Consider the following 57671-nt stretch of genomic DNA (forward strand, 5'->3'; position numbering starts at 1 on the left):
CTCGAAGTCGCAGGCGACATCACCGCGAACACCATCTTCCCGAACTCCGAAGACGTGGACGCCGAAGGCCCCCACTGCGAAGACGGCCGCGTGCGCTACGCAAGCAAGACCTACGAGAACCTGGAAGCCACCCGCAAGGCAGGCCTCAACGGTGTCACCATGCCGCGCCGCTTCGGCGGCCTCAACTTCCCGATTACCGCCTACACGGCCATCAACGAAATGATCGCCTCTGCAGACGCCGGTTTCGAGAACATCTGGTCCCTGCAGGACTGCATCGAGACGCTCTATGAATTCGGCGACGAGGACCAGCGTTCCCGCTTTATCCCGCGCGTGTGCGCCGGCGAGACGATGTCGATGGACTTGACCGAACCCGATGCCGGTTCCGACCTGCAGCGCGTGATGCTCAAGGCCACCTACAGCGAAGCCGACAAGTGCTGGTACCTTAACGGCGTGAAGCGCTTCATCACCAACGGCGACAGCGACATCCACCTGGTGCTCGCCCGCTCCGAAGAAGGCTCCCACGACGGCCGCGGCCTTTCCATGTTCATCTACGACAAGCGCGACGGTGGCGTGAACGTACGCCGCATCGAGAACAAGCTCGGCATCCACGGAAGCCCGACCTGCGAACTTGTCTATAAGAACGCGAAGGCTGAACTCTGTGGCCGCCGCAAGTTCGGCCTCATCAAGTACGTGATGGCACTCATGAACGGTGCGCGTCTCGGCATTGCCGCACAGTCCGTGGGCATCAGCCAGATGGCATATAACGAAGCTCTCGCCTACGCCAAGGACCGCAAGCAGTTCGGCCAGGCTATCGTGAACTTCCCGGCCGTCTACGAGATGATTTCCAACATCAAGGCACGCCTCGACGCTGGCCGCGCACTGTTGTACCAGACAGCCCGCTACGTGGACATCTACAAGGGCCTCGAGGACATCGAGCGCACCCGCAAGCTCACCGACGAGGAGAAGGCAGAACTCAAGCTGTACCAGAAACTCGCCAGCGCATGCACGCCGCTCGCCAAGGGCATGAACTCCGAATACGCCAACCTGAACGCCTACGACAGCATCCAGGTGCACGGCGGTTCGGGCTACATGCTCGAATACGCTTGCCAGCGCCTCTACCGCGATGCACGCATCACCTCCATTTACGAAGGCACGACGCAGTTGCAGACGGTTGCCGCGCTCCCGCACATCACCACCGGCACCTACAGCCAGATGCTCGAAGAACTGGAAGCGGGCGAAGTGGCCGCCGAATACGAGAGCCTCAAGGCCCGCGCGAAGGCCATGGACGCGAAGTTCTACGAAGCAATCGAAGTCGTGAAGGCAGCGAACAACAACGAGTTCACCGACCTCTGCAGCCGTCACCTCTACGAACTCGCCGCCAACTGCGTGATGAGCCAGCTCATGCTCCGCGACGCCACCAAGGCACCCGAACTGTTCGACAAGAGCATGAAGGTGTACTTGAACCTCGCCGAAGCCGAAGTCGCCAAGCACTACAACTTCGTGAAGAGCGTGGATGTGGAAGCGATGGAGAGCTACAGGAAGTAGGAAGTAGACAGTAGGCAGTAGACAGTGATTAGTGAATAATCGCGGCTACGCCGCCTACTAACGATAGTCGCGAAACCTACACTTTGTCATCCTGAGCGAAGTCGAAGGATCCAAAAAATTCAGCCCTGACTCATTGCGAGTCGGGGCTTTTTTATTTACGCCAATATTTTATCTAAATCATCAAAAGCGTTTTCTATCGCTTCTGTATGGTATCGCTCATACATGCTGTAAACAAAATCCGTCTGCTTTTTCGCTTCAAGCTGCGCAAGGATTTTATTTGCAGTAGTTCCTTTATAGGCAGCATACTGCTCCATCAAGAAACTGAAGAATTCCATTTCTTTCGCCATCAGCACCTCTGGATGTAAATGGAATTGCGAGGATCTCCCGTTCTTTGTTCGGCTTCCCACATGTCAAAAATTCCGAAACAACTGAAATTCCACATCTGAAGTTCAGGGTTACTCAACATTTCGTATGTTTTTGAGAACATGAATTTTTTGTACGCGTCCATGGCAGAACAGCCATACTTTTGGCTAATCATCTGCGAGACTTCGCGGTCGTAGTAGTCGAGAATGAAGGGAAGAACTTTATTCATTTAGTTACCGCCTTTACAAATATAAGTTTTTGCAAGGCAAGTTCCGTGCGGAAAACATATTGGTCTCGAAGCATTTGCGGCAAAAGCCTTTTTATCGTTTCGTCTTCATCGTAAATTCCCGCAAAATAGAGCGAAATGACGGGCATGGTCCTGTCGTTTGCCACGGGACCGATAATTAGATCATAATCATTCTGAATATTCTCGTTCTTTCTGTTTGCAGTCACAAAGCGAAGCCATTCCTTGTCCGCACGCGGAAACTTCAGGCACTTCAAGCCTGACAAATCCTGATTATCAAACTCATAAATTGAAGCCGTCGGTGTCCCAGTCCCTTTCCGCTTAACGGTCAATTCAGACCAATTCTGTGCCTGCTCGCTACTTGTGGTTAAATAGAAGCCCGTCCCGAAATCCAATCTTCTGTCAGAAACAAGAATTTCAGGTTTGGATACTGCGATGTTGCCACCATGATAAAGCTTCATTTAGTGACCTCTAATGCTAATATACTTTATTTACGACGACTCAATGTTTAAAATTTCTAAAAGTCCAATTCATGCTCACGATAAAAACACCTTATATCGGCTCTTTTTACGGAATCGTATAATAATCAAGAATCAAATCAACCACACTTGCATCCTTGAGGATTCGGTTTTCGTAGCGCGCGCGTTGAATTTCCATCTCGGGCATTGGCTCAGGTTCGTTTCTTTTTTCAAAATCCTTGAGATCCAAATACGTTGAAATCCTTAGACGGTTTTGAGATGATAAGCCCATGGCCGTTGCATAGACATTTGCATTTCGAATAATTTCAGCACGAGGATCAATTCCTATAGACTCAAGATTATCCGGAATATAAGAGAATCCCATGAAATAGACTCTCTGTGCATTTTTCAGAAATTCTTGATACTTTACTTTTTCAGCATCTTCAGGATTCAAACGTTTTTCCGTTTCCAAGCAAAAAGAGCCAGGCGTTGCGGGCTGGCGTTTGAAGCCCGCAGTGGGGATAGCCCCGGAACAAGTCCGGGGCAGGCTCTAGACCCGGTCAGGGTGGGGCCGAGGCTGGAGCGAGGGGGATTCTTCCTCCTCCCATCAAAAATTTTCATTTCATGTACCCAAAGAAAAAATAGAATGTAGATTTAAATCATGAAATTCGCCTTAAAAATACTTGCAGTTCTGATTCTCATGTGCGCAACGGCTGTCACAACCGCCTTCGCCATAAAGAAACTGTACGTTACCGAAGCCAAGGGGCCTCAAATCACGAGCGCATTCGTAGAGCAGCAAATCAGTGAAATTGCGGAGCTAGCAACACTCCACCACCACTACCGCAAAAACGCGAATTACCAAGACGCCAAGAAACTCTTGAAATACATGCCCGATTGGAGAATCAACAAGTCCATCAAGGAATTCATGCTAATTTACCAGGGCGATGTCAAACTCGGTTACGACTTGAAAGACATCAAAATCAATGTCGAGCCCATCACAAAGACAATCCTGATTTACTTGCCGGAACCAAAGATTCTAAGTCACAGCATTGACTTCGAAAGTATCGAAGTCTTTTGGGAGAAGAAGGGCTGGTTCAACGACATCAAATTCGAAGACTTCAAGCAATTCTTTATTGCCGAACAGAAAAAATACGAAGAAGAAAACAGCGATGATCTCAAGCGCAGGGCTCGCGAGCACGCCAAGCAAATCATACGGCTTTACCTAGGGTCAATCGTCAAATTCGCTGACCCCGAAGAAAACAACGATCAGCCGTTCGTTAAAAAATGGCTAGAGCCCAACGACGGCTACCACATTAACCTAGAATAGCGACTAAGTCGGTTCTACTTCTTTGTTGTCTTGATGCTGTCGTTTTGCAATTTCAGGATGATGTCGCCGGTTTCCGGGTCCATCATCATGTCAAAGCTCGAACGAATGGTAAAAATGTAGCCCGCGACGTCATAGCTGATGTCCAGCGAATGGACCATGCATTTATTCATGTAATCCAGGATCAGTTTATCGCGGGTGTAATCCAACGCGTTCATGACATTAGTTTCGTTTTGCTGCATCACGGAACTCAGGTACCTGTGATGGATTTCGTAGGTGTACTTGTCTTCGAGTTCCTTGGGAATGTACGAGATTCCGCCCATGCGGAGCACCGGTGAATTCTTGGTCAGATCCCAGAACAGGAATCCGCGATAACCCGGGTCGTAAGACTTGGTGCCCGTCGTGACACCCGATTCCATAAATTTTAAAAAGGCGTCTCTACGGTTAAAGTACTTTTTCATCGCCAAGTCGTCTTCGGACAAGAACGCCGAAAAAATAGTGCCATACGGAGTTTTGCCAAAGACCTTACCTACATGATAGACTCGCTTGACATTTCCGTTGGCAGTCTTTACACGGAAGGTCAATTGCTTTGTCGCGGTGCTTCTGCTCTTTACCTGTTCCGAGATATCCGCATTCACCTTTCCGAAATCTTCAGGAAGAATTGCATTCTTGAAGAACCGCCCGACATAATTACGGAAATCATCGACACTGCTACATTCAAACATGTCAAGTATTCGGGCATTTACATAAAGAATTTCGCCAGTCTTTACACTGTACAGAATTACTCCGCCAGGAACAAACTCCATATAGTTCAAAGCCAATTGCTGCAGCATTTCGGCATTCTTGATAGAGCCATCAATTTTTGCCTTGAGCATGCCCCTATCTTTAATGGGCGTCAAGAGGAACTGAGTGGCGCCTATACGGATGCTTTCTTTGGCTAAATCCTTGTTGTCGGTCATGACAACAAATGGAATTTGGAGATTGCGCCGTTCAGCTTGGAAATTCTGGATGAGCTTGAATCCGTCAATTTTCGGGAGATTCACATCTATCAAGGCAAGAGCCACGTGACGTCCGTATTCAAGCAGCAAGTTGAGCGCCTGTTCGCCATTTTCGGCTAGCAGCACATGGTAATCCGGTCTCAGGATACTTTCAAGGAACGCCCTCTCTTGCGGATTGGCTTCGGCAATCAAGACAGTCTTCGTATTCGCCGGAAGCGTAGCCTCCTTGCCGCGAGATGAACTATCGTAAGCGCTCACATGCGTATTGCGGAAAGACAAGTCGTAAATGTGACATCCGTTATTGTCGGCAACCAGGCGCCCCTTTATAATGACGTACATGCCATGCGTCACATAGGTCACTTCACAGGGAGCCTCGTAGGCGGCCCTTTCTGCCTCGTGAAGTGTGTAATACACCGGGTTTTCAGGATTGTTCGACGCGTCTTCGACGTCCTTGATGCTTTTAAAGCCGAGACTCATGAGTTGTTCTTCGTACTGCCGATTCACAAACAGGAACTTGAACTTTTCATTCTCGAACGTCATGATCGCCCTAGGAGTATTTTCCTGATAGTCGAGACGCCCGATTTTTGAATACACGGCACGCGTGTTGCTATCTTCGATGACTATTCCCGAAGATTCCATGTGCTCCATGGTAGCCTTCAACGGTTGCGGCTTTCCATAGTAGTAGCCCTGGACTTTTTCGCAACCGATGCTCTTCAGGAATTCCATCTGTTCCTTGGTTTCTACACCTTCGGCCAAGGTCTTTAACCCAAGGCTTTTCGCCATGCGGACCATCGAGCTGATAATGGTGCGAGACACATCGTTAAAGTTCGAAAGGAAGGCCATGTCGATTTTAAGTTCGTCGAACTTGTAGTCCTTGAGCGTATTCAGCGAAGAATAACCGCTGCCGAAATCGTCCATCCAGACTTCGTAGCCAACTAGACGGAATCGCTCAATTTCATGCTGGATATACGAATCCGACGCCATGATGCTTTCGGTAATTTCTACACGGATGTAGTCACGCTCAATCTTGTATTTTTGAAGAATTCTTTCGACCACTTCAAAAATATCGCAGCCGGTAAAGTCCAATCGCGAAAGGTTGAACGACACCGGAACCACAGGGTAGCCCTGGTCCAATTGCTCGCGCATTTCTCTGCAGACAAGTTCTATCACGTGGCTGTCGAGCTTATGGATTTGCTTGGATTCCTCTAATGCGCCGATAAATTCGCCCGGGTTCAAAAAGCCCTGTTCCGGATCGATCCAGCGGGCAAGCGCCTCCATGCCGCAGAACGTTTCCGAAATCGTTCGCACCACCGGCTGGTAGTAAACCTTGATGTAGCCGTTCGCAATGGCGTCATCAATGTGGTTTACCACGTAATTGTGCAACATGAGTGTCCTGTGCAGGTCTTCGTCATATTGCCGGATAAATTTGTCGCCTTTTTTCTTTTGAATGTTGCAGGCGAGTTTCGCCTTTTCAATCGCGTCGAGAATATCGCTGTCTGTATCCGTTTGGCAAATGCCCACGTAAAGGTCCATTGAAATTTTGGAAACCGTACCCTTAACGTATTTTCGAATTTCGCACAACTTTTCTTCGAGGTTGGCAATGTCTGCAACAACGACAAAATGGTCGTTCGTGCTACGGCATACCAGGTTATCTGCAAACTGCTTTTTCAGTACGGCCGCAAAGTGAATCAAGAACTCGTTTCCGGAGCTAAAGCCGTTGGCATTGTTGTAAAGCTTCATCCCGATAATGTCGAAGAAAACCACTGCAGGGGTTTTACCTGCATTTAAAAGGCCCTCTACATAGTTTTCTCCGCGGATGCGGCAATACTCTAAATTCGGAAGCCCCGTCAGGGAATCGAAGAACCGGTCGGAATGATCGTTTACGCGCATGAAAATGGAACGCTTGCCATTCCAGGAAATCTGTGACGCCTCTACAACCAGGTCTTTTCCCGAATACGGGCAGCGAATAATCGTCACCCCTTTTTCAAGGAGTTCTTCGACAAACAATGTATTCTGTTCGTTAGCAGGAAAGAAATACTCTTCGAACTTGATTCCCGGTTCATAGGGTCTTTTCGGTTTCCAAAAAAGAGAAATAGAAGGATTCACCATATAGATTTCGTGCGATTTCGCATCGAAAATCACAAACGGGTCCACCTTGGCCGTATTCAAAAGATCCACGACTACCGACGCGGGAATGTCGGATTTCTCACGCAAAGTCATTGCTCCCACCTTAATTCACATTTTCTTTCTCCTTTAAATTAATTGAATATTTGCAGAAATGCAAACCTTTTTTCACGGACACCCCTTTTTTTCAGTAAAAATCATCCTTTTTCGCACTAAAAAGCTCTATTTTCGCAGTCCGTTTTCTTTCTATATTAACATCATGATCTTGAATAAGGCTATACTCCCCAGTTTTATTTGTTCTATGGCATTCGCACTGACGGCTTGCGTCGGCAATGCCCCCGCCCCCGAAACAAATCCCCAGCCCGAACAGGCAGACAACACGGACGTATCTCAGCCCCAAACAGGAACCAGTTCTGAAGCGAACCAAATCGTTGAAAGTCAAGATGTCTATTTTAATTCCCAGGCGTTGGACAACCACCGCTTAGCCACACCGGACAACATTCCGAGCGCGACACCCGTCAACACTCCGAACACAGACGCAACCGCCAAGACCGATGTCGCCGACCCCTACACCACCATTCCGGCAATTGTCCAGAATATTTTTGACTACGCCGACGCTTTGTACAAAGCAGGCTACACCGATTCTGCCACCGCCTACTTGGAACGTTTCCGCGTCATCAAGCCCTTGTGGGCACAGTGGGAAACCAAGGCCGACTCCATGCTAAATGAATTCGGCAAGACCAGAGCTGAAAAGGCGAAGGCTTACGAGCCGATGGTATTCCAAATTCAGAACATGAACCGCGCCAATTCCGATTACGGTCTTGTGGCAGAAACCGCCGACAGCCTGATAGCACTTGCTCCGGGCGATTCGCTGACCCAGTGGGCCAAGGCACAGAAGGGGGTTGCCTACAAGAACACACTCACCAAGGCGAAAAAAGAATACGCCGCCATTAAGGATTTAGCCGACAACCAGGCTCAATTCGCCGAAGCCGAAAAGCGGGCGCTCACCTTGCAGATGCGTTACCGCGACTTCGAAGACGTCCTGCACTTGCAGGAACTAATTGACCACATTCGCGAACTGATGCAACTCACTAACGCCGAAGCCACCAAATACTGGGAATCCCACGATCCGGCCCAGGCGCTGGCCCAAGCCGATACACTCTTGCAAAAAGAAAAATTCAGCGAAGCCAAGGAACTCTTGAACAAACTCAAGGCGAGCAAGCTCCGCAAAGAGGCGAACGAGCTTTACACAAAGCTAGCAGACAATTTCTGCACCAAGCAGCGCAAGACAACAAGCCAGATGTTCGCAAAGGCACAAAAGCAAAAAGATGCAGCCAAGAAGAAAAAGCTGTTAAACGAAGCAATCGCTCCGCTGGACAAATGCCTGACGGAATATCCGGACAATCCGCAGAAGCAGAAAGTCGAAGAGAACAAGAAGTTCCTGGAACAAGAATTAGGGAAGTAAATCAGATGTGGGATGTGAGATGTGAAATGAGTAATTACACATTTCACATCAGTCATTGCACATTGTTTTTACAATTCTACTAATATGCCGGCTTGCACGTAGGCGTAGCCTTTGCCTTCGTGATCAAGGAACTGGTAGCCACCCATCAGCATGATGGACGAATAATCGCCATTCTTGATGTCTAAACCGCCACCGGCGCGCCAGAACATCTGGCCGTTGGAACCAAAGAGATAGCCCCAGTCACCCGTCGCTACAGGAAGAGCCGTGCTGCCGATAGGCAGGCGGATCCAGACGCTGCCAGAAGCAGGAATCAGGCTCACGTTATCGATTTCCTGATAACCCGTGCCGATGCCAAAAAAGAGCATCTGGTCAATAGGATACCACAAGTGACCAAAAACGTTCAGGTTGAACGTGCCGATATCACTCACATGGTTCACGACACCGCCCTGCACATCCATGGTGAATGCGTTCGCCGGAACGAAGGCGAATGCTAAAGCAAACAGAATGGCAGTCAGAAATTTTTTCATATCTCAGTTAAAATATAATCTTTCGTCTCTCGTCTGTAGCCGTGAAACGGCGTTCTTTCGTCTGATATTACTCATCGCTGCGGGCTTCGCGGGCCCAACCGCCGCTTTTTTCGGGCTTGAACGCCATGAAGAAACCTTTAAGCATAGCGTAGTTCATCGAAAGGAAGTAGTAACCGCTCGGTACAATCTTGAAGCCGGCGACCAGCAACGAAAGCGACATCACACCAAAGAAAATCTGGTAGAAGAGACCACTCGTGAGTAGGCAAGCGTTCGCGACAAACAGCAAAATCAAAATGTGCGGCGAGAACCAGCGCAGAATCTTGTGCGAGAAGAACAGGTAGGCAAGCAGCGGGTGCAGCGGATTCAACAGCGGCAAGTAAGAGAACAAGAAGTTGAAGTTCGCGCGGCCGATACGCACCTTGCGGCGGAACTCACCGCTCGATTCCTTAGACGTCTGCTCGGTACCGATAGCACTTGTAACAAACGTGCAGTAGTAACCCTTTTCAAGCACCTTGGTAGTTACGAAGAAGTCGTCCATGACGCTCTTCTTGACAGGCAGTTCCGTATACAGTTCACGGCGAATTGCATAGAGGGCGCCGTTGCCGCCAATCAGCATATCGAGAACGCCTTCGAACTTCTTGATTTCAGATTCCAAATCCCAGTAAGAACTTTCGCCGCGACCCAACGTAGAACCGCTCTTGTCAGAAAGAATCAAGTGACCGCAGGCGCAGCCGATTTTCTTGTCCCGGAACGGAATCACGAGTTTGCGCACCACATTCGGGAAGAACATCGTGTTTGCATCGCAGAAGAGCAAGATGTCATTCTTTGCAATTTTGTTCAGGCGGTTCAGCATGGCAGCCTTGCCCGCATTCTTCGGCGCCTTGACCAGCGTGATTCCCTGCGACTCGTAGCGTGCCACAATTTCAGCGGTTTTGTCGGCAGAGCCATCGTCACCAATCAAAACTTCAAGTTTGTCCTTGGGGTAATCAAGTTCCAAAATGTTATGGATTTTGCGTTCGATTACCGCTTCTTCATTGTAGGCCGAAATCAAAATCGACACCGTCGGCAGTTCCACGTCGCCTTGTTCCGGCTTCTTGCGGCGCTTAAAGATTTCACTTACAAACGGGAGCGTCATCGGGAACAGCAAGTAGCAATGTACTAGCAAAAAAATCATCACCCAGAAAACGATTTGAGCGTAAAAAAGGAATTGTTCGTTCATCGGGATATCCACTCCTTTTCTTTTTCAAGGAACTGGTACAGCATGTATCGCAGTTCTTGCGGCGACATAGAGTCGGTAACCGTCAAAATGCTCATTCCCTTCGGGGCAACAAGCACAAAAGCCGGAAGCGCGTTCAGTTCCCATACATCAAAATAGCAGCGTTGCACCGTTTTCTTTTGACCGTCGCACATGATGGTATCTTGTGAATCGGCATTGAGCTTAACGGCATAAAAACGCGTGTTCAAAAGCGAGGCCACCGTGGGGTCGCTGTACACGTTCGCATCCATCACGCGGCAGGGAATGCACCAGTCCGCATACAAATCCACAAAGACAAGTTTCGGAAACTTTTGAGCCTTTTCAAGCGCTTCATTATAGTCCATCCAATGTACAGTGGACTTTCTAGTCGAGGCTTTCTTGGCAGGCACCGCATCGTTTAGAGGGGCTGCAAAAGAAACCGAAACGCAAAGCGCTACAAGCATCAACAAACGTAAAATCAATGTACACCTCCCTTGTGGGCGGGCATCTGAGTCTGCACCTTACGGCTGGGCTTGATTTCAGGCGCCTGCGCCTGTCCTGCCTGCGAAGGTGCCAGCAGAGAATCGATGCGGGCATTTACTGCCTTCTGGAACGGCACCCACTGGCGCTCGTCATTCAAGATTTCGTCAGTCTTGGCAAGGAACTGTTCGCGAGTGTACCCCGCCGCTTTCAAGATATCCTGTCGCACCAAGCGGCCTATTGGAGAATCCTTGCTGTAGGTGATTTCGGCAACGCGCAATTCGACAAACAAGTCAACGAACTTCTGGTCGACCGAGACCTCATTTGCGCAACCGACCAAGCCGAAAGCAGAAAGCAAAAGAAGCGCAACGGCTAAAACCGCACGCGCCCCCATCGTCTTGTTTTCGACTAAAGCCATAGACACAATCTTACTGCTCGTTTTCTTCCAGAGCGTTTTCGAAAAGGCCTTCCACGTATTCGGCCTTGCTGAAAGGCACCAGCTGGTCAATGCGTTCGCCCATGCCAATCCAGCGGATAGGAATCTGGAGCGAACTTGCAATCGAAAGCACTGCGCCGCCACGGGCCGTACCGTCGAGCTTGGTCACCACGAGGCCGGTGAGCGGGAAACTCTGATTGAAAATTTTCGTCTGGTTGATGGTGTTCTGTCCGGTATTGCCGTCGATTACGAGCCACATGTCGTGCGGCATGTCGGGACTCACCTTCTTGATCACGCGGACAATCTTCTTGAGTTCTTCCATCAAGTAGTCTTTGTTGTGCAGACGGCCGGCGGTATCGATGAGGACCACGTCGCAGCCGCGGGCCACTGCAGCATTGCAGGCATCGAACGCCACAGCCGCAGGGTCAGAACCTTCCTGATGCTTCACGAATTCGGCACCCGAGCGCTGCGCCCAGGTTTCAAGCTGGTCGATGGCCGCAGCACGGAACGTGTCGCAGGCCGCAATCATCACCTTCTTGCCCTCGCCTTTGAGGCGTGCGGCAAGCTTACCGATTGTAGTCGTTTTGCCGGCGCCGTTCACGCCAATCACAAGCACCACGTGCGGCTTGCCCTTGAGTTCAAACGGAGGCGGATCCTTCAAGAGGCGTTCCGCTTCGCTACGCATAATGCCGAGCACCTGTTCGGTCGTGAGCGACTTGCCCAGCGCCTGCTCGCGCAAGGCATCGGTCAACAGGAACGCCGCTTCGACACCCACGTCGGCCTTGATCAAGTGTTCTTCGAGTTCCTCAAGAGTGTCGTCTGTAATTTTGCCTGCACCGACAATACCCTTGAGTTCGCCCATCAAGGCGTCGCGGGTCTTGGCTAGGCCACTCTTAATGGCAGAAAAAAGTCCCATTCGAAAATTTCCGTATAATCGTTAAACGATGCTTTCGACCTTGTCGACCAGGCCGTAGGCCTTGGCCTCTTCGGCACTCATAAAGTTGTCGCGTTCCGTGTCGCGGTCGATTTCTTCCATGGTGTGGCCAGAAGTTTCGGCAAGAATCTTACCCGTAATGTTGCGGATGCGCAGCATTTCTTCGGCCTGAATCTGGATGTCGCTTGCCGGGGCGACAATTTCACCGTGAATGAGCGGCTGGTGAATCATGATGCGGGCATTGGGCCATGCATAACGCTTGCCCTTTGCTCCCGAAGTCAAAAGTACCGCACCCATGGAGGCTGCCTGACCGCAGCAAACCGTGACCACGTCGCTCTGGATAGCGTTCATGCAGTCGTAAATGGCAAGGCCGCTAGAAATCACGCCACCCGGGCTGTTAATGAAGAAATAGATGTCGTCGTGATTCAAGGAATCCAGATACAAAAGTTCCTTCACAATGCGTTCGGCGCTTTCGTCGTCGACACCGCCCCACAAGAAGATCTTACGCTTGGAGGCAAGGAATTCTTCAGCCTTCTTCATGATCTCGGAAGGGGCATTCTCTTTCTTTTCGTTGCAATCTGCCATAATAAATCCTTTTTGTTCAGGTACAATTTAGAAAATTCAATATATTATCGTCTTTTCGCACCCGTTTGTAAACAAGCATATTTTTTTCAGTTTTATGTTCCATTGCCCATAAAAAATATACATTATGGGTGTAAACCCTTATTTTTAGGACACTTATGGCATTTATTCGTGCAATTTTCTACTACTTGTTCATTGGAGTAGGGCTTTTCGTTGTCGGTCTTCCGTTCATGTTTTACAAGGGCGTGCTTTGCAGGCGCTGGGCAGACAGCACCCGCATATGCATCCCGTTTTTCCGGGTTTTGTTCAAGTTGTCGGGAATCAAGGTCGAAATCGAAGGCAAGGAGAACATTCCGGACCACAAGAAGTTCGTGCTCATAGCCAACCACCAGAGTTTTTTGGACATCAACGTGATTTGGCCCTCGATTACCATGACCTCGTTCATTGCGAAGGCGGAACTCTGGAAAATTCCCGTGTTCGGCTGGGTCTTGACTAAAATCGGCTGCATTCCGGTGCACAGGAACCCGCGCAAGAACCTGGGCATGGGCGCTGTCGTGAAAAAGCGCCTCGAAGACAACGTGACCATTTCGGTGTTCCCCGAAGGCCACCGCAGCAACGACGGGCACATGCTCCCGTTCCAGAACGGAATTTTCCGCATGGCCAAGGAAAACAAGTTTCCGCTCCTGCCGGTGACGCTTGTGGATACGGGCAAGCGGCTTTCCAAGACCAAGTGGGCGCAGACCCCGGGTGTGGTAAAGATTGTGGTGCACCCGCTGCAGACACCCGAAAGCTTTGAGAACAAATCCGCCACGCAGCTGCGCGACGAGATTCACAACATGATTTCTTCGGCGCTGCCCTACAGACAGGCCGACGCCGCCACCGCGGCAAACAAGGAGGCCTAATATGGCTCAGCATTTACCTAGCGAAGAACAGATTATTGCCATTTTGCGCGACGAACCGATGGTCGGTAGCCGCCTGCGTAGCGCGCTCGGCCTCCCCAAAAAGCAGAAGATGGCTTTTAAGCAGATGCTCGCCGACATGGTGGACCGAGGCCTCTTGAAGCGCACCAGCCACAAGGAATACCAGCTGGGCGATGGCGAAAGCGTCGAAGAAAAGCGCGAAAAGCGCGTGAAGAAGATTGCGGAACAGTACCCCGAAGACAACCGCCGCCTGGGTGCCCGCAGCCGCAGGCAGACGGGCAAGGAAAACGAGACCCGCGTGAAGCGCGGCATTCTGCACCAGACGGGCGAAGAAGAATGGGAAGTGCACGAACTCGAAACCGGCAAGGTGTACGAGATGTGCCACCGCAGGCAGGCCCCGGGCAAGGAAGGCGAAACCATCAGCTTTACGCTGTACCCGCACCCGAAACTCAAGCATAGCTACCTCGCAAAGGTAGACCGCACCGCCGAAGCCATGAACATCAGCTGGGACGAAGTCAAGACAAAGTTCATGGAAGACGCAAACTTGCCCAAAGACTTTAGCCCCGCCATCAAGAAGTATGTGGACAGCGTCAAGGAGCCGTGCGGCAAGGACTTCAAGGGCCGCGTGGATTACAGGCAGCTCACGATTCTCTGCATTGACCCCGATGGCGCCATGGACCACGACGACGCCATTAGCGTGGAACGCACCCCCAAGGGCTACAGGCTGGGCGTGCACATTGCCGACGTGAGCTACTACGTACCCGAAGGGAGCGAACTCGATGAAGAGGCTCTGGAAAGGAGCTACACGCAGTACCTGCCGTGGACCGCCGTGCCGATGCTCCCGGATAAGCTTTCGAGCAATGTTTGCAGCCTGCACCAGGGTGTGGACCGCTGCGCATTCACCTGCATGATGGAACTCGACAAGCACGCGAACGTGCTCAGCTGGGATTTCCACCGCAGTATCGTGAAGATTACCAAGTCCATTACCTACGAGCAGGCAATGGAAATGATGAAGAACGGCGACGACGACATCAAGGCGCTCGCCGAGGTGACGGCGCTTTTGAAGCAGAACCGCACCAAGGACGGCCTGCTGGAATTCCAGAGCACCGAATTCGGCTGCAAGTTCAACGAAAAGGGTGAACCGGAAAAGATTTACCCGCGCGTAACCGACGAATCGAATTCGTGGGTGGAAGAATGCATGCTTATTGCGAACAACTGCTGCGCGAAGGAGCTCAAGAAGCGCAAGCTCCAGGGCATTTACCGTATCCACGAAGCGCCTGACACCAAGGACATCATGGAACTGTACTACATGTACCCGGACCTGTTCAAGGATTCTCCGGTGATGTTGCGCGACCTGGGCAAGCCCCGCAGCGGCGACACGAACCTGAACCCGACGGCATTCAAGCTGTACGAGCACCTGGTGAAGCGTGCCGCGGGCGACGAAACGCTTACGAACCGAATTCTCCGCAGTATGCAGAAGGCGCATTACGACAGCAACAGCTTCGGACACTTCGCGCTGAACTGGCAGGACTACGCGCACTTCACCAGCCCCATCCGCCGCTACGCCGATTTGTGGTGTCACCGTGAACTCGCGCGCAAGGGCAAGGAAATTACCGCCGAACGCAAGAACAGCGTCATTGAAGTGTGCGACCTGATTTCGGCAAACGAAGTCAAGAACCAGAAAACCGAACGCATCGCCATCAAGGTGTGCAGCTGCTGGATTTTGAAGAGCCACATCGGCGATGACTTCGAGGCAACTGTCTCGGGCATCGAGGAATGGGGTATCTACGTTTCTATCGCAGACCCGATTGCCGAAGGCCTAGTGCGTTTCCGCGATATTGCCGGTGACGACTTCTACGTATTCAACCCGGACCAGGGACTCGCTTTTGGCAAGAAGAGCGGGCGTACGTTCCGGCGCGGCGACAAGGTGCTGGTGCGCCTTTTGCGGGTAGACCCGCTGCGCGGTCAGGCGGACTTCAGCATTATCGAAAAACTCTCTAGCGAACCGAAGAAGCGCCGCCGTCAGGGTGAATCTCGCGACGTTCATGAACGCGCTGACCGCGCCGCCGCGGCGGAAGCCCTCGGCTACGTGAGCCAGCCCGACGAAGACTTTGATGATGACGTTCCGGAATTCGTGTCGGCGCACAGCCACATGAACCGTGGCGGCCGCGGAAAATCACGCGGCGGCAGGTTCGATTCCGACGCCCCGAGTTTCGAACGTTCTGGCCGTAGTTCTCGCGGCAAGGGCGGACGCAACGATCGTAACGATGACCGCGAAGGATTCCACGTTGCAAGCAAGCCTCGCAAGGGCGGCTCCCGCAAGGGTGCCGGTCGCAGCCAAAGGAGAAGGTAATATGCAATGCGTGATGTGAGAAGTGTAATTATACACCTCACACTCCACACCTCACACTAACCACTGTCTACTGCCTACTGTCTACTAAATATGTCCAGCAACGGTAAAATTATTCTCTACGCCAGCTACCAGACCGGGGAAACTCTCCCCGGGTATGTACGGTTTGCGCTAAAGCACCTCGCCGAGACTGATTTTACCGTCGTTCTGCTCACGAACAAGCGTCCGCTTTCGGCCGAGACGATGTCGTTCCTGGAAGACAACGGAATCAAGCTTTACCTGACCGAAAATCACGGGTTCGATTTCGGCATGTGGCGCCGGTTCCTGAAGGATGTTGCCAACGGCCGTAGCAGTCTCGTGGAATTCAACAGCATTAACCGCCTGCTGCTCGTAAACGATTCCATCGTCTACTTCCAGAACAACTTTGCCGACTTTATCCGCCGCGCCGAAGCGAGCACCGCCGACGTGGTATCGCTTACGCAAAACGACGAAGTTCGCCCGCACTTGCAATCGTTCTTCTTGTACCTAAAACAAGAAGCCCTCGGAGCTTTCTACCTGCACCTGCTGGAAACCCCTGAGCAAGAAACATTCTACGATGTGGTAAACCGTCTAGAAATCGGCATGGCAAACGTCTTCGACGAAGCCGAAATCAAGACGGCGTCGCTTTTCAACACGCATTTACCCGCCATGTTTGCCTACCCCGAACTGATTGCCCAAGGTGGCGGATTTATCAAGCGCAAGCTTTTACAGCGTCGCTTCGACTTTAAAGAAAAAGTCCACTTTATTCGCCATGGGGCCTATAAGGCATTAAACGAAGATTACCACAAGCTGGTAGTAAACGCAATTCTTGCACCGGACTTCAAAGAAGAATGGCTCCCGAAGCCCCTTGGCAACTCTGCAACTCAGGTCATCGACAAGCTTTGGCAGAAATCATACCATAAAGTCGGTTGGCCGGTTCTGCGCACCATCATCAAGGCAAAATACAAGATTCTCGGCAAGCCGCTTGACGGCGACGAGTATAAATAAATTTTGTTACTATGCAAAAGCTCCCGAAAAAATCGGGAGCTTTTCCAATATAAATCTTGAGAGCTATTACTTCACGATTTCGGCGTCGACGACCTTCTTGCCATTCACGGTCTTGGGCGTGTTGCCGTTATCGCGGCGGATGATCTTGTACTGAATGATGCTCCAGAAGTTGGACACGATCCAGTAGAGCACGAGGCCAGAGGGCATCACCGCGCTGAAGAGGAACATCATGGCCGGCATCATCCAAGTCATCATCTTGGCCTGGGCGGGGTCCATAGCGCCGTTGCCGCTCATGGTCACCTTGGTCTGGAAGTAGGTGGTAACCACCATAATCCACGGGAGGAGAGCGAGGCCATCGGGCATAAGGAACGGAATGCTGAAACCATGGAAAATCACGTCACTACGGCTGAGGTCGGTAATCCAGAGGAAGGCCGGCATGCCGCGGAGTTCAACGGCGCGACCGAGCACGAAGAAAAGGCCCATGAAGATCGGCATCTGGATAATCATCGGGAGGCAGCCGCCGGTGCAGCTCGCGAGCGGGTTCACGCCGTTCTTGGCGTAAAGCTCCATGATGGCGGCCTGCTTCTTTTGCGGATCGCTACGGTACTTCACGTTGATTTCGTCGAGCTGCGGCTTGAGCTTGCTCATGGCAGAAGTCGACTTGAGCTGCTTGATTGTGAACGGGGTCGTAATGCCGCGCACGATGAAGGTCACGAGGATAATGGCGACGCCGTAGTTCGGAATGATGGAGTAGAAGAACTTGAGCAGTTTGAGAAGCATGGCGCAAATCCACACGAACCAGACGCTGGAACCGGGGAACCACTTGGAACCGGTCACGATGATCTTTTCGTAACCCTGGCCGAGAGCTTCAACTTCTCCCCATTCGAGCGGGAGTACCATGAAATTATAGGCAATGGAATCACCGCGCACGGCATCAGCAATGCTGAGGCTGTAGGTACCCGGATCCGGGTTGCCCTCGGTAGCCAGGTTGATGTGCTTGGCCTTGACCTGGGCGGGCACCGGAGAATCGAACTGCACCGACATGGCCACGTACTTACGGCGCATGCCGACCCAGTAGTAGTTGGCGTTGTCGAAGGTCATGGCATCGTTGAATGTTTCGCGTTCGGTGATTTCGTTGTTCTTGAAAATCACTTCGCTAAAGAAGTAGCTGGTACCGCCGAAGCTCTTGCCCTTCGGGAATTCTTCGGTTTCACGCATGCCGCCCTTCCAGGAGAGCTCGTACTTGTCGACGCGGAAGCCCTTGAACTTGTTCACCTGGCGTACAGCGACGCCGGCCTTGGTAAAGCCGTAGCTACGCACGAGCTGGTTGCCGTTGGCATCGGTAAAGACGAACTGCACCGTGGTATCGTTTTCGACATTGATCCATTCCGGAGCTTCGACATTGAACATGACTTCGGAAAGGTCCGCACCACCGAGGTTCAGGTCGAGGGCGCCGAGCGTGGTATCTTGAATGAGTTCGGGGAAATGGTTTGCGGAATCCGGCAGGGCCTTGACGATAACGCTCTGGACCTTGCCGCCCTTGTTGCTCAGGGTCATGATGAACTTGTCCGTTTCGACCGTGACCGTACGCGGGGCAATCACCTTCGGGGCATCGACTGCGGCAGAGTCATTTGCCACGACTGAGGAATCCTTCACGGCGCTATCGGTAGCGGATTCGACGGCGGCTCCGAGAACCGGGGCTGCCTTGATTTCGGCAGTTGCGCCGGGGAGCACGAGTCCGCTTGCGGACGGAGATTCGGCAGAATCGGCAACCTGGGCGGCGGCTTCCTTCGCGGCAGCCTGCTTAGCGAGCTTCGCCTTTTCGGCAGCTTCGTTGTTCGCGCTGGTCATGGAGAACCACCAAATCATGATGGCTACGATAAGGACGGATCCGATGAGAGTATTCTTGTTCATCTCTTTTCCTTTTTGGGCGGGACCGGGTCATAGCCGCCCTTGCAAAACGGGTTGCACCTTAAAATTCTAAAAACCGCAAGATAGAAACCTTTAAACACCCCGTGTACCCTGATGGCTTCGATCGCATATTGTGAGCACGTCGGCTGGAACCTGCACACCCCATGAAAGAAGAACGGGTGGATAATCTGGTAAAGCCGGATGGGCGCAATCAATGCGCCCTTCAAAACCTCGTTAACCTTGTGCGTCCAGGCCATCGGTCCATTCCATTTTCTTGAACACCTTGAGTGCCGATTCACGCATACGCGCCGAAGACATCACCTCGGAATTGTCACTCACAATGATCATCGCCCACACGGGCTTTGCGATATGGGGAACCCTTTCAAAAAACAGGGGCCGCAGTAATCTACGGCACTTGTTGCGGTAAACGGCGTTGCCATTCTTCTTTTTTGCCAAAAAACAAAAACGACAAAAACCGTCCTGGCTCTCAATCCAGCGCATCGTGAAAGACGGTGTGCGGATGAACTTCCCATGGACGGCTACTTGCCGATAAGCTGGCTGGTTAGGCAGCCTATAGGAGCGCAACGAGGCTATGAGCCAATCCTACTTTTTGTAGATGGTGTCGCTCACGGTGAGGCGCTTGCGACCCTTGGCGCGACGACGGCTCAGAACAGCACGACCCCAACGGTCTTCCATACGGGTGCGGAAACCATGCTTGTTGGCGCGCTTACGATTATGAGGCTGGAATGTTCTTTTCATTGTAGTAACCTTTATTAAAAGTCAAATTTTTTTGAGTCTCAAAATTAGAAAAATTCCTAGATAAATCAAGGGGTTAGGCCCCGTGTAAGCAAGATTTACTCACATTTTTGAGCTTTCCCCAGCGGGTCTGCCAAATTATCAACAATCTATCAACACTCACGAAAAATGCTAACGGGACCTATCGACCATTTGGACACTTCCTATTTAGTTATATTTCCCCGCGTTATGAAGAAGAAAATGATTCTTGCTATTTCCCTTTCGGCAGCCGCATTACTTGCCGGATGCACCAAGGGCCTCAAGCCTAGCGACGCAGACGTTTACCGTAACAAGACCGGCATCATCGGCGTGTTCCGCCAGACAGCATTCTACTGCGAAGACATGATGCCCCAGTACATGACTCTCGGCGCCCAGAAAATTGTGGTGAAACCCAGCTGGAGCCATGATCAGGACAACCTGTTCATCAGCGAAATGAAACCGGGTATCGCCCCGCTGTACAAGTACGAATACGCCTGCGGCATCGACGAAACCAAGCTCACGCTCGACACCGCCGACAATGGCAAGAAACCCTTCCCCTATGCCGTGAAGATTCCGGACAAGGGATTCTGCAAGATCGTGATTTCGTTCCTGGAAAACGACAACCTGTTCTCGCACAACGACGACCTTTTGAGCGAATACTTCGAAAAGCACGAAGTGGCCGCCGGCTACCCGAACATCCCCTACTGCGACGTGATTGACACCAAAGGGAACGTAGTCACCTTCATGAATCGCGACTCGCTCTACCGCGAACAGTACAACGCCGCATTCGAAAAAGCCAAGAACCTCACTAACGACGATATTTACCCGCTGGTTTCTATTGACGGCAACTCCGACAAGGTATCCATGAGCGGAGACAACTCCCAGGTCATTCTCGTCACGTGGCACAACGATCCGGACCGCTTCAAAGACGGCGAAATCACGCACTTGAAAGACGACGAAGTGCTTTGGGCCTTTACCGACAAGGAATTCCTGGCATGGTTCCGCGAAAACCACGCCAAGGTGGACAACTGGGACATTCGCCTGAAGCAGCTCCTGGGCAAGTCCCCCGACACCGACAACAGGTACTTCACCGTGTTCTGGGTAAGGGTGACCGACGTGTTCCGCCCGGCATTCTTCCCCGACATCAGCACCGACATGATGAACACCACCTTCACGAACACGCTCGAAGAAGACACGACGGCTAACGCCATGTGGTTCAAGAACTGGTTCGATAAGGAAAGCTCTGTCGCCTACCGCAAGGACGGATTCCCGTGGACTCGTCTCGGTTACACTTACGACTGGGGCAATCCGAACAGCAAGTACGGCCTCTCGGAATTTATCGTGAAGGAAGGCGCCGAAATCGAAGTGAAGTTCACCCGCAAGAATCGCGCGTTCCTCACCTGGATGAAAGACAGAATGTAGTCAAGCGCCAATTAAGTTTTTACAAGAGTCCGCCAAAGTTGCTGGCGGGCTTCTTTGTATTTACGTTCGAAGGCGGTTTCAAGATTTTCAGGGTCGAAGGCGCCAAGTTCCACATTGAACTTTAGCGAAAGCGCATCGCCGAGGACATGGGCAGCTTCGGCAAATTCGCGGGCATAGATTTCCCAATTGGTACGGAGTTCCGTGACCGGACTCAGACGAAGTAACGTCGGAAATATTGGATGCAAGTGGAAACGTCGAGTCGCCTCGCTTTCCTTGGGCCAGGGGTTCGGGTAATAAAGCGCATGGTACAAAATTTTCCACTCGCCCGCCTCCACTTTTTCGAGCGCGAGCCTCCAGAAGTCTAAAAGTTCCGCACGTACCCAGAAGGCGTTCGCCGGTATATCGCAGGAGGCACCCGCTGAAACTTCGAGTTGTCGTTCGTTGCCCGCCTTCGAGAGCCGCACCGCCGACTTGTCGATTCCGATGACCGGAACATTCGGGAATTTCTTTGCCAAGTGCAGCGTGCTTTCGCCGGTACCGCAGCCCGAATCCAAAACAAGTTCAGCGCAATCCGACGCATTGAACCCGCGCACAAAGTCACACACCCGCTCGAACGCCTCGCGGGTATGGCCCGCCACCGGACGCAAAAAAGTCGTGGCAGCGTACTTGCGCACCACGGCTTCTAGATTCTTGTATAACTCGATTTGGTTGCTGGTTACAGAACGGGCAGTCACTACTTTTCCCAAATGGAGAGGCGATCGCCACCGATCAGTTCGACATCGTCGAGCCAGACTTCTGCGTATCCGTTGATTGGCTTGAAGTCCCAAGCCAGCTGGTTGACGCACTTGAAAGCATCTCTTTCGGCCGGCAGCGGCACACTCACACGCACCCATGCACTATCAAGGCCGTATTCGGACTGGATCAATTTCTGATGGTCAAAATCCAAATTGGAATCGATGATATTGAAGACAACAGAACCGATACCCTTGATGCGGAAGGCAACAGAATCCACCGACGAAATGTCGTTGCAAAGGGCCTTGTCGCTCTTGCCCAGTTCGACACCCATAGTCGCCCAAGGCCAGTAAGCGTTTCCAGAAGAATCCTTGACGATATCGCCGAAGTGGGCGGCCACATGAGCGGAGATGTTGCCGTCTTCGTTAGCAAGCGTAAAGAGGTGGTTTTCGCCGATAATGAAATCGGGAATCACATTGTCGGCAAAGTCGTAATACCACCAACCACCATCGTAAGTACGTGCCGGCATAAAGCGGTTCTGGTAGTTGGAATCCTGGAAGTCTTCAAGCAACAGGGAGTGGCTTTCGTTGGCAAATGTGCCGGACACGGTGCTTTCGCCAGCGAGAACCTTCAAGTAAGTGCTGCTGGTATCGACGTCTTCGACATCGGGAATGAACACCAGGCTGAGCACGCCTTCGGGCAGGGAATCCAGCGTGAAGTTGCCGTCTTTTACCTTGGCGGAATGTTCCAAGCCGCGAACCTTGACAACACCCTTCAGGGACTTGTCACCCACGCTACCGGAAACGGTTGCGGTTTTCTTGAGTCGGTCCTTACCGAGGTCGACACTTGCACCGTTCACCTGGACCGGAATCTGCAAGGCTTCGCCAGCGAGTTTCGCTTCGAGCGTGTAGTCGCCGTCTTCAACGCCTTCGATAGTCACATTGCCGTCCTTGTCAGCTTCGGCAGAATAAGCCTTTTCGTCGCCGAGAGCTTCACTGTCCATAAGACGAACCCTGGCAAGAGCCGCCGGGGACTTTTCGGCTGTCAAAATTTGTGCGGTAATTGCGTTACCCGCTTCGGTACCGCTCGGGCCACCGCCGGCTGTTTTAGTTTCGCCACATGCAACAAGACCAAGCCCGAAAGAAAGGGCAAGGATCGAGGTCACGGCAAACTTAGCCATATTTGCGGGAGTATCCTTCAACACATCCCTAAAATAGAAATTTTCGTTGCGGTTGCGCATTACACCCCCTTGTTTTGCGGAGCGGCGCCGGTATCGGGGTCGTCCACCTTGTCAGACAAAGGGAACATCGCAATATTTAAAGCATACACACGGTCGGCGCGTTCGCTCTTGCGGGCGAACTGCAACAGACCTCTACGGAATTCTTCGATACGGTGGCGGATTTCAGGCAGGTCGGATTCGTCGGCAGTAAACACCACAGACGAAATATCGCGTTCTTCGGGTTTGTGACGGTCGATCGATTCTTGTGCAAGTTCGATCGTATGCCTGTGGAAATCGCGAACCGCCTGGCTCTTGACTTCGCCGCCGGTACTGATAATCTGGTCGGTAATGTTCCAACCGCCATTGCCATCGGGCACCACAAGGCCAAGCTGCTTTAAAATGCCAAGGGCAGAACGCGCTTCGTCCTGCGAAATGGCAGGATTCAAACTCTTGCCGAGTTTGCCGATATCGCTCGTGTCTTTGGTAATGCCAATCAAGGCGCGGAGTGCGGCGCATGCCCAGCTGCCGAAATACGAAAGTTCCGGCGTAGACAGGATTCGGGTCTCCATGGAACGGAGTTCCATGAGCCGGTAGTACAGTTCCGAAAGGGTCTGCTTGGCCTTGGTCTTGTTGAAACGGTATAAAGTCTTGAAGTATTCGGCACGGCGGTCATCGAGTCCGCAAATACGGATAAATGCCGGGAGCGTGCCCTCGTTCAGATGCCCTTCTTTCTGGAATACGCGCACAAGCCAGGCCGGGTCAACTCCGGTCTTCTGGCCAAGATAGCGGTACGAGGTGAAGGGGCTGCCTTTCTTGGTTTCGACAAACCAATCCTTCAGGAACTCGCGGTATTCCAAATAGTCTAATACTTCGGGCATAGCCATAATTTACCCAAATATAGATAGAAAATGTTTACAATCCATTGAGAGTTATAAAGTTCCGTTGCTTTTTTTACAACAGCAATTCTCAACACCTCAAAAGCCCCAAAACGCAATTTTTTTTTAGAAAAATCGCGGAATTTCTCTAATTTCAAGGATTTTGGCAGCGAAAACAGGCCTCCGCGAGCAAAAACACCGAGTCTTACAGCTCGATACCCGTGTCGCGTTCGATGACCGTCTCGCAAGCGGCCTTGAACGTCTCGGGAGTCGCGATGATGGAGAGCGACTGCTTTTTGGTGCGGGTGATGCCCGTATACAAGATTTGCCGATTCAAAAGCGGATGCCCCTTGCGCGTCGGCAGGAACATCATGACATTTGGGTAGCCGGACCCCTGCGATTTGTGGATGGTGATGGCAAAGGAGGGCTCCAGGCAATCTTCCGCAAAATACGAAAGCGGGTAGAAGACGAATTTGGACTGCTTTTTAAGCATTAAGAAGTACTGCTCATGGCGATTCGATTTAACCACGATTCCCGTGTCGCCATTATACAACTTAAATTCATTCTGGTTGCGATTGAAAATCAGGATTTGCCCCACGAACCGTGTTGACGAATTTGGGGTGAGTGTTTCGGCGACAATCTGGTTCAGCGTTTCGACACCGCGGTTGCCGCGCCTTTCTGCCGAAAGGATTCTCGCCTGATTCGCCGCGTCCCAAAGTTTTTCGCAAATGGACCGCTGTTCGGGCGTCACGCATTCCGAAGGAATATCCGGATCGACTTTTTCTGCAAGGTCTATAAGCGGGACGTAGAATTTCAGGCTCCACTTGCGGACTAGATTTTCGACGGTGCGGAGTTCCTCCCGACGAGAAAGCGTTTGACCTTGGTCGAGGTCTATCAGGTGAACGCTATCGCGTTCTTCCCAATAAGTCGCGCGAGCATTAAAGGGGGCGGCCTCGAAAGCGACTTCTTCGCCGCGCTGGATTTTACCCGCCAGCACGCCGATTCTAGACTCGTCGTTGAATCGGTTGGAACGAATCAGCTTGACGACGAAATTGTAGTCGAATTCCAGAATGTTGCCGAGTACGGCGCCAGCATCAACCGAGGGCAACTGATTCGGATCGCCCAAAATGAACAGTTTGAAGTTTCCGCTGGGCGGGAGCGCCTGCAAAAAAGCGGCAAATAACGAAACGTCAATCATGCTCGCTTCGTCGATGATGTAAATCGCCTTTTCGGGAAGCGGATTGCCGGAATTGAAAGTGAAACCGCCCTTCGCAACGCTGTATTTCAAAAGCCTATGCAAGGTATAGCTCGATGCCTTGGCGAGCTTTTCTACAAAACGAGGATTTTCGTCGCAGGCCGCCGTCGAAATTTCATGCAAGGTATCGTCCATACTTTCGGCGAGGCGGTCAGCCGCCTTACCGCTCGGAGCAGCCATGTACAAATCCCAATTCAAGTAGTCCGCATCGCTTGCAAAAAGTTTCCAGAGCAAGAACCCGATAACGGTCGTCTTTCCGGTGCCGGGCCCGCCCGTGACAATCAAATTCTGCGATACACCGCGAGCGATGACTTCGGCCTGACGGTCATCGAAATGAATCGGCGAACCTTCACGAAGCAACCCCTGTACAAAATCCTTGGCCAGTTGCACGGCGGAGCCATCAAGCAAAGATTCCTTGAAGAAGCCCGACTTGAAAATGTTTTCGATGTGGTTCTTGTCTTCGAGATGCTTCGCCGAAATCAGATAGTCGCATCGGGGCGTTTGCTGTAAGCGCAACGGCGTCGCATTGTCACCTATAATTTGCGTGTACTTGCCCGCGGCAATATCTCGCACCCCACTCATGATAAGCGGTTTGAATGTATCTGCGGCCAGGTACGGTTCCGTACGCTTGAAGCTTTTTAAGGCGTCGCGGCTTTCCGCCTGAACCACGAGACCGTTCCACTTCTGTTCCCATTTAGCATAGAGCCTTTCGGCATCGAGGGGAATGCGGGTGTTGCCGTCTTCCAATAAGGAGAGGTAAATGAGCAGAACCTTTTGCGCCTCGAAAGACAGTTGCGGTTTCTGTTGCAATGCGCAGAGCAGATTCAGCATCTTTTCGGCGATGGGAGAAATCCCGCGCATTTCACGAAGCAGGGAGAAGTATTCCGCGACCGAACCATTGACGTTTACAACACTCATGCGGACTCCTTCGTGCTACGCTTCATCAGGGCAGCGACATTGCGGTAGCTCTTTTCAAGATCACTGTAGCTCTTCCATGTTTGGCAATAAATGCCGTTGCAGGTCCCGGCGTTAGTGCCGCGGGCAAGTGCATAGTAGATGCCGCCGAAATGCTTTTCAAAAATCTGCGGTTCGTCTTCTCCATAAAATTGTTTAAGCCACTTAATCAGCAAATAACTGTAAAGTACGCGCTGGATAGAATATTCCTCTTCGATCTTTTGCGAAAGGGCGTCCTTGTCGCTGTAATCGGCATCGTCCATCACGTCAGATTTCCAGTCCAGAATCGAATAGTAATCTTCGCCGTCGTCGCCCTTGCGGACAAACATCAAGTCAATAAATCCTTTGCACAGGCAATTCATCCAAGACGATTCTTCGCCGTGGCTATCTAGATGAAACCCCATTTCGGCACGGCGCATAGCGGCAGGCAAATCCTTGAGGCGGAATGTTTTTCCGGTAGCAATGCTCCCGTGAATTTCGGGGAGTTCCGCATTCATGGTATTCCAGATAAAGCCCGCCGTCAAGTCGTTCCATTCGGGGTGTTCCTGAATATGAATCGAATTGCCTTGATAAGTTTCGGCGATCAGATTGCGCAAGGTTGCGTCTTCGCGAGCCGCATTTTCGTCAGGCAAATTTCCGACGGTTTCAAAATCCAGATTTTCAAAAACCTTGTGCAAGGCATCGCCCAAATTCGCGCCGCGGGGATAATTCGCGACACCTGCGACAGGTGCATTCTTGTCGTAATTTGCGCAGGGTTGCACCAACGCAGATGCGTCATCTATCAAGATGCTGTTAGTTCCGCTGCCTGCCTCGATAAAGTCTTCACGGTTTGCGCGATTCCCATCGACAGAAATTTCTCCGTTGTCGTAAAAATCTTCGCGATTTTCAAGCACGCGCTTTTTAGAAGCCAGGCTTGAATAGGAATACTGGTAAATGCAGGCGTCATTCACCTTGTTCTGCAACGATTCGAAATCGGGCAACCTGCTATCGTCGGGCTTTTCATCTTTTGTGTTGCGCAAAATCTGGGCCACCATTTTCTTAAGTTGCGAAGCGCTTGCCGTCGCATAGGAATCAGCATGGGAATCGTCCTGACAGGTGCGCGCAAAATCCGTTTCGGAAAGTCGCGCAATGGCATTCGCCAAGAAGGCAAAAGGTTTATTCGGCTTAACCGTTTTACCATCATCTTCGAACCAGATTTTATACTGCGGAACAATCATCAATGATTCAGCGCGGGTATATGCCACGTAAATGAGCCTGCGCCATTCCGCATGGTTCTCTCTTTTGCTCGTCTCGCTAGAAACTCCGGCATCAAAGCCGATGTATTTTTGCCCTTCGTAATCGAAAGAGAACGGTTCACGTTCCTTGCGGTAATTATCCCCGCGAAGCCCGCCAGTAATAATCGCAATCGGGAAAGCGAGGCCCTTAGAAGCGTGGATTGTCATGAGGTTCACGGCATCAAAATCGCTCCCCTTCGCGACTAGGTTTCCATCGGCGTCATCGACATCTTCCGAAGAATTCGCAAGCCCTTGCAGGTGCTTGATAACTTCTTCCAGCGAGACCTGATTATTGTACAGGTAGTCAAAAATGTAAGTCCCGATTTGCTTGACTTTCGCCAACTGCTGCAACGTTGCGGGCGTACTCAGATACTTGTCGATTTCCGTTTCCTGATAAATGCTTTCCTGAAGTTCCGCCCAGCGGCCTTTCGCCACCAACTGACGCCAACCAACAAAAAGCTTCATGATGTCGCCAGTCGGATAAATGAACGATTCATCCTCAACGCGTTCCAGGGGAACCCTGAAAAAGTCCGTAATCAAGGCCTCGTTCAGGAACTTGCGATTCCAACTGGAAAAATCCGGGGCATCCAAAGCCTTCAACAGCGAAATCCAATGGGCGCATTCCTTGCCGTAAAAAAGATTCGTATCCTTGTAGCGGGTATAAGGAATACCCACCTGCGCCATGGCGCTTTCCAAGGCAGTCATCTCGCTTCGGGTACGCGAAAGAATGGCAAAATCCGAGAAGCGCACATTCCGCAGTTCTTTTTCGTCCTTGTCGAAAACCCGCAGCGATGTCTTGGAAGGATCACCTGCACTGGGAGCACAACATTCGACGATTTTACGCACCGCGAATTCTGCAAACTCGTATTCGTCCGACACGTTCGAAATCCACAAGGGTGCCGTCTTTTCGCCATTCAAAACAGGAGGCTGCTTTTTCAACTTGTCCACCGGGACATCCGATTTCGAGAAGTCGCCATTTTCAAGGAAATCGCCCTGGAACAGTTCGTTGCAGGCCTCGATGATATCGTCGCTGGAACGGTAGTTTGTCGAAAGCCTGCGCCCATTCTTCTCGCCGATTTCGGCAATGGCGTGGCGATAAACACCCACATCGGCCCCTTGGAACGAAAAGATAGACTGCTTCGGATCGCCCACGACGACGATGTTGTTATCAGGGGACTCCAAGAAAATCGTCTTGAAGATATCCCACTGCAACTGGTTCGTATCCTGAAATTCGTCGATGATGGCGTAGCGATACGTTTCGCGCAGTTTCTGCACCAGTTCGCCGCTACCATTTAAAACCGATTCGTGGACATCATTGATCATGTCGCTGAACGACTGCGCTTTGCCTTCGCGCTTTTCTTTTTGCCAAAGTTCCACTAGGTCTTTCACATGGTCGAAAATGAATTTCTGGAACACCTCTAGGGCGGCCTTCTGCAAATCCATATCCTTGAGGTCAAAGAAAAAATCGACCGCCGCATTCAATTCGTCGCTTTCCCAGACGCCTCGCCATTTTTTCGTAAACGTTCTCGGGAAAAGCTTATCGTCACCCTTGTAAGCCTTTATGGCAGCGATAAAATCCGACAGTTTTAGAAGATTCGTTTTCGTCTTGAGGACTTCTTCGTAAGTTTTATCCTTGTTCTTGAGCAATACATTCCACGCGTTACGCGCTCCAGGAGCCCACTGCAAAATTCCTTCAAGAGTGCTGTAGTCGGGTTCAAATTTTTTTGCCTCGCGATTCTGCAACATAAACTTGGCCGCATTCACAAAATTCTTGACGAACAAGTTCATCTTGAATTTCGAAGAATTCAGCATGTTCATGAATTCCGTTTCGAAAGACCACTTATCACGAATCAGTCGCTGAATCAGGTTTTCGATGCCGTCGTCCGAAACGACTTCCAAGTTAAAGGAAGAACCCGCCTCGTAAGCAAAATCGTGCAACACCTTCTGGCAAAAGGAATGGATGGTAAAAATCGGTGCCGTATGGATATTCTGCAAGGCTTCGCGGTAGCATTCCAGATTTTCTTCGGCGAGGCAGTCTTCCATCTTTTGGCGGATACGGTCGCGAAGTTCACCGGTCGCCTTGTCGGTGTAAGTGACAATCAAAATTTTCGAAAGCGGAATACCTGCGCGGCCATTTTCGCCACGAACCAGTTTTGCCACCAACTGCTGGATGGTGTATGTCTTGCCCGTTCCTGCCGAAGCATCGATATAGAGGTTATTGCCGAGATGAAAATCATCAATGTTAAAAAGCTTAATCTGGGTCATCGACGGTCCCTCCTATCACATCGGAAGTCCACAAATCGGGAGTCAATTCCTTGAGGTCCTGACATTCCTTGTTCCAGAGATCCATAAAGTATTTTTCGGGGAATCCGCTGACCTTCTTGATATCGAACAACTTGGCGCCTGCGAAATATTTCCAAGGCGAATGGTTTTCGTCATTGAACGCCTTGATGTAATCGTCGTATGATTCAACTTTGTTTTCGGACACCATGTCAATCGGGAGAACCTTGCTGTAGCGTTCCCACTTTCCGCTCGTATCCATCTGCACCGCAAACATTTTGCGGTAAATCTTTTCGAGCAGCTGTTCCGCTTCGACGGGAGTCCGCCGGACAGGCTTCGCTTGCCATATCTTTTTGGAATAGCAATCGATGAAAATTTCAGGAACAGGTTCGTTTTTCTGCCCCGCCTCGCAAATGAGTGCAAGCGCCTGGATATAACCCGTCAAAAAATGGTACTGGTGGATTTCAACACCCGCCGTATCAATCAGGTGAAAGCACCTATCGTTCTGCACATACAGGGGAATAGTCCCTAGCAGCGTCCAGCCATTCATCTTGAGTTCGACGGTCTTTCGGCCATACCGAAAATCAGGCTTACGATACAAACCGGCAATCAAGTTGGCCCAGCACTTTGTTTCATCAAGGATGTCATTCCAGATGCGTTCGCTGAAAGCCCCCTTGGGCAAAAGCCCCTTGGAAAGTGCGTAAGTGCGGATGTCTTCCCATGTGGTCAAATGATCGTTTTCAAAGACACCCAACATTTGGGCAAGCAGCATGCGGCGCAAAACCGTCTCTTGCAACTTGTCAACAAGGACAGGCTCGAATTCCGTCTTTTCGGGGTCTTCCTTTTCGTCTTCGATTTGCATCATCTGACCGACGCGGAACACGAAAGGATCCTTGAGAAATTCCTTGAACTGGTAGACACTCACCTGTTCGGGGAGGCGCGGGTCTTCGCCATTTTCGGGGTCGGGTGTAAAGTTGACCACATCGCGGTCATTGCCGAATTCCAGATGCGCCTTCTTATTACGAATCTCGCGCTGGGTAAATAGCATTTCCCACGGGCGCGTTTCATCCAGCGGGATATTGTCGTCGGGCCACAAGTTCTTGAGAGTCGAAACATCCGTCACGCCAGCAGCCTTCGCCGCGTTCCTCAGGAATCCGCGAATGTCGTTGACAATCGACGACGGGTAAAAGTCCTCGTCTTTTTGCAGGTCCTTATTCACATAGCTTATGAAGAATCCCTCGGCAGTACTCATGAGCTGGCAGAGGAAAGCGTAGCGGTTCCTGCTAACGACCGAATCGTCGCCAGGCCAGGGGCGGCATGACTTGCGCAAATCGAGCGTATTCGTATTCCGTACCCCCGGAAAGTTCGCCGCATCGGCACCCATAAAGAACAGGTACTTTGTCGGGACAATGCGGTTCGGCGCGAATTTCATGAAAGTAAGCCCGTTAATAAACAGGTTTCCGCAACTGTATTCCGAACCACGTGCCGCATACATCAGAGTCTGCGAAACAATCTTGAACGAAATCGCCTCGCTACCGGCAAGGTACTGGTATTCCAAATTTTCACGGGCCGAGGTAACCGCGTGGTAAATGACGCTTTCGCCCGCAAGTTCCTTGGGAGGGTTCCCCATGCAAAGCCAGGAATCCAAAAACTGATAAATGGCCGAAAGGTCCGAATCCACGTTCATCCAATTTTCAAGCGAATCAATGGCATCTACAAATCGGTAAAGCGAACTGCTGTCGGAGCTGCTGATATCGCTGTAGGGCTGAATTTCGCCAGAATCGGTTTCTACGCCGCCATAAGAAAAACGTGAAAGCAAAAGCCGCCGGGTCGCCGTCACCCAGGATTCTTCGCGACGATTTTCGCCGTTGTCGTCGACGATGCGGTCGCGGTAAACATTCATATTCGACGCCCAGGATTCCCAATTGGAAACTTCGTCAGCATGAATCCTGCGGACATTTTGCACCACGGGGTTACGCACCAGGGCAAAAAAGTCGGGCCTCGAAAGCGTTTCCTTTTCGTGAATCGCAAAAAGAATCGAAAGCGCATTCGCCGTCAGTGAATCGCGGGCGGCAGAATCGACAATGTTAAACGGAACATGGAACCCATCACGGGTCTGATCAAACACCTGAAAAATCGCCGTACGGTAATCGTCGATATTCGGGGAAACCACGAGGATATCGGCAATCGTCGCTTTCGGGTTTCCGAAGACATCTTTTTCTGAAAGCAACTTGCAAATGCGGGAATGGAGCGCTTCCACTTCGCGAATTTTCGAAGGCGCCGTTGTCACGCCGAAAGAAGCGTCTTTTTCAAACGGAATCTTATCGAGGACATCCGTATTTTCGCAGAAGACATTCTTACGATGGGCCACCATCCACTGCACCTGATGCAGCAGGGTGTCGCAAGGCATTTCCTTATTACGGTCGACAATGGAATCGCCATCGAATATAAAGTTGTAATCGGTTGCGATACTCCAGAGCTTGATGTTGTCGCGACCAGCCTTGCCCCAATAGCGCAAAAGCTCGTTTTCGTCTTCGTCTATTGATTCGCTTTCGTCGGCAGGATCTGCCGCAAGACACGGAAGCGCAAGTTTCATGCTTTCGAGTGGTTTCTGCCTGCCGCTGCAATCTTCCCAGAACGCCATGCAGGGGTTTTGAATATAGGCGTAAATTTCGTGCTGGTTTGCAAACTCCTGCAAGATGACGCGGTAGAACTGCCCCATGCCCGAAAGGCCAAAAATAAAGATCGGGAGATCGCTATCGTAATTGAATTTGACCTTGCCGTTTTCAGTTTTGCAGGCTTCGTACAAATACGGAAGCGTCAGGTAGGTGACATTTTCGCCACTCTTTTCGGCAGACTTTTCAAACACCTGCGTCAAGAGCGATTTTCCCTTGTCACCAGCATGGAACAAGGCCGAATAAAGTTTTCGCTGCCATTCCTCGTTTGCAGCGACCGAACCGTCGCGCGTGATAAAGAAATCACGCAAGTTTCCCTGTTTCCAGCAGTCCAAAATTCCCTTGGCACTGTCGCCGGTTTCAGAATCCGAAATAAAACCACTCGGGCGGCTCGTTTCGTATTCCAAAAAGAGCCCCGCCATCACGTTCGCAAAATCGAAAAGCCGGTTTTCATCAATCACACCATCGCTTTCGAGATATGCCTTGACGCTTTCGCCCAAAAGCTGGTAATTAAGCTTTCCGTCCGTTTCTTGCTGCAAGTATGCAATTATGACATTTGCAAGCATGTCGGAAGAAAGCTTTTTAAGGCGGCCGTTTTCGCCCACCAAAATACCGAAAAGGAACCTGTCGATGGTACTCTTGTTCAGGTTTGCAAGCACCCCTTTCTTTTGCACCCAGCGCAGGCGGAACCACTGTTCCAGTTTCGGGTCCGGGAAAATGACAATCGGAGCCTCGAAAGGATTTTTCCAACACCGAGAAATCTCGTCGATCATTTCGTCGGCGAGATTTTCGAGGTTCAATGCAAATTTCAGGTGCAACATAACTGCAATCTAAAAAATATCCGCTAGAATTTCAGCCGAACAATAATAGCATTCTCGAAATAGTCGGGATTACCGCCGATGCGCCAAAGCGAAGATTCGTAGCTGTACAAGTTCGGACGCGCATGGCGAAGAATGGCAGCCCCCGTCGACCGCAGATACCCCGCCTTGCATTTGCTGCGGGCCCCCTTCAGCACCGATTCCAAATCGTCGATAAATACACTGACGGCATTGTGGTCATGTGGATTGTAAGGTTCTGCCTGCACCTTCACCTTGAGCGATTCAAAAATTTCGCTACGTTTCTTGCCTGCCTTTTCAGGATCGTCCGCAAAATGGAATCCTGTCGCTGCCCCAGAAATCTTTTCGAATTTTTCGATGCTATCGACCCAGGGGTGATTTGCCGCCCCCACGATTCCCATGGTGAAATTGAACTTGCGATTTCCGTCACCCTTGAAATAGCGAATGAACATACCCTCTGCCGTTTCCTTGCTGGGTTCCGGTTTCAGGGCCTCGCGAGCAGCCGCATAAAGAATCGTCGCCGTATCGGTTTCGCCAGTAGAAACAGGTGCATCATTCGCATAAATTTGCAAGAAGTTTCCATCGCCATGGAATCCCCCGTAGATCCAGGCAAAAAGCGACTCGGGAGCCACTGGCTTCAAGATATGCAGCAGAATCGGCGTAAAGTTTGCAAACACCATCGAACGCCTATGCAAAAGTTCCGCCACCAAAAGACTATCGCGCATCTCAACCGCAAGCAACAGCGCCCCGACATGCAACAAGAAGGAATACTGGTTTGCATCCAGGTTCTTGATGTCTACGGGAATGTACACCGAAATCTCTGCCAGCAATGTTTCAGGCAAGTAGGTATACCACGAAGGCGTAAAATAGGCACTTCCCTCGACGCACTGCATGCGCGAAAGTTCATCGGCCGAAGGCGTTGCAGCTCCAGCATAATCCAAGATTCCGGTTTCGCTGCGGGTAAAGGCGTAAGCATTCACCGCCTTGGATGTTTTGATACTGACGTAAAAGATATCATTTGCCATTGTAGGCCTCCTTGTTGAAGGTTACAATGTAAATATAGATTTAAATAGTGTCATAAAATGACACTTTGTAATTTTACGCAAAAAAAGCTAAAATTAGGCAAAACTAATCCCGAACGACTTGGGAAGAACGATTTCCTTATAGGTATTCATCAGGTAGTCGTCGGTCATGCCCGCAACATAGTCGGCAACGGCACGCAGCTTGGGGGTAGCCTCTTTGTATTCGGCACTCATGGAATTGAACCAGTGGTTGATTCCGGTGACTTTTTTGTCGGAGCCGAGTTCTTCGAGACATTCTTCTAGAACAGTCTGGAACATCGCCTTGATTTTTGTGTCTTGCGTTGACTTTTTCGGGTTCAGGTAAATATTCTTGTAGTTCCAATCTTTCAGGCGGTTCAGCGCCTCAAAAACTTCCGGCGAAAAACGGAGAGTTTCCTTGTCGATGCTGTTGTTCACGAGGTCCTTGATAAGCGTGTCGACAATTTCGCCGTTCTTGTTGCCAAGCACTTCCGTGATTTCGCGGGGCAAGCTTTCGCGTTCCACCAGTTTCAAGATGACGGCATCTTCGATGTCGCGGCCAATGTAGGCGATTACATCCGAGATGCGCATGACGCAGCCTTCGAGTGTCATCGGGACCATATCTTTCGACTTGAAATTCCCGTTGAGGCTTTCGCGGTATTCCGTCAGCAACTTTTCCGGAGTCTTGCTACGGTCGCAGCCGTATTCATTCTTCAAGATTTCGCCGTTGTGGCAGATAATTCCGTCAAGCACTTGTGCGGTAAGGTTCAGGCCTTTTCCGTAGGCTTCAAGATCGTGGAACAAGCGGAAACTTTGAACGTTGTGCTCGAAAATTCCTTCACCCTGTTCCTGCAAAAATGCCGAAATGATTCGCTCGCCGTCATGACCGAAAGGCGTGTGGCCGACATCGTGCCCCAGCGAAATCGCTTCGATCAAGTCTTCGTTCAAGTTCAAGAAACGCCCGATAGTTCTTGCAATCTTCGCCACCAGTTGCACGTGCAGCACGCGGTGCGTAATGTGATCGTTTTCGACCAGGTAAAAGACCTGCGTCTTGTCGATGTAGCGGCTGTAGCAATAAGAATGAACAATCTTGTCGGAATCGTGGAAAAAGTTCGGGCGGAGATCTTCTGAAGCCTCGTGAAAACGAATCGCCTGTGCAGACTTGCAAGCGTAAGGCGCAAGCGAGTTCTCTTTACTGTTCAACCGCGCTTCTATCCGCTCCCTTGTTTCAGCATTCCATTGCATAGGTAAATCCTTGATTTCAAAACTATTCCGCAAATCCCGGCGGAGGCAGGTGCATGCCGGCCATGGTAAGTTTATTGTCGCGGGCGTATTGCATTAGGCGCTTGCGACTCTCGATGGATTTTTCCTTATCCATATCATAGTTGGAATTGATTTCGGGGTGATCCTTCTGCAACGCATAACCATGCATCAGGTCGCCGATTACGAGCAGGTTACTAAACTGGAACGCAGTATGGCCGGGCGTGTGCCCCACGGCGTCAAGTGCAATCACCCCCTGCGGCAACGTGTCGCCAAAAGCGAACAAGTGCAGGCTATCTTTATAGATGCCCATAATCACCTTCTGCAAATCATTTTTCGCAATGTCGTTCATCCAGGCATCGTATTCCACTTTGCCCGCGTAGACAGCAGCATTCTTAAAGAGTTTTACGTCCTTGCCAGTAGAATCTTTCGCAACAAGTCCCGCAATATGGTCCACATGGAAATGCGTCAGGTAGATCAAATCAATCTTGTCAGGAGTGACATCGAGTGCAGCAAGGCGATTCAACATCTGACCACCGAACGCGCCAAGGCCGGCATCAAACAGAATGTTCTTGCCGTCCACCTGCAGCAGGAATACGCTCACCGAAGCCGGAATGCCATCGGGCAAATTCAGACTAGCAAACAGGGAATCGCTCGCGTCGCTAAAGAGGCTGCGGGGGTTTAGCTTTTCGCCCTGATTGTCCTGAATCCAGGTGACTTTCGCTCCATTCGCAAGCGTGATAGTCTTTGCCACCTGAACAACATTCGCCGCTTCTGCAGGAGCCGCATTTTCTGCCGATTCCGCAGCAGGCTTTGCCTGTTCAGCATTTTTTTCGGCAACTTTGTTTTTGGTGTCGCTGCAGCCGAAAACGGCGAAAGATGCCATCACGGCAATGACTGGGAAAAAAAGCTTTTTCATAAGGACTCCTGTTTAGAGTGAATATAAAAAAGAATTTCCAGTCTTCAATTATTTATTCCTTTTCGAACTCGAGAATGTCGGCCTGCAAGGTAACATCGTCCGGGAAGTAGCTTTGGGCGGTGCGCAGTAGGCGGAGAGCCTCGTCGTCGCGCTTTTGGGCGTGGGCATCGTAGGCCATGTTCTTGTAGCCGAAAACGGCTTCGGCGTTACCCTGCTTTGCGGCAAGCTCGTAGGCGGATTCGGCGCGGTCGAGGAATTTAGCGTCGTAGGCAAGGTTCCCGAGGAAGATGGCGGCGTCGCTAAAATCGGGTTTGATTTGCGTGAGGTTGTTGAGCACATCCATCGCCACGAAGGGTTTGTTGTCTTCGGCAAGAACATCGGCGAGTTTGTACATGGTCGCCGGGTCATCGGGGCGCACGCCCAACGCTTCGCGGTAGGCGGCAGCACTTTCTTCGTACTGTTTGTTCAGACGGTAAACGTCACCCAGGTAAACCAAGAAGTCGATTTCTTCGGGGTGCGCGGCATAGCCTTCGCGGATCACGGCAACGGCGCGTTCAAAATCGTTGAGCGAAATATTCGCTTCGGAAAGCTGGTACACGATGCTGATGTCTTCTTTGTCGAGCTGGTATGCCTTTTCGATGGCACGCAGGGCGCCGACCGCGTCGCCGGTTTTACTGTAGGCTTCGCCTAAGTAAAGCCAACCGGAAACATTTTCCGGTTCCAGTTTCAACGCGCGGTGATACGCCGCCACGCATTCCGGATACTGCTTGAGTCGAAAATACACGCTCGCCATGTTGAAGAGCGCGGGCGAAAACGCTCCATTCGAAAAATCAATCGCCTTGCGGTAAGTGGCGGCGGCCTCGGGCAAGTTTTCTAGCTGGTAATAGCTGTTCGCGATGTTGAAACTGGTGGCGACGGGGTCCGCGCCGCGAGATTCAGCCTTGCGGTAAAGCGTAATGGCCTGCTTGAATTTTCCGTCGCGGTAAAGGGCATTCGCACGTTCCATCAAATCATACGCGGACTGCGCCGCGAAACAAGTGGCAGCGAGGGAAAAAAGAAGTAGGAAGTAGGAAGTAGGAAGTAGACAGGACCTAGAGCACTTCCCTTGTCCACAAAAATCATTTAGGAACTTTTTAAAAAACATAACATTCGTCTCTACTTAAAATAATACTGCCTACTGTCTACCGTCTACTTCTAACTAGTCCCTAAACTTCACTTCGAACGGTTGTTCCATGCCACAGAAGGGCACCGCCTTGCCTGCCTTTTCGGCAGGAGTAAACGTCATGCGGCCAAGAGCCTCGCGACCGGCCTGCGCAAGGCCAGAGCCAGCAGGAGATTCTTCCAGGACCTTGATGTCGTACGCTTTGCCGCTGACATCGACGCAAAAACTGAGTCGGAGCGTCGCATCGATTTCATTGTCGCGAATCTTGGGCGGCACCTGGAAATTCGCCATGCTGCGGCTTTCGGGTTTCTTGTCCACATCGCCTTTTTCCGTCGAAAGCGCTCCGCCACGGAAATCGGCCACCAAGTCGCGGCTGACGGCTGCGCCACCGTTACCTGAGGCCGCCCCCAAGTTCATCGCAAAGCGCGGCCCCGCCTTGGGCGAGCGGGAATTCGACTTCATGCGATTCGGCTTGCGTGCGGGCTTTTTCTTTTCCACCTTTTTCTCGACTTCGTCTACCTTCTTGATCGCGATTTCGGTCTTGTTGTATCTCTTTTCGTGAAACACCTTGCCCGTCAGGAACAAGTTCGCCATCGTCACCGAGAACACGAGAAGCATACTCGCGAGAATCGCCGCAAGCAAAATGCTAAAACGCTTCACTATTTTTTTCAAAAAATGCAACATTATTCCGCCTGAGCCGCGATAGAGACCTTTTTCACTCCGGCCAAGTTGCACATGTCAATCACCTGCACCAACACGCCCGTTTCAGCACCCTTATCGGCAATCACCACCGCTTCACGATCCGGAGCTTTTGCAAGCGACTGCTTCAAGATATCCTGCAAACTTGCCAAGTCCACCTGACGTTCGTTCATGTGAATCGTGCCTTCGCGCGTAATGGCAATCAGCAGGTTCTCTTTTTCGAGCTGACTTGCAGACTGTGCCTGCGGCTTAGTCACATCCACACCCGTTTCACGCGTAAACGAAGACGTCACCACAAAGAAAATGAGCAAGATGAACACGATATCCATCAGCGGGCCCATTTCGATGCCCATGTCTTTCTGCTTTCTTCTCGGCAAATTGAATTCCATAACTAGCCTTCAGCCTTTTCCACAAAATAGTTTTCAATCACAGTCGCGCCGAGTTCCATCTTCTGGCGCAAAATTTCAACACGTTCATCCAGGCGCTGTTTCAAAAGCGTGAGCGGGAATGCCACAAGCAAGCCACTCTGCGTCGAGATCAACGCTTCGGAAATGCCATCAGCCATGAGCACCGGGTTCTGGTTTCCGTAAAGCGTAATCACTTCGAATGTCGAGACCATGCCCGTCACGGTTCCAAGCAAGCCCAGGAGCGGTGCGGCCGAGGCCATCACAGACACAATGTGGTTTCCTTGCTCCATATAGCGTACCGTCTTGGCGAGACGCACTTGCATGTAGTCGCGAAATCCTTCAGGGTTTTCCTTCGCCACATCAATCGCATAGCTCAGCTCACGACCCAAAAGTCCGCCACGCTTGCGAAGCCTGCGCAACGCCTTTTCGACGCTCGGGGGTTCAGCATTCTTTTCGTATTCTTCGTTACCACCGTTCAAATCAAGACGCATGCGCTTGATGACCCTGTGAATGTCGGCGCGGAAGAAGTCACTCCCGATGCGGAACCAGCTCGAAAACAGGAAGTAGAATCCGATAACGCCTGCCAAGAGGATCGGGAGCATGACCACGCCGCCCGCCTGGTAAGTGTTCTGCAGAGACTCCAGGAATATGTAATGGGTGTTAGACATGCCCGCTTACGCTTCCTTCCCGAAAATTCTGTTCAATAGCGAGGTACTCTGCACATACATTTCGCTCGTGACCTTTTCAATTTTTTCGCTCAAGAGGCCGTGCAAAATCATCACCGGAATGGCAATCACAAGGCCCGTTTCCGTCGTCACCAGGGCTTCGGAAATACCGCCAGCCAAGACGCGGGCGTCGTTCGTACCGACTTCGGTAATCACGGTAAAGAGCGTAATGATACCGGTCACCGTTCCGAGCAAGCCAAGCAGCGGGGCAATCGTCCCCATGGCAGCCAAGAGGCCCATGCGGCGTTCCAATTTCGGCTGTTCACGCAACATCGCTTCTTGCAGCGAGCGTTCAGCATCTTCACGCTTGTCGCGGGCGCGGTTCAGCACCGCAAAAAGCACCAGCGAAAGGCTCGTTTCCTTTTTCAGGCAAAGGTTCGCGGCGTCTTCGTAACGGGATTCCTTCACGAGTGCATTCAGCTTCTTGAGGAAGCGGCGACCCAAGTGTCCGCGGAAAGTCAGCACCAAGAAGCGTTCCAGGCAAAGGAGCAACGCAAAAATCGCCACCAGCATGAGCGGGTACATCACGATACCGCCCTTCTTGAAGAACTCCTTGAACTTTTCCGTCATCGTGAGTTCCTTGGTGTCGGTAATCGCATTCTTGATGGCCTTATTCTGGAGCACATCCAGCGGAATCACGACCGTCGGCGTCGCATTTTCGCCAGCGGAACCGGCCTGCACCACGGCCTGCTTCACGTTTCCGGCCATTTCGGGCGGGAGTGCCGCATTCCATTCAAACACCTTGCCCTGCAAGGCGCCAGAGCGCAGCAATGCCTGCACGTCACCGTTATCTTGTGCGACTTCGCCGAGGAACACGGTACCCAGGCGCAAGCGGTTCACGTTCACATCGGGGCGGCTCCCCACCTGCGAAGTTTCGCGGCCATAGAACTGCGTATAAGTCAGCTCATGGCGAATCAGTAAATCGTCCATGTAGCTCTGCACCGCACCAATCGTATTCGGCGTCGCCTTTTCAGCTTCGTTAGAGGCTTGCTTCAGGCGAATCAGGCGACCGTTCATGCCCACCGGGTAATCGCCCATGGCATCGCCAAGCGTCTTGTCGATCGAAAGTTTCACCTGCGTATTCAACGCATCGTAGGCAGATTCTTCGGACTGCGCTCGCTCTTCGGCTTCTTCGGTCAGGCTCTTGCTTGCCGCCACTTCTTCGCTCACGCGGCCAAGATCGGTCGAAAGCTTGGAATAGCGGGCATCCAGTTCGCGCGATGCAGCCTGGTGTTCTTCGGTCAGCTGGGATTCGGCATAACGCTTGCGCCAGTGTTCGGCTTCAAGCTTTTCTAGCGAATCAGCCTTCTGCAAGCGAATGCGGGTCAAAGCCTCTACTTCGCGCTGCAAGTTGCGAACTTCTTCGGTCTGCAGGGAATCCTTGATTCGCGCCTGGTCTTCGGCAGAGGCCTTGCTTTCGCCCGAACCCGACCACGGCCACGCAAAAGCGGAAGAGGCCGAGAGGAACAGAACTGCAGCAAAGACACCATTACACATTTTCACATTAAACATTATCTTTCACCCCCCACCACAGAAAGGCTTACGGGCAGCTTCACGACCTGAGGCGGCTTTTTTGCCTGCTTCACGTCGAGCGCGAGCTTTACCGCAGCACGTTCTTCCAAATTCAAGTCTTCGTTCCATTCGTAAACAATCTTGCCGTCAACCATCTTGCGAACAAGTACGCCGAATACGGTACCGTTGTCGTCGCTGTAAACCATCCACTGGTTACCGATGCGCAAAATCGCCGCGTTAATCAGTTCGCCGTCTTTACGGGTCAGCGGGCTGTTGATGATTGCCACCTCGTCACCGAACTTGGTTTCTTCGGCAACGAGCGACTTGAGGCGAGAAAAGGCTTCTTCTTCGCTCGCGTTACCGCTTTCGATATCGCGGGTAAGCGATTTGACACGGTCAAGCCTGCTTTCGCGTTCCCACGGGAGCGTCTGCGCGACTTGCGCCTCTAAACGCTTGCTGATGCCTGCAAGTTCCTCGCGCAGGGCCTTACGCTTCGCGGCTACATTGTCACTCTTGTTCTTGGCGCGGGCCTGCTTGCCCCGTTCCGTCTGGAGTTCGGCGGCCACGTTCTTGATTTTCACATTCAAGGTATCGATTTCGCTGCGGCGGCGTTCCGTGTCGGCCTTGTAGCGGGCCTGCAGAGTCTTGTAGCGAGAATCGTCCGCCTTGAGCATCGAATCGGTCGAGGCAATCTGGCGGTTCAATTTCTGGATTTCAGAATTCAGCTTGTCTTTTTCAAGCTTAAGGTCGCGAATTTCAGCGTCGCGGTCAGCGAACGCCACCCCCGAAAGGAGCATCACGACAAGCGTTAACGGTAATAATTTCAGTCGTTTCATAACTTTCCGCAAAAGGGTTTCTTCAAAATTACATAATTAAAACACTTGAAGGCACCATAAGTGTCACCATTATTTTTCCTTTTCGATCGCATCAGACGACAGGCATTTCATGCGGCCGTCTTTCTGCTTTTCGCACCAGTTGTCACAAATAGCGGGGTGATAATAGTTGCAAACATTCTGAACTTCGCGCTGGAGAATGCTGGACTTTTGCTCTTGCAAATAATAGCGGCTAACAAGCGCACTCTTGCACTGTTCCGTATCGGGCCAGCCACGGTCAGCACACCACAGCCACAGATATTCCTTGCAGCTGTTTTTTTCCGGGCTTTCGATACACTGCTGATACAAATCGTAACAGTCGGCAATTTTATTATTTTCAAAGTTGCTCGCCACGCAATAACGCTTGAGTCCATCGGAATAGGCCATAAACTTTTCACCTTCGCCAATCGTGTCGGGCAAGAACAGCGACCACTTGGTCGTATCGAGCATCATGGCGGCCTTCACGTGCGAGGCATAGCAAGTCTTTAGATGCCGGTTATGGACTGAATCCCTATATTCCTTATACGCACGTTCATTCAGCGATATCAAATCGTCATAATAACCATCATATTCATAGTCTAAAGAAGCGCAGGCAACATCCTGATACAGTCTGCACCCTCTAGAATCCCAGCTATCGGAATTGTCGCCACTGGCATCATCGCAATTGTTTAAAGCAATATGCGTCATTCCAACGCCGTCGCCTTCAACATACAAGCTAATAGTCGTCTTGGCCATACCGCTAAACACGCCCATACCGTTCTTGATGTTTGATTCCGGAACAACGCGAGAATCATTGAACGACTCCGTCACCTTCGTTTCGTAATCGACATAGGCCGCATCGGTGGAATAGAAATCCACATAGATTTCGCCCAAAGGCATCATCATGTTCATCAGGTAAAGCGTATCGAGCATGTTGTAACCGCCAACCCAGCGGTTCATGGAAAAGCCCAAATTCTCACGTCTTTCAAGCGGATCGTGCATCGCAATACCGCGGTAGCCTTCTTCGTCTTCGCTTGTAAGGCCTTTAAGCATATTATTGACAGTCGTGTTTTGCGATTCCGCATTCTTGATACTGTAACGTAAAATCGAAATGGCACCCGCTACTTCGCGGTCAAAATCCACCGCGCACTTGACAAATTCCATGTCCATCGGGTATTCAAGAAACTTAACTCTGAATTCAGGATTCTTTTCGTCGTAAGGGAGCCACTCGTAGTCCCCATTTTGCAAAGGGACATTCAGACCCTTGATTCTTACAGGAGTCGGAATAGTCGCCTCGGCTGTGTACCTGGATTTAGCCTTGTGGCCCGAACTGTCCCATTCAAAGTAGGCATCCATGGTGTAGGACTTGCCCACCACGCCCATGTAATCCGAAGAAAAACAATTCGGCTTGTCTCTATAGGCCCACAAAACAATTGTCGTATCAACATCTTCGTCGTTGGTAGTCCTTTTAAAATAGCCCTTCACCGTCACGTAGGCGCTATCATAAAAGGCAAAATCCTTAGAAGAAGTTTCGTCGAGTTCATAGATTTTCGAAAAACAGATTTCGGGATTTTCGTCAGCGACAATAGTACCGTAGGTAAAAATTCCCGTATAGATGTTTCGCTTTTCAGGGTAATATTCCCAAGGGCCATGAAAATCGCTACAGGCCACAAGCATAAGAAGCGCAGAAAAAAAGCTACAAGCAATGATATTGCGAATCATACCCACCATGGCAACTCTCCTTAGTCTAGAAATAGTATTCATAGCTCAACATAATCGGCAAATAGGGGAACTGCGTAATTTCTGTTTTCTCAGGCGGATTTTTACGGGTGTCGTAGAATGTAAAGAACATGTTCTTGTGATCGGTCAAGTTGATAATCGTCCAACTAAAGTTCCACTTGCCTTCGCGGCCAATGTCAATCGCCTTCACGTCGACGCGGAAATAATCTGTTTGACGGGCGCCATTGCGGCTTCCCGGCACCACAACCGTTTCGTCGGAATATTCCTGATGACCGAGGTGTTCCGAGATGTAGTAACCCTTGTATTCACTCATGGGCATGCCCGCCGAATATTTCATAATCACAGAAGACCTCACATACATATCTTTCTGCGTCGGGTGTACCGTTAACGCATCTTCCGGGCCGCGCCAGTTAATACCCAAATCCATCTTGAGGGCATAAGGCTGATGCCAGCTGGGGAAATACGGCTTGGAACCATCGTCTGTTTTCATGACACTAATGCTCTGGCTCCAGTTTATACCGCCAAACCACCAGCCCTTATCTTTACGGAGCGAAAGTTCGTAACCGAAAGAATAGCCTTCCGCCGTACCGAATCCGTCTGCCACCACAAAGTCGTCCGAAGCTGTTTCTTCGTTACTGTCGAGGACTGCCACAAACGTATTCAAGTTACTTTGAGTCTTGTAGTAAACACCCACGGTGGCGTCGTAGTCTTCCAATATTCCGCGTTGAGAATATTCTGCGGCAAACAGCCACGAAGACGCAGGCTTGACATGCTTACCCTTGGTGGTCGTTGTTGCCGGATAGTAGAATTCGTTTAGCGTTTCCTGGTCGGTATAGACAATCGAGTTCAAATACTGCAGGTAGTAGCCACCATAGAATTCCACCGTCTTGTCGTCATCGATATTGACACTGAGCGACGCACGGGGTTCTACGCCAAAGTGTTCCGCAGCCGTCTGGTAATTAAAGCGCAGGCCATATTGCAGCAGGTAATCGGGCGCGAACTTCCAGGCATCCTGCAGATAGCCCACATGGTGGAACGGTTTTTGAATATCGGCAATACTAAGCGTAGACATTTGTTCGCCATAACGTTCGTAGTCGTATTCCAGTTCGTAACCCGCAGTGAGCGTATGGTTCGGAATGCCGCGGTAATTGACCCACTGCTTGCCTGCGAATGTATAAAGGTACATCTCAATCGACATGAGGTCGCTCACCTTCATGGTCTGATAAAATTCGCTGAAGGCAAGGGTCGCGTTGTAGTCCCAATCGCCATTAAAGCGGTGGTAAAATCCGAGCGGAATCGCCACGTTGCCCCAGTCCATATAGAGCGGATCAAAACTCAAGCGATCCTTGCCCACATAAAAGTTAAGCTTCATGCGGGTGTCGTCGGTAAAGTTGTACATGAAGGTACCCTGCACATCTGTAAATTCATAGTCCAGCGCAAGGTCGATAACATCGAGAGCGTTCATCAAATCCAGCATGTAGCCGATGTAGGTGGTACGGCCAGCCACCACCCAGCGGGCAGGGCCTTGGTGACCTTCGGTGTGAAGCTGGGCCGCAAAGGTGCTGATCTTGATACTGGACTTGCTGAACCATTCGTCAACGGAATCCTGACCACCTGCGCGGCCATCCATCTTGAGCACGGAACTCAAGCGGTTACCGTACTGCGCCGGGAATCCACTCTTGTAGAATTGCACGTCATCGATGCCTTCGACCAGGAAGGTACTGAACAGCCCGAAGAAATGCACCGGCGAATAAACAACAGCGTTGTCGAACAGGAAGAGGTTCTGGTCGGCGGCGCCACCGCGCACATAAATCTTGGAGCTAAAATCGGAACTGGCGACCACGCCCGGGAGCGCCTGGATGCTCTTGATAACGTCGGCTTCGGCGAGGCTGGGCATACGCTTGATGGACTTGGCCGACACTACAGATTCGCCGGGCTTACGCTTGGGGCGACGGCGCAACTGCACCACGACTTTCTTGAGTTCGGTCACCTTGGCATTGTCGCCGCCTGCAAGGAGCGCATCCACATTGACGTCTTTATTCGCGGAATCTTGTGCCAAAGTATCTTTTGCCAGCGAATCGGGGCGTTGCGGGGCGACGGTCCCGCTAGAAGGGGTAGCGGACGCCGAGTCAACGGCAGCAGCGAGGGGAAGGCCTTCCCCTTCTACTATAGAATCGGGTTCTGCAAAAGCCTCGCCCAGTGCCTGCGAGAAACTGCGTTCAGCGCCAACGTACTTGAGTTCGTAGCATTTTTCTTTTTCGGCGCCCGCCGTATCGGAATTGGTGACGCAAATATTCCACAGAGTGTCTTCGGGGAGCACAACGCTAAAGGGCGTACCGACGGTGGTTTGCAGCGCCTCGCCCGACTCCAGGATTTCGACATTGAGTTTTTCGCCCGGGGCAAAAGAGGAATCCTGTACAATTCCGTTAAAAGTGATTCCTTGGGGTGCAAGCGAATCGGGCACAGGTTCTTGTGCCACGGCGGCTACACTCAACATAGCCAGCAACAAAGCAAAAATTTCAATATAACGTTTCAAAATAGCTCGCGTTCTCTCAAAAATAGCAAATAGGAGGCCCTATTTGCCATTGTAACACCCGAGGGAACGAAATGTGTTACCTTCACCTAAAAAAATATGGATTACAGCAATTCCTCGAGCGTCTCAAAGAGTACGTCGGGTTCTACCGGCTTGCTCAGATGCGCATTCATGCCCACCTGCAGGCTCCGCTGCACGTCTTCGTCAAAGGCGTTTGCCGTGAGCGCAATAATGGGAACCTTCTTGGCGTCATCGCGATCCAGCTTGCGGATGGCGGCTGTCGCTTCCAGGCCGTCCATCTCGGGCATGCGCACGTCCATAAGGATGGCGGAATAGTAGCCTTCGGGATGGTCGCGGAACATTTCCAGGGCCTCGCGACCGTTTACAGCCAGTTCCACCTGCAAGTCCCGCATCTTCAGCACTTCCATCATGATCTGCGCGTTGACTTCCATGTCTTCGGCAAGGAGTACCCGCTTTCCGGCAAGTTCCGCCTTGTTCTTCGCAAGCGAGGTGTGTTCCTTCTTGCGCCGGAGGGCGTTCTTGAATTCGTCCAGCAGGATTCCCGAGAACAAGGGCTTAGAAATGAAGCAGTCCACGCCGGCTGCCAGGGCCTCGTCCAGGATGTCGTCCCAGTTGTAGGCCGTCAATATGATAATGGCTGACTCGTCGCCGGTCACCTTGCGGATTTCGCGCGCCGTCTCGATGCCGTTCATCTCGGGCATCTGCCAGTCAACCACAATCAGGTTGTAGGGCTCGCGTCTCGCGTGGCGGAGTTTCGCCATCTCCACCGCTTCCTTGCCCGTAAGCACCGTGTCGGTGAGGATTCCCGCCTTGCCGAGCACGAGTTTCGCGTGCCCCAGGGCAATCTCGTCGTCGTCCACCACCAGCACACTCATTTCGCTCGGATGAATTTCGATTTCGTCGTCGGTCGCCTGCTTGCGCATGCTGTCGTTGAGGGTGAGCGTCACGCAGAACGTGGTCCCCTTGCCCTTTTCGCTTTCCACATCGATCTTACCGTTCATCATGTCGACGATACCCTTGGTAATCGCCATGCCGAGGCCACTGCTGCCGTACTCGAAAGCCGTGGTGGCGTTTTCCTGGGTGAACGTGTCGAAAATCTTGGGCAGGAATTCCTTGCTGATGCCGATACCGGTATCGCTAATCTTGAAGACGAGCGTGGACTTGTTGTCGAACGCGGCAATCTTTTCCACGTTGAGGTCGATGTTTCCGCCCTTCGGGGTGAACTTGACCGCATTGCCCAGGATGTTGATGAGAATCTGGCGAATCTTGGTGACGTCGCCGACGTAGTAGTCGTCCAGACTGCCCGCCACATGGCACGAATAGTTCAGGCCCTTGGTGCGGCTCTGGTCGTCGATGATAGTGTTCACCTGCTCCAAAAGCTTGGGGAACGAGAATTCTTCGCTATTGATCTTCGTGCGGCCACTCTCGATGCGGCTCATGTCCAAAATCTCGTTGATGAGGCTCAGCAGGTGTTCTGCGGAGGAGCCAATCTTTTCCAGGTAGCCGCGCGTCTTCGGCGAAATCTCGGGTTCGTGCAGCGCAAGGCTGTCGAGGCCGATAATCGCGTTCATGGGCGTGCGGATTTCGTGGCTCATGTTGGAGAGGAATATGGTCTTCGCCTTGCTCGCCTCTTCTGCCGTCTTGAGCGCATCGGAAAGCGCCTGGTTCTTGGCAAGGGAATCGCGCATTTCCTCGTCGATATCGGAAAATCCGAAACCTACAATGCGGAGCGGTGCATCCGGGGCGTCGCCGGCATTGTGCACGCCCGCCATGCGCAGCATTTCGTAACTTTCCTTGCCGCCATGGTTTGCCAGGTAGCGCAAGGTATAGATCTTGTTCTTCGCGACACCCGCGCGCACGTTTTCGGGCTGTATAAAGGCGAGGAACTTTTCGCGAGATTCCGGTGCGACAAACTTTTCGGCATAGGTTGAAAAATTTTCCAGGTAGCCGATTTCGTCCCCTTCCTTGAAAGGTACCGGAACGGTGCCGTCCTTGCGGTAGCATATCGCCATTCCGGTATCCAGGTTCAGGTAGTAGACGCTGCGGTAATCTGACGCAAGCGCGGTAATCATGTTACGCTGTTCGTTCCTCTTGCGTTCTTCTTCAACTAACTTCTGCTGGAGCGCAAGCTGTTCTTCCAGTTTTTCCTGCTTGATGCGGCTTTCGGCATCGGCCACCTCTTTTTCTAACTTGAGTTGAGAGGTACGCCTGATTTGCATGAAAAGAATCAGGAACACGGTCAAGAGCACTAGCGCGATAATTCCGGATAGCAGAAGGCTGCGTTCCAAAATGTCTTCCGAAATGGAACCGATTTGCTCGGAGATGACGCTTTCGCGGATAAGGTAGGTCAGCGTCCAGTCCGTAGAATGGACGGGAACATAGTACATAGTTTCACGGATGCCGTTATACTCGAAGGAAACGACGCCCGCCTCGTGGTTCGCGAAGTCGGAGCGCATCTTTTCCATGGAGAACCCCTTTTCGAAGCTGGCTTTTTCCATGGCGGCAAGCAGATTGTCGCCGCTCGCAAGCCCACCTAGCACCAGGTTCGTAAGCGAATTGCCTGCCTTCGAGTAGATGTTGCAAAATGTAATTCCCTGCCGGTCGGATTCCAGCGAAATACCTTCCAGCATGCGGTTCATGTCGATTTCCATGAAGCACACGACCAAAACCCGACCATTAAAGGCAAGACGGTCCACAGGCACGGCAATGACAACAGTCTTCTTTTCTTCACTGTTTTTCTTTAATGAAATTTCGGATTTTGCCAGGGTCCTGTAATCGAAATTGTAGAGGTCAATGTCGGTGCGCGTACCGCGGGATGTGTAGATGAGACCCGTAGTGTCCACGAAGGCGAACTTTTCTAGACCGTACAGTTGCTTCATGCGGAGCTGGTAGCTCTGCAAGCTTGCGGTACTGGCGAGGTCTTCTTTTGAAAGCAGGCCCACCGCCACATCCAGGTCGTTGATGTAGCCGTTCAATTTCGACGCCACCACCTGTTCGCGGCGGTTCGCGAGTTCGTTCATAAAGAGGAGCGTTACGTTGCGCACGGCCTTTTCCGTATCTCCGCTCGCATGGCGACCCGTGAAGATTGTCCCCAGCACAAGGATGATAACGATGATGGGGGCCACGATAGTGGCGATACTTACAATCCCGATTCTTTTTTTCGTTTCCATAACATTGTCCTGTTAAAGCTTTACCGCACCCACTGCGCAAGTGTTTCCGTGAGCATGCCGACATCGATGGGCTTTGCCAAGTGCGCGTTCATTCCTGCTTCTTTCGACTTCTTGAGGTCATCGCCAAAGGCATTCGCGGTCATAGCGATAATGGGAACTACCGCCTTCTTCTTGTCGGAGAGCGCTCGAATCTGGCGACTCGCTTCGCAGCCGTCCATCACGGGCATCTGGATATCCATGACAATCCCGTTGTAGTAACCGGCGGGGTTCTTCTCCACCATATCGACCGCCTGCTTGCCGTTTACCGCCATCTCAACCTTGAACCCGAGACTTTCGAGAATGATTTTTGCAAGCTCGCGGTTCACTTCCATGTCTTCTACCAGCAACAGCCGCATGTTCGTGAAATCCGCCTTGGCTGCGATGGAGGTATTGCGCTCGCCGCTTTCGGGAACCTCCGTGCCTGTAGCTTTCTTCAGTTCCACATTCATGAAGAATTCCGTCCCTTCACCGACCTTCGAATCAAACCTGATGGTCCCGCCCATCAGTGTCACGACGTTCTTTGCAATGGCAAGCCCGAGGCCCGTTCCCTGCACGCCGCTAATGGTAGAGACGCGTTCCCGCTCGAAGGCATCGAACACGCGGTCTGCAAACTCGGGCGAAATGCCGATACCGTCGTCCTTGACGCGGATTTCGAATGCGGCCATGCCCTCTTCGATGCATTCCTTTTCGGCGAGAGTCACGGAAACGTGCCCGCCTTCCGAAGTAAACTTGAATGCGTTGCTGACCAGGTTCAGAATCACGCGGTTCATGCGGTTCCTGTCGCAGAGCACCACCGGGTTCCTGAGGCCGTCGTATTTCACGGCAAAGGCGATGTTCTTGCCCACCATCTGCGCCTCGAACATATCGCGGATTTCTTCCATCATTTTCCGCAGGTCGGTGGGCCGCTCTTCCAGTTCCATCTTCCCGATTTCGATGCGGCTCATTTCAAGCATATCGTTGATGAGGGCCATCAGGTACATGTTCGAAGAATCGATCTTGGTCAGGTATTTCTGGATTTGCTCGGGGGTCGCCTCCGGTTTGCGCGCCAGGTTGGTGTAGCCGATAATCGCGTTCATGGGCGTGCGCAGGTCGTGACTCATGTTCGAAAGGAATATGGTCTTTGCCTTGTTGGATTCCTCGGCAATATGCTTTTCGTGGTCCAGTTTCTGTTCACGTTGCTGCTGCGTGCGGTAAATGTTCACCACGATGAAGATGCACAGGATAATGAAGAGCGTTTCTACCAGATTGTTCTTCAGCTGGGAATCGCGGACAAGGTCCATCTGCTCTTCCATGAAGTCCTTTTCCTGGACTATCTGGCCTTCGGTCATGGGAATATGCATCTTTTTATGCAGATCCGTATGGAACTCGCTGATATGCGCGATGACATCCTCGGTTTCGTCGTTAGTGACCTGGCGTTCCCACATCACCGCCGAGAACAGCAATATGAACAGCATGGTCACCCACATGATGGCCGACTTGCCGAAACGGTTCTCCTGGTCGCGCATGAACACGGCCCTGTAAACGACGAACCCCACAATGCTCCACGCCATCAGAATCATGAAGGATTCCGTGGCAATGGTATTCATGTTCCAAAGCGTCGGCGTAAGCGGGAAGAAAAAGAAGAAGGCGGATATTACGACACCCAGGATTCCCGTAAAGTTCAGCACCGTCTTTCGCCTGCCGGTTTCACTGCGGGCAATTTTCACTATCCCCGCAGAAACATACAGATAAATGATAGATGCACTGATGGAGGTGATGTCCACAATCCAGCCGATGGCCGTTCTCCCGAAGAATGGAATAATGCAGGAAAGGAGCATCACGTAGATAATGCCGTAGTTGGTGGCGCCGTGACGGTTGATATGCCCGAACCAGGACGGCATCACGGAATCTTCGGCGAGGCTCAGGAACATGCGCCCGATTGTTCGGTAAAGCCCAAGAAGGCTCGTGGAAATGGCCGCCGTGATGGTTATGGCGAGCACAATAAGGCCGCCGTTGCCGAGGGTCTTGAAAACGGCGTGGAATACCGGGACGGCATCGATTCCCTTGAAGTTTTGCAGGTTGGCAAAATAGGTTTCCCAATTGCCGGATCCTGCAGGGTTTGCCGAAACCGAAAGAAGAGCTATGAGGGCGTAGACAATCGCTCCGGTTGCAAGAGCCGCCACCATGATGGCGAAACCGTATTTCGGCTTGAAGTCATAGGTGGAAGAGGCAAAGCTCACCACGCCAAAGCCTACAAATGCCCAGGGGGCAAGCACCAGCACGTTCACGATCTGCATCAGGGGGGAATGATCCTTCGCGACTCCCGCCGTCGCAAAGGCCGGGCCCATATCCGAGAAATCAATCCCGCCCTTGCAGGCAATAATTGCAAACAGGCTGACCACACCGCCAAAGAACAGGAGCGCAAGCACCGTATTCACCAGGCGCAGCACGTTGGTGTTCCTGCAACTGATGAACCCGAACAGAAGTATAATTGCAAGCGTGGTAAACAGCTCGCCTGCCCAGACCTCGTAGCCCATGATGGTATAACTGAAGCCCCTTTGCAATACGGGTCCGAACAAGAAACGGATAAACAGCACAAAGGCCGACATATTGGCCCACAATACCGCCAGGTACGCAAGGGCCGTGGCCCAGGTGCAAAGGAAGGAATGGTCGTAGCCGAAAAGCTGCTTGGTAAAGGAGAATACGCTCCCCGTGCCGGGAATGCGGTTCATCATGATGTGGAAATTGTAGGCGACAACACCCATCAGCACGGCGCCAAGCACAAGGGCGATAACTGTTCCCAGGGGGCCCGCAATCGGCAGGAGCGTTGTCGCGGGCATCACGAATGCACCCCAGCCTACGGCACAACCGAAGGAGAGCGCCCACGCACTCAAAACGGACAATTTTTTGCGTTTTTCAGACAACATAACGTTACACCCTTATCCACTTCTGCAAAATTTTTGCAAGTTCCTTAAAGTCCAGCGGCTTGGAGATATGGTCGTTCATGCCGACTTCCTTCGCCTTGCGGATATCGTCGGCAAAGGCGTTCGCGGTCATCGCCACGATGGGGATTCTCCTTGCATAGGTCGTCATGGCCCTGATGACCGCAGTCGCCTGGTAGCCGTCCATGTTGGGCATCTGGATGTCCATGAATACCAGGTCGAATTCACCCTCGCTACTGTCCGCCATCCGTTCCACGGCCGCTGCGCCATCCATGACCCATTCTATTTCGAGCCCCGTCATCTGCAGCACGTTCTTCGCAATTTCCGCATTGACCGGGTGGTCTTCCACCAGCAAGATGCGCTTGCCCTCGAACTTGAGGTCTTCCAGATTCTTGAGCGGGTCTTCCTTGTGGGCTTCCGCATTCTGCACGTCCACAAATTTCAGGTAGACGGTAACAGCAAAGCGCGACCCTTCCCCGGGCTTGCTTTTCACCTGGATGTCGCCACCCATCATGCGCACCAGGCTCTGCGAGATTGTCATACCGAGCCCCGTTCCCTGTATGGCGGCAGTCTTCTTGTCGTTTGCGCGCGTAAACGGTTCGAACAGGTGCTTCTGGAATTCCTCTGTCATGCCGATGCCGTTGTCTTCAAAGACAAATTCGTAGCAAGCGACACCATGGGCGTTGGTGGGCCTTTCCGCCACCGTGAGCGAGATGGTCCCGCCATCGGGAGTGTACTTGATAGCATTGCTCATCAGGTTCACGAACACCTGCTGGATGCGGTGGCTGTCGCCGATGACATTTTCGTGGATTACGTCCGCAATGTCAACCTTCAGGGTGTGGCGGTGGCTTTCGAGCTGAGCCTTGGTCATGGCAAGCAGCGTGTCCACGAGTTCCGAGAGGTTGAAGTTTTCCTCGTTCAGTTCCACCTTGCCCGACTCGATCTTGTTCATGTCGAGCACCTCGTTGATGAGCGAAAGCAGGTGGCTCGAGGCTTCCGAAATTTTCTTGAGGCAGTCTTCCACGCGTTCCCGGTCGTCCAGGTGGGCAGTCGCGATTGCCGTCATGCCGATAATCCCGTTCATGGGCGTACGGATGTCGTGGCTCATGCTCGAAAGGAAGTCGCTTTTGGCCTTGCTGGTGGCGTTTGCCGTTTCAATGGCGTCGCGCAGCACCTGCTGTATTTCCTGGTCCTTGCGCACATCCTCGTCCACGTCCTTGAAACCCGCCACGATGCCGGTCTTGCCATTGGGGAGCTGCACCTGCGCAAACTCGATACGGTAGTACCGTTCTTCGCTCCCGACGATGCGTTTGAACCCCACGCCGAACACCTTCTTGCTCGTAGTATTCGCCGTAATGTTTTCAAGCGTCAATTCCTTATTCAGGCGCTCCCTGTCCGACGGGGCAACATAGTTGTTGATGTAGTTCGCCTTGGCGTCTTCGTAGGTGAGCAGTTCCAGGGCCTCGTTGGTGGGCCTCGCGTGGATGCTGCCATCGGAAGTATCGGCACGGAACAGCGAGAAACTCCCGGTCGCAATGTCGTTGATGAGCCATACGGCGTAGTACGCGCGGCTCAACGCATCGATAACTGCAGTAAATACAGCCTTGTCCGCCTCCATCTGCACACGCTTTTCGGTAATGTCCGAAATGAACACGTAGAAAAGCCCGCCGTACACATCGGAGTTCACATAATGGCCGTAGTCGTCGAGCCAGCGTATCTTGCCGTCCTTGCGGACAATTCGGTATTCCACGTAGTCCAGGTTGCCTTGGCTCTTTTCGATCTGGTCCACAATGGAGCCGGAGACCTTCTCGTAGTCGTCTGGGTAGAGCATCCCCTTGAAGGTATAGCCCGTAAGTTCCTTGAATTCTTCGAGCGTCTCGCAGCCGAAAATCTTGAACACGGCCTTGTTCGCGTAAAGCAGTTCCTCGTTACCTGTCGCCTTGTAAATAAAAAAGCCACCCGGCATATCTTCGCCGATCTGCTCGATAACTTGCAAAGCCTGTTCGCTCAGGGGAAGGTGTCGACCGAACATGGGGACCTCGTATTCTGGTAATTCTCTTTTAAAGATATCTAAAAAAACGCTTTGTTGCGCGAAACCGTACCTTTTTATTTCTTTTTACATATATTTATTCACGGATAAAAGGAGTTTTCTCCAATGAAAAAACTACGCCAGATCACTACTATCAAAAGACACGTCCTTATCGTAGACGACGAGGTGGTAAACCGCGAAATCCTGGGTAATATCCTTTCCGTGAACTACGACGTCGAATATGCCAACAACGCCAAGGATGCTCTCGCAGCACTCTCCAGACAAGACAAGCGGTTTTCGCTTATCCTATTGGACCTGCTCATGCCCGTGATGGACGGGTTTGAATTCCTGAAAAAAAGAGAAACCACCGAAACACTCAAGCGCATTCCGGTCATCGTGATGACCTCCGAAAAGGAATCCGAAGTCCGCAGCCTCAAACTGGGCGCCGCCGACTTTATCGCCAAACCCTTCGACATGCCCGAGGTGGTTCTCACCCGCTGCGAAAGAATCATCAAACTCTTCGAAGACCAGGACATTATCCGCCAGACGGAGCGCGATCATATTTCCGGCCTCTACACCAAGGACTACTTCTTTGAATACATCCGCCAGATAGAACTGTGGAGCAGGGACATCCCGCGCGACGCAATCGTATTTGACATCGAACAGTTCCACCTGGTGAACGAGTTCTGCGGAAGGGACTTTGGCGACCACCTGCTTGCAGAAATCGGTAGCGCGCTCAAGAATGAACTCGCCCCCATGAACGCCATCGCCTGCCGTGCAGACGCAGACACCTTCTATATCTTTGCGACGCACCAGGAAAATTACGACAACATCCGCAACATAGTCCAGGGAATCCTTACAGAATTTTTCGAGGTAAACCACATCCGCGTACGCTGCGGCCTATGGGAAAACGTGGATCGCAACGTGGAAATCGAGGCCTGGTTTGACCGCGCAAAAGCCGCCTGCGACAAGAACCGTGGCGATCTAAGCCAGTCGTTCACCCGCTACAACAACGAGATGCATTCCCGCTACATGTTCGAGGAAACACTCATCCGCGACTTGCAAAGCGCCATAGACAACAAGAACCTGGTTGTCTATTACCAGCCCAAGTTTAACATCGAAGGTGACATTCCGCGACTCACCAGCGCCGAAGCCCTTATCCGCTGGATACATCCGACGCTCGGATTCATTAGCCCGGGCGACTTTATTCCGCTGTTCGAAGGGAACGGGCTTATACAAAAAGTAGACAACTTTGTCTGGAATGAGGTCGCCAAACAAATCCGGAAATGGAAGGACGAATTCGGCGTAACGGTGCCTGTTTCCGTGAACGTGTCCCGCATCGACATCCTGGATCCGGAACTGGAAACGAAGTTCCTGCGGCTCCTCGATGAAAACGGCCTTTCCCCGGAAGAATACATGCTCGAAGTGACCGAGAGCGCCTACTGCGAAAACATGGAGCGCCTTATCGAAGTCATCAAGAACTTGCGCAAGAAGGGATTCCGCATCGAGATGGACGATTTCGGCGCCGGATATTCTTCGCTGAATATGATCACAACGCTCCCCATCGACATCCTGAAAATCGACATGTCGTTCGTGCGCAACATGGAAAAGGACGAACGCAACCTGAAACTCGTGGAACTGGTAGCGGGCATTGCGAAATTCCTCAAGATTCCTGCCGTAGCGGAAGGCGTAGAAACGCAGTCGCAGCTCGATACCCTCAAGGGAATGGGCTGCCAGATTATCCAGGGATACTTCTTCTCGAAGCCGGTCCCGCCGAAGGACTTTGTACCCTTCATCGAAAAGGAACTTGAACGCCGGAGGGGCGCATGATTACCATCGAAAAACTGAACACTTTTGGGGCAAATACCGCCGAGGGGCTTGCACGCTGCTTCGGGAACGAGGCGCTGTACCTGAAACTCGTGGCGACCATTCCCGGCGAGGGCAACTTCGACAAGCTCAAGGATTCTATTGCCGCGAAAGACCTGAATGCCGCCTTCGAGGCAGCCCATGCGCTGAAGGGTGTCCTCGGCAACCTCTCGCTCACGCCGCTCTACACGCCGGTTGTAGAAATTACCGAATTGCTCCGCAACAATACCGACATGGATTACAAAAGCCTGCTCGATACCATCCTCGAAAAGAAGGACGAACTCGGCAGGCTTTGCGCGGAATAATTTTTCTTTTAGAACCTACCCACGGTAATGCCCGAGTAGAATCCGGGCCAGAAACGGCCTTTATGCTTTTCGCTACCAAAGTCGTCGTGGTAGTTGTTCCAAGGTTTTGGCCAAAGCTTGTCCGCATAGCCAAGCGTCACCACATTCAGCGTACCGCCTACCGCAAGGCCGACACCCGGGAACAGTTTGTGCACAAAGCCTAAACGCAGGCGGTGGTGGTAATTTTCATTCGTATCGTCGCTGAACGAGACAGCTTCGTGGGCGTTCAGGAGCATGTATTCCAATTCAAAGTGGTTACCGTACTTGCCGAACTGCGTACCGATACCATATCCGCTTTCGTAGCGGTCTTCAAAGTGCTTGAATCCGTTACCCTTTTCGAAGGGGCGGGCCACTTGGAATGCCGTGTAGAAATAAGCCGTACCCAAGTGGAGTGAAAGATCCAGAGCTCCCATTTCGTTCAAGGAGGTGGTAGCAGACCATACACCGTTACCGACCACGCTAATAAAGCCCACCGGAGTCTTTTCGCATTGCCCGCACACGTTCACAAAACCTACCTGGCGACCCTCGGACTTGGTAGCGACATTCACGTAACCCACCTGCGTGCCGCCCTCCCAAGCCGACACATTTACAAAGCCCACGCCTACACGGGAATTGACCGCCACGTTCGTAAAGCCGACTTGAACGTCGTTGTCTTTTGCCACATTGACAAAGCCCACTTGAACATCGGCATTCTTAGCTGCATCGACAAAGCCCACCTGTACCTTGGAGCCAACACTCGCGTTCACAAAGCCAACATGAGTTCCGCTGTATTCAGAAGCGTTTACAAAACCCAGTTGTAAATAGCGCATGGTATCGAGAGCGGCATTCACAAAACCGATTTGCGCCGCTTCGGATTTTTCAGACGCCCAGTTGATATAGGACAGCTGCAGACCATCGACACTTTCGGCATAGTTCACGGTACCCGAAATCTGCGCACCGTCGATATTTTCGTTCGCGATATTCAAGAGGCCCGTTACCTGAAAGCCACGCATATCCTTGTCGGCGCTGTTCACGAACAAGCTCACCTGCGAACCGACCATGTAGTCTTTCGTCTTGGTGGCAAAGAGGCCCAATTGCACGCCCTTGCGCGGGTCATTGTCGCGATCGTAAAAACCAAACGTCGTGCGAGAAACTCCGTTGCGGTCAAGCGAATCTAGGGAGCATTTTGCCGTATCGCCATTAGCGCAAGAACGTTCGCTCTTGATTTCGCCGCGAA

45 protein-coding genes (1 of these 45 running past the window's edge) are annotated in these 57671 nt (G+C 51.7%); 9 read left to right on the top strand and 36 right to left on the bottom strand.

The annotated features are described in order from the left end of the window. Positions 1 to 1545: acyl-CoA dehydrogenase family protein (locus B9Y58_RS10975; protein ID WP_085534926.1), on the top strand; the 1545-nt coding region annotated here is incomplete at its 5' end. Positions 1546 to 1700: 155 nt separating this feature from the next. On the opposite strand, the gene B9Y58_RS10980 is transcribed toward B9Y58_RS10975, so the two are convergent. From B9Y58_RS10980 to B9Y58_RS10995, 4 genes are all read right to left on the bottom strand, one after another. Continuing rightward, complete coding sequence (locus B9Y58_RS10980) at positions 1701 to 1892, bottom strand: DUF3791 domain-containing protein (protein WP_073056725.1); 192 nt, start codon at positions 1890 to 1892, stop codon at positions 1701 to 1703. After that, positions 1892 to 2137, bottom strand: a complete 246-nt coding sequence (locus tag B9Y58_RS10985) for a hypothetical protein (RefSeq protein WP_073056722.1) — start codon at positions 2135 to 2137, stop codon at positions 1892 to 1894. The genes B9Y58_RS10980 and B9Y58_RS10985 overlap by 1 nt, the downstream gene beginning before the upstream one ends. Continuing rightward, positions 2134 to 2613 carry a DUF3990 domain-containing protein gene (locus tag B9Y58_RS10990; protein ID WP_073056719.1) on the bottom strand — a complete coding sequence of 160 codons (480 nt, stop codon included), beginning with the start codon at positions 2611 to 2613 and terminating at the stop codon, positions 2134 to 2136. The genes B9Y58_RS10985 and B9Y58_RS10990 overlap by 4 nt, the downstream gene beginning before the upstream one ends. A 106-nt stretch (positions 2614 to 2719) precedes the next feature. Continuing rightward, positions 2720 to 3064, bottom strand: a complete 345-nt coding sequence (locus B9Y58_RS10995; protein WP_143154691.1) for a hypothetical protein — start codon at positions 3062 to 3064, stop codon at positions 2720 to 2722. A 207-nt stretch (positions 3065 to 3271) separates the two neighbouring features. On the opposite strand from B9Y58_RS10995, the gene B9Y58_RS11000 reads away from it, so the two are divergent. Then, complete coding sequence (locus B9Y58_RS11000) at positions 3272 to 3937, top strand: DUF4230 domain-containing protein (protein WP_083532321.1); 666 nt, start codon at positions 3272 to 3274, stop codon at positions 3935 to 3937. A gap of 14 nt (positions 3938 to 3951) precedes the next feature. On the opposite strand, the gene B9Y58_RS11005 is transcribed toward B9Y58_RS11000, so the two are convergent. Beyond that, positions 3952 to 7146, bottom strand: a complete 3195-nt coding sequence (locus B9Y58_RS11005) for an EAL domain-containing protein (RefSeq protein ID WP_233247943.1) — start codon at positions 7144 to 7146, stop codon at positions 3952 to 3954. Between the two features lie 211 nt (positions 7147 to 7357). Between B9Y58_RS11005 and B9Y58_RS11010 the strand changes: the two genes are divergently transcribed. Then, entirely contained in the window at positions 7358 to 8521 is a 1164-nt protein-coding gene (locus B9Y58_RS11010) for a hypothetical protein (protein ID WP_144066155.1), read from the top strand. 68 nt (positions 8522 to 8589) lie between these two features. On the opposite strand, the gene B9Y58_RS11015 is transcribed toward B9Y58_RS11010, so the two are convergent. The 6 genes from B9Y58_RS11015 to B9Y58_RS11040 all read right to left on the bottom strand — a co-directional run bounded on the left by B9Y58_RS11015 (position 8590) and on the right by B9Y58_RS11040 (position 12717). Beyond that, positions 8590 to 9048 (bottom strand): hypothetical protein, encoded by a 459-nt coding sequence (locus B9Y58_RS11015; protein ID WP_073056708.1) that lies wholly within the window; start codon positions 9046 to 9048, stop codon positions 8590 to 8592. A gap of 67 nt (positions 9049 to 9115) precedes the next feature. After that, positions 9116 to 10267 (bottom strand): glycosyltransferase family 2 protein, encoded by a 1152-nt coding sequence (locus B9Y58_RS11020; RefSeq protein ID WP_073056705.1) that lies wholly within the window; start codon positions 10265 to 10267, stop codon positions 9116 to 9118. Continuing rightward, a complete protein-coding gene (locus tag B9Y58_RS11025; protein WP_233247944.1) occupies positions 10264 to 10764 on the bottom strand; it encodes a thioredoxin family protein in 501 nt (166 codons plus the stop codon). The genes B9Y58_RS11020 and B9Y58_RS11025 overlap by 4 nt, the downstream gene beginning before the upstream one ends. Further along, complete coding sequence (locus B9Y58_RS11030) at positions 10761 to 11180, bottom strand: hypothetical protein (protein WP_073056701.1); 420 nt, start codon at positions 11178 to 11180, stop codon at positions 10761 to 10763. Before B9Y58_RS11030 ends, B9Y58_RS11025 begins: the two co-directional genes overlap by 4 nt. Before the next feature lie 10 nt (positions 11181 to 11190). Then, complete coding sequence (gene ftsY, locus B9Y58_RS11035; RefSeq protein WP_073056698.1) at positions 11191 to 12114, bottom strand: signal recognition particle-docking protein FtsY; 924 nt, start codon at positions 12112 to 12114, stop codon at positions 11191 to 11193. Between the two features lie 21 nt (positions 12115 to 12135). After that, entirely contained in the window at positions 12136 to 12717 is a 582-nt protein-coding gene (locus B9Y58_RS11040) for an ATP-dependent Clp protease proteolytic subunit (RefSeq protein ID WP_073056695.1), read from the bottom strand. A 155-nt stretch (positions 12718 to 12872) separates the two neighbouring features. Between B9Y58_RS11040 and B9Y58_RS11045 the strand changes: the two genes are divergently transcribed. From B9Y58_RS11045 to B9Y58_RS11055, 3 genes are all read left to right on the top strand, one after another. Beyond that, positions 12873 to 13616 (top strand): lysophospholipid acyltransferase family protein, encoded by a 744-nt coding sequence (locus tag B9Y58_RS11045; protein WP_073056692.1) that lies wholly within the window; start codon positions 12873 to 12875, stop codon positions 13614 to 13616. Between the two features lies 1 nt (position 13617). Beyond that, positions 13618 to 15987 carry a ribonuclease R family protein gene (locus tag B9Y58_RS11050; protein ID WP_073056689.1) on the top strand — a complete coding sequence of 790 codons (2370 nt, stop codon included), beginning with the start codon at positions 13618 to 13620 and terminating at the stop codon, positions 15985 to 15987. A 90-nt stretch (positions 15988 to 16077) separates the two neighbouring features. After that, positions 16078 to 17010 (top strand): rhamnan synthesis F family protein, encoded by a 933-nt coding sequence (locus tag B9Y58_RS11055; protein ID WP_073056686.1) that lies wholly within the window; start codon positions 16078 to 16080, stop codon positions 17008 to 17010. 66 nt (positions 17011 to 17076) lie between these two features. Here B9Y58_RS11055 and B9Y58_RS11060 read toward each other — a convergent pair whose 3' ends face one another. Genes B9Y58_RS11060 through rpmH form a run of 4 tightly spaced genes read right to left on the bottom strand, consistent with a single transcriptional unit; the run spans position 17077 to position 19680 of the window. Then, positions 17077 to 18924: a YidC/Oxa1 family insertase periplasmic-domain containing protein gene (locus tag B9Y58_RS11060; RefSeq protein WP_073056683.1), complete on the bottom strand. Its 1848-nt coding sequence runs from the start codon at positions 18922 to 18924 to the stop codon at positions 17077 to 17079. After that, positions 18921 to 19178, bottom strand: coding sequence for a membrane protein insertion efficiency factor YidD (gene yidD / locus B9Y58_RS11065; protein ID WP_073056679.1), 258 nt, complete (start codon positions 19176 to 19178; stop codon positions 18921 to 18923). The genes B9Y58_RS11060 and yidD overlap by 4 nt, the downstream gene beginning before the upstream one ends. Next, positions 19156 to 19506 (bottom strand): ribonuclease P protein component, encoded by a 351-nt coding sequence (locus B9Y58_RS11070; RefSeq protein WP_233247945.1) that lies wholly within the window; start codon positions 19504 to 19506, stop codon positions 19156 to 19158. The genes yidD and B9Y58_RS11070 overlap by 23 nt, the downstream gene beginning before the upstream one ends. An 18-nt stretch (positions 19507 to 19524) precedes the next feature. Continuing rightward, the gene (gene rpmH / locus B9Y58_RS11075) at positions 19525 to 19680 is read right to left on the bottom strand and encodes a 50S ribosomal protein L34 (protein ID WP_072798095.1); all 156 of its coding nucleotides are present in this window, start codon (positions 19678 to 19680) and stop codon (positions 19525 to 19527) included. A 225-nt stretch (positions 19681 to 19905) separates the two neighbouring features. Here rpmH and B9Y58_RS11080 point away from each other — a divergent pair, with 225 nt between their 5' ends. Beyond that, positions 19906 to 21117, top strand: a complete 1212-nt coding sequence (locus tag B9Y58_RS11080) for a hypothetical protein (protein WP_073056677.1) — start codon at positions 19906 to 19908, stop codon at positions 21115 to 21117. Positions 21118 to 21128: 11 nt separating this feature from the next. On the opposite strand, the gene B9Y58_RS11085 is transcribed toward B9Y58_RS11080, so the two are convergent. From B9Y58_RS11085 to B9Y58_RS11175, 20 genes are all read right to left on the bottom strand, one after another. Further along, positions 21129 to 21851: a methyltransferase domain-containing protein gene (locus B9Y58_RS11085; protein WP_073056676.1), complete on the bottom strand. Its 723-nt coding sequence runs from the start codon at positions 21849 to 21851 to the stop codon at positions 21129 to 21131. Then, positions 21851 to 23089 (bottom strand): carboxypeptidase regulatory-like domain-containing protein, encoded by a 1239-nt coding sequence (locus tag B9Y58_RS14600; RefSeq protein WP_073056674.1) that lies wholly within the window; start codon positions 23087 to 23089, stop codon positions 21851 to 21853. Before B9Y58_RS14600 ends, B9Y58_RS11085 begins: the two co-directional genes overlap by 1 nt. Next, a complete protein-coding gene (locus tag B9Y58_RS11090) occupies positions 23089 to 23952 on the bottom strand; it encodes a TIGR02147 family protein (RefSeq protein ID WP_233247946.1) in 864 nt (287 codons plus the stop codon). The genes B9Y58_RS14600 and B9Y58_RS11090 overlap by 1 nt, the downstream gene beginning before the upstream one ends. 196 nt (positions 23953 to 24148) lie before the next feature. Next, on the bottom strand, positions 24149 to 26116 hold the full coding sequence (locus B9Y58_RS11095) for an AAA family ATPase (RefSeq protein ID WP_073056673.1): 1968 nt from the start codon (positions 26114 to 26116) through the stop codon (positions 24149 to 24151). Continuing rightward, a complete protein-coding gene (locus tag B9Y58_RS11100) occupies positions 26113 to 29691 on the bottom strand; it encodes a UvrD-helicase domain-containing protein (RefSeq protein ID WP_083532319.1) in 3579 nt (1192 codons plus the stop codon). The genes B9Y58_RS11095 and B9Y58_RS11100 overlap by 4 nt, the downstream gene beginning before the upstream one ends. Then, positions 29678 to 33202 (bottom strand): exodeoxyribonuclease V subunit gamma, encoded by a 3525-nt coding sequence (locus B9Y58_RS11105; RefSeq protein WP_073056671.1) that lies wholly within the window; start codon positions 33200 to 33202, stop codon positions 29678 to 29680. The genes B9Y58_RS11100 and B9Y58_RS11105 overlap by 14 nt, the downstream gene beginning before the upstream one ends. Before the next feature lie 23 nt (positions 33203 to 33225). Then, positions 33226 to 34242: a hypothetical protein gene (locus tag B9Y58_RS11110; RefSeq protein ID WP_085534927.1), complete on the bottom strand. Its 1017-nt coding sequence runs from the start codon at positions 34240 to 34242 to the stop codon at positions 33226 to 33228. Positions 34243 to 34335: 93 nt separating this feature from the next. Next, positions 34336 to 35502, bottom strand: a complete 1167-nt coding sequence (locus tag B9Y58_RS11115; RefSeq protein WP_085534928.1) for a deoxyguanosinetriphosphate triphosphohydrolase family protein — start codon at positions 35500 to 35502, stop codon at positions 34336 to 34338. 22 nt (positions 35503 to 35524) lie between these two features. Beyond that, the gene (locus B9Y58_RS11120) at positions 35525 to 36436 is read right to left on the bottom strand and encodes an MBL fold metallo-hydrolase (RefSeq protein WP_085534929.1); all 912 of its coding nucleotides are present in this window, start codon (positions 36434 to 36436) and stop codon (positions 35525 to 35527) included. 52 nt (positions 36437 to 36488) lie between these two features. Then, positions 36489 to 37442: a tetratricopeptide repeat protein gene (locus tag B9Y58_RS11125; RefSeq protein ID WP_233247947.1), complete on the bottom strand. Its 954-nt coding sequence runs from the start codon at positions 37440 to 37442 to the stop codon at positions 36489 to 36491. Positions 37443 to 37634: 192 nt separating this feature from the next. Continuing rightward, positions 37635 to 38258, bottom strand: a complete 624-nt coding sequence (locus B9Y58_RS11130; RefSeq protein WP_233247948.1) for an energy transducer TonB — start codon at positions 38256 to 38258, stop codon at positions 37635 to 37637. Positions 38259 to 38281: 23 nt separating this feature from the next. Continuing rightward, the gene (locus B9Y58_RS11135) at positions 38282 to 38686 is read right to left on the bottom strand and encodes an ExbD/TolR family protein (protein ID WP_072798016.1); all 405 of its coding nucleotides are present in this window, start codon (positions 38684 to 38686) and stop codon (positions 38282 to 38284) included. A gap of 2 nt (positions 38687 to 38688) precedes the next feature. After that, positions 38689 to 39372, bottom strand: coding sequence for a MotA/TolQ/ExbB proton channel family protein (locus B9Y58_RS11140; RefSeq protein WP_073056660.1), 684 nt, complete (start codon positions 39370 to 39372; stop codon positions 38689 to 38691). A 6-nt stretch (positions 39373 to 39378) separates the two neighbouring features. Next, positions 39379 to 40941, bottom strand: a complete 1563-nt coding sequence (locus B9Y58_RS11145) for a MotA/TolQ/ExbB proton channel family protein (protein WP_073056657.1) — start codon at positions 40939 to 40941, stop codon at positions 39379 to 39381. Further along, complete coding sequence (locus B9Y58_RS11150) at positions 40941 to 41777, bottom strand: DUF3450 family protein (protein WP_073056654.1); 837 nt, start codon at positions 41775 to 41777, stop codon at positions 40941 to 40943. The genes B9Y58_RS11145 and B9Y58_RS11150 overlap by 1 nt, the downstream gene beginning before the upstream one ends. Positions 41778 to 41846: 69 nt before the next feature. Beyond that, complete coding sequence (locus tag B9Y58_RS11155) at positions 41847 to 43523, bottom strand: hypothetical protein (protein WP_233247949.1); 1677 nt, start codon at positions 43521 to 43523, stop codon at positions 41847 to 41849. 16 nt (positions 43524 to 43539) lie between these two features. Then, the gene (locus B9Y58_RS11160) at positions 43540 to 46029 is read right to left on the bottom strand and encodes a TonB-dependent receptor plug domain-containing protein (RefSeq protein ID WP_073056733.1); all 2490 of its coding nucleotides are present in this window, start codon (positions 46027 to 46029) and stop codon (positions 43540 to 43542) included. 140 nt (positions 46030 to 46169) lie between these two features. Beyond that, positions 46170 to 49256 carry a response regulator gene (locus tag B9Y58_RS11165; RefSeq protein WP_073056648.1) on the bottom strand — a complete coding sequence of 1029 codons (3087 nt, stop codon included), beginning with the start codon at positions 49254 to 49256 and terminating at the stop codon, positions 46170 to 46172. A 20-nt stretch (positions 49257 to 49276) separates the two neighbouring features. Then, positions 49277 to 52201: an amino acid permease gene (locus B9Y58_RS11170; protein ID WP_073056643.1), complete on the bottom strand. Its 2925-nt coding sequence runs from the start codon at positions 52199 to 52201 to the stop codon at positions 49277 to 49279. A 4-nt stretch (positions 52202 to 52205) separates the two neighbouring features. Further along, positions 52206 to 54248, bottom strand: a complete 2043-nt coding sequence (locus B9Y58_RS11175; protein ID WP_073056641.1) for a hybrid sensor histidine kinase/response regulator — start codon at positions 54246 to 54248, stop codon at positions 52206 to 52208. A 123-nt stretch (positions 54249 to 54371) separates the two neighbouring features. Here B9Y58_RS11175 and B9Y58_RS11180 point away from each other — a divergent pair, with 123 nt between their 5' ends. Together B9Y58_RS11180 and B9Y58_RS11185 are read left to right on the top strand one after the other, a co-directional pair. After that, a complete protein-coding gene (locus tag B9Y58_RS11180) occupies positions 54372 to 56075 on the top strand; it encodes a putative bifunctional diguanylate cyclase/phosphodiesterase (protein ID WP_073056638.1) in 1704 nt (567 codons plus the stop codon). Then, positions 56072 to 56416, top strand: coding sequence for an Hpt domain-containing protein (locus tag B9Y58_RS11185; RefSeq protein ID WP_073056635.1), 345 nt, complete (start codon positions 56072 to 56074; stop codon positions 56414 to 56416). The genes B9Y58_RS11180 and B9Y58_RS11185 overlap by 4 nt, the downstream gene beginning before the upstream one ends. Before the next feature lie 8 nt (positions 56417 to 56424). Here B9Y58_RS11185 and B9Y58_RS11190 read toward each other — a convergent pair whose 3' ends face one another. Next, on the bottom strand, positions 56425 to 57671 hold the 3' portion of the coding sequence (locus tag B9Y58_RS11190) for a caspase family protein (protein WP_073056633.1). Its footprint extends 1123 nt past the window's final position; 1247 of the gene's 2370 nt are visible here — the last part of the coding sequence; the start codon falls outside the window, past its right edge; it ends in the stop codon at positions 56425 to 56427.

This window comes from Fibrobacter sp. UWB15 (assembly GCF_900177705.1).
Lineage (GTDB): Bacteria > Fibrobacterota > Fibrobacteria > Fibrobacterales > Fibrobacteraceae > Fibrobacter.

What these genes read in the sequence shown, in the direction of transcription:
- ftsY (WP_073056698.1), bottom strand. Translation starts at nt 12,114, where the DNA reads ATGGGACTTTTTTCTGCCATTAAGAGTGGCCTAGCCAAGACCCGCGAC.
- B9Y58_RS11055 (WP_073056686.1), top strand. Translation starts at nt 16,078, where the DNA reads ATGTCCAGCAACGGTAAAATTATTCTCTACGCCAGCTACCAGACCGGG.
- B9Y58_RS11170 (WP_073056643.1), bottom strand. Translation starts at nt 52,201, where the DNA reads ATGTTGTCTGAAAAACGCAAAAAATTGTCCGTTTTGAGTGCGTGGGCG.
- B9Y58_RS11115 (WP_085534928.1), bottom strand. Translation starts at nt 35,502, where the DNA reads ATGCAATGGAATGCTGAAACAAGGGAGCGGATAGAAGCGCGGTTGAAC.
- B9Y58_RS10990 (WP_073056719.1), bottom strand. Translation starts at nt 2,613, where the DNA reads ATGAAGCTTTATCATGGTGGCAACATCGCAGTATCCAAACCTGAAATT.
- B9Y58_RS11090 (WP_233247946.1), bottom strand. Translation starts at nt 23,952, where the DNA reads ATGGCTATGCCCGAAGTATTAGACTATTTGGAATACCGCGAGTTCCTG.
- B9Y58_RS11080 (WP_073056677.1), top strand. Translation starts at nt 19,906, where the DNA reads ATGAAGAAGAAAATGATTCTTGCTATTTCCCTTTCGGCAGCCGCATTA.
- yidD (WP_073056679.1), bottom strand. Translation starts at nt 19,178, where the DNA reads ATGGCCTGGACGCACAAGGTTAACGAGGTTTTGAAGGGCGCATTGATT.
- B9Y58_RS11135 (WP_072798016.1), bottom strand. Translation starts at nt 38,686, where the DNA reads ATGGAATTCAATTTGCCGAGAAGAAAGCAGAAAGACATGGGCATCGAA.
- B9Y58_RS10985 (WP_073056722.1), bottom strand. Translation starts at nt 2,137, where the DNA reads ATGAATAAAGTTCTTCCCTTCATTCTCGACTACTACGACCGCGAAGTC.
- B9Y58_RS11160 (WP_073056733.1), bottom strand. Translation starts at nt 46,029, where the DNA reads ATGTTGAGTGTAGCCGCCGTGGCACAAGAACCTGTGCCCGATTCGCTT.
- B9Y58_RS11045 (WP_073056692.1), top strand. Translation starts at nt 12,873, where the DNA reads ATGGCATTTATTCGTGCAATTTTCTACTACTTGTTCATTGGAGTAGGG.
- B9Y58_RS11020 (WP_073056705.1), bottom strand. Translation starts at nt 10,267, where the DNA reads ATGAACGAACAATTCCTTTTTTACGCTCAAATCGTTTTCTGGGTGATG.
- B9Y58_RS11095 (WP_073056673.1), bottom strand. Translation starts at nt 26,116, where the DNA reads ATGAGTGTTGTAAACGTCAATGGTTCGGTCGCGGAATACTTCTCCCTG.
- B9Y58_RS11120 (WP_085534929.1), bottom strand. Translation starts at nt 36,436, where the DNA reads ATGAAAAAGCTTTTTTTCCCAGTCATTGCCGTGATGGCATCTTTCGCC.
- B9Y58_RS11105 (WP_073056671.1), bottom strand. Translation starts at nt 33,202, where the DNA reads ATGTTGCACCTGAAATTTGCATTGAACCTCGAAAATCTCGCCGACGAA.
- B9Y58_RS11125 (WP_233247947.1), bottom strand. Translation starts at nt 37,442, where the DNA reads ATGGAACGTGCGAATGCCCTTTACCGCGACGGAAAATTCAAGCAGGCC.
- rpmH (WP_072798095.1), bottom strand. Translation starts at nt 19,680, where the DNA reads ATGAAAAGAACATTCCAGCCTCATAATCGTAAGCGCGCCAACAAGCAT.
- B9Y58_RS11155 (WP_233247949.1), bottom strand. Translation starts at nt 43,523, where the DNA reads ATGGTGGGTATGATTCGCAATATCATTGCTTGTAGCTTTTTTTCTGCG.
- B9Y58_RS11015 (WP_073056708.1), bottom strand. Translation starts at nt 9,048, where the DNA reads ATGAAAAAATTTCTGACTGCCATTCTGTTTGCTTTAGCATTCGCCTTC.
- B9Y58_RS11100 (WP_083532319.1), bottom strand. Translation starts at nt 29,691, where the DNA reads ATGACCCAGATTAAGCTTTTTAACATTGATGATTTTCATCTCGGCAAT.
- B9Y58_RS11145 (WP_073056657.1), bottom strand. Translation starts at nt 40,941, where the DNA reads ATGTTTAATGTGAAAATGTGTAATGGTGTCTTTGCTGCAGTTCTGTTC.
- B9Y58_RS11140 (WP_073056660.1), bottom strand. Translation starts at nt 39,372, where the DNA reads ATGTCTAACACCCATTACATATTCCTGGAGTCTCTGCAGAACACTTAC.
- B9Y58_RS11050 (WP_073056689.1), top strand. Translation starts at nt 13,618, where the DNA reads ATGGCTCAGCATTTACCTAGCGAAGAACAGATTATTGCCATTTTGCGC.
- B9Y58_RS11010 (WP_144066155.1), top strand. Translation starts at nt 7,358, where the DNA reads ATGGCATTCGCACTGACGGCTTGCGTCGGCAATGCCCCCGCCCCCGAA.
- B9Y58_RS11110 (WP_085534927.1), bottom strand. Translation starts at nt 34,242, where the DNA reads ATGGCAAATGATATCTTTTACGTCAGTATCAAAACATCCAAGGCGGTG.
- B9Y58_RS14600 (WP_073056674.1), bottom strand. Translation starts at nt 23,089, where the DNA reads ATGCGCAACCGCAACGAAAATTTCTATTTTAGGGATGTGTTGAAGGAT.
- B9Y58_RS11000 (WP_083532321.1), top strand. Translation starts at nt 3,272, where the DNA reads ATGAAATTCGCCTTAAAAATACTTGCAGTTCTGATTCTCATGTGCGCA.
- B9Y58_RS11040 (WP_073056695.1), bottom strand. Translation starts at nt 12,717, where the DNA reads ATGGCAGATTGCAACGAAAAGAAAGAGAATGCCCCTTCCGAGATCATG.
- B9Y58_RS11060 (WP_073056683.1), bottom strand. Translation starts at nt 18,924, where the DNA reads ATGAACAAGAATACTCTCATCGGATCCGTCCTTATCGTAGCCATCATG.
- B9Y58_RS11180 (WP_073056638.1), top strand. Translation starts at nt 54,372, where the DNA reads ATGAAAAAACTACGCCAGATCACTACTATCAAAAGACACGTCCTTATC.
- B9Y58_RS10980 (WP_073056725.1), bottom strand. Translation starts at nt 1,892, where the DNA reads ATGGCGAAAGAAATGGAATTCTTCAGTTTCTTGATGGAGCAGTATGCT.
- B9Y58_RS11150 (WP_073056654.1), bottom strand. Translation starts at nt 41,777, where the DNA reads ATGAAACGACTGAAATTATTACCGTTAACGCTTGTCGTGATGCTCCTT.
- B9Y58_RS11165 (WP_073056648.1), bottom strand. Translation starts at nt 49,256, where the DNA reads ATGGAAACGAAAAAAAGAATCGGGATTGTAAGTATCGCCACTATCGTG.
- B9Y58_RS11030 (WP_073056701.1), bottom strand. Translation starts at nt 11,180, where the DNA reads ATGGCTTTAGTCGAAAACAAGACGATGGGGGCGCGTGCGGTTTTAGCC.
- B9Y58_RS11175 (WP_073056641.1), bottom strand. Translation starts at nt 54,248, where the DNA reads ATGTTCGGTCGACACCTTCCCCTGAGCGAACAGGCTTTGCAAGTTATC.
- B9Y58_RS11185 (WP_073056635.1), top strand. Translation starts at nt 56,072, where the DNA reads ATGATTACCATCGAAAAACTGAACACTTTTGGGGCAAATACCGCCGAG.